Annotated in this window: 55 protein-coding genes and 2 pseudogenes (1 of these 57 cut by a window edge); 28 read left to right on the forward strand and 29 right to left on the reverse strand. The window is 64.4% G+C overall.

Features of this window, described 5'->3' with window-relative positions; all coding sequences use genetic code 11:
* From RFM68_RS12000 to RFM68_RS12015, 4 genes are all read left to right on the forward strand, one after another.
* On the forward strand, window positions 1–547 hold the 3' portion of the coding sequence (locus tag RFM68_RS12000) for an ABC transporter substrate-binding protein (RefSeq protein WP_320233187.1). Its footprint begins 683 nt before the window's first position; only the last 547 of its 1,230 coding nucleotides appear in the window; its start codon lies off the left edge, out of view; the stop codon is at window positions 545–547.
* A 99-nt stretch (window positions 548–646) separates the two neighbouring features.
* Window positions 647–1,516, forward strand: a complete 870-nt coding sequence (locus RFM68_RS12005) for a carbohydrate ABC transporter permease (protein WP_320233188.1) — start codon at window positions 647–649, stop codon at window positions 1,514–1,516.
* Window positions 1,513–2,352: a carbohydrate ABC transporter permease gene (locus RFM68_RS12010; RefSeq protein WP_320233189.1), complete on the forward strand. Its 840-nt coding sequence runs from the start codon at window positions 1,513–1,515 to the stop codon at window positions 2,350–2,352. Before RFM68_RS12005 ends, RFM68_RS12010 begins: the two co-directional genes overlap by 4 nt.
* A gap of 77 nt (window positions 2,353–2,429) precedes the next feature.
* Window positions 2,430–3,932: a M81 family metallopeptidase gene (locus RFM68_RS12015; protein ID WP_320233190.1), complete on the forward strand. Its 1,503-nt coding sequence runs from the start codon at window positions 2,430–2,432 to the stop codon at window positions 3,930–3,932.
* 215 nt (window positions 3,933–4,147) lie between these two features.
* Here the strand turns inward: RFM68_RS12015 and RFM68_RS12020 are convergent, their stop codons facing one another.
* The 6 genes and pseudogenes from RFM68_RS12020 to RFM68_RS12045 form a co-directional block, all read right to left on the reverse strand.
* On the reverse strand, window positions 4,148–6,196 hold the full coding sequence (locus RFM68_RS12020; RefSeq protein WP_320233191.1) for a M3 family metallopeptidase: 2,049 nt from the start codon (window positions 6,194–6,196) through the stop codon (window positions 4,148–4,150).
* Window positions 6,197–6,277: 81 nt separating this feature from the next.
* On the reverse strand, window positions 6,278–6,694 hold the full coding sequence (locus RFM68_RS12025; RefSeq protein ID WP_320233192.1) for a nuclear transport factor 2 family protein: 417 nt from the start codon (window positions 6,692–6,694) through the stop codon (window positions 6,278–6,280).
* A 10-nt stretch (window positions 6,695–6,704) separates the two neighbouring features.
* A complete protein-coding gene (locus tag RFM68_RS12030) occupies window positions 6,705–7,346 on the reverse strand; it encodes a carbonic anhydrase (RefSeq protein ID WP_320233193.1) in 642 nt (213 codons plus the stop codon).
* Between the two features lie 136 nt (window positions 7,347–7,482).
* Window positions 7,483–8,249: pseudogene (locus RFM68_RS12035) on the reverse strand (DUF429 domain-containing protein).
* Window positions 8,246–9,130, reverse strand: a complete 885-nt coding sequence (gene pdxY / locus RFM68_RS12040; protein ID WP_320233194.1) for a pyridoxal kinase PdxY — start codon at window positions 9,128–9,130, stop codon at window positions 8,246–8,248. The pseudogene RFM68_RS12035 and the gene pdxY overlap by 4 nt, the downstream one beginning before the upstream one ends.
* Before the next feature lie 62 nt (window positions 9,131–9,192).
* Window positions 9,193–9,450 (reverse strand): hypothetical protein, encoded by a 258-nt coding sequence (locus RFM68_RS12045; protein ID WP_320233195.1) that lies wholly within the window; start codon window positions 9,448–9,450, stop codon window positions 9,193–9,195.
* Between the two features lie 153 nt (window positions 9,451–9,603).
* On the opposite strand from RFM68_RS12045, the gene RFM68_RS12050 reads away from it, so the two are divergent.
* The 5 genes from RFM68_RS12050 (at window position 9,604) to ppa (ending at window position 13,195) form a co-directional block, all read left to right on the forward strand.
* Window positions 9,604–10,248, forward strand: a complete 645-nt coding sequence (locus tag RFM68_RS12050; protein ID WP_320233196.1) for a LemA family protein — start codon at window positions 9,604–9,606, stop codon at window positions 10,246–10,248.
* A 199-nt stretch (window positions 10,249–10,447) separates the two neighbouring features.
* Window positions 10,448–11,266: a TPM domain-containing protein gene (locus RFM68_RS12055; protein ID WP_320233197.1), complete on the forward strand. Its 819-nt coding sequence runs from the start codon at window positions 10,448–10,450 to the stop codon at window positions 11,264–11,266.
* Window positions 11,267–11,272: 6 nt separating this feature from the next.
* Complete coding sequence (locus RFM68_RS12060) at window positions 11,273–11,911, forward strand: TPM domain-containing protein (protein ID WP_320233198.1); 639 nt, start codon at window positions 11,273–11,275, stop codon at window positions 11,909–11,911.
* Window positions 11,912–12,014: 103 nt separating this feature from the next.
* Entirely contained in the window at window positions 12,015–12,521 is a 507-nt protein-coding gene (locus RFM68_RS12065; protein WP_320233199.1) for a GNAT family N-acetyltransferase, read from the forward strand.
* Between the two features lie 140 nt (window positions 12,522–12,661).
* The gene (ppa, locus tag RFM68_RS12070; protein WP_320233200.1) at window positions 12,662–13,195 is read left to right on the forward strand and encodes an inorganic diphosphatase; all 534 of its coding nucleotides are present in this window, start codon (window positions 12,662–12,664) and stop codon (window positions 13,193–13,195) included.
* 41 nt (window positions 13,196–13,236) lie between these two features.
* Here ppa and RFM68_RS12075 read toward each other — a convergent pair whose 3' ends face one another.
* From RFM68_RS12075 to RFM68_RS12090, 4 genes are read right to left on the reverse strand one after another with little or no spacing between them, the layout of a single operon-like run.
* On the reverse strand, window positions 13,237–14,184 hold the full coding sequence (locus RFM68_RS12075; protein WP_320233201.1) for an ABC transporter permease: 948 nt from the start codon (window positions 14,182–14,184) through the stop codon (window positions 13,237–13,239).
* A gap of 3 nt (window positions 14,185–14,187) precedes the next feature.
* On the reverse strand, window positions 14,188–15,165 hold the full coding sequence (locus tag RFM68_RS12080; protein ID WP_320233202.1) for an ABC transporter permease: 978 nt from the start codon (window positions 15,163–15,165) through the stop codon (window positions 14,188–14,190).
* A gap of 1 nt (window position 15,166) precedes the next feature.
* The gene (locus RFM68_RS12085) at window positions 15,167–16,630 is read right to left on the reverse strand and encodes a sugar ABC transporter ATP-binding protein (protein ID WP_320233203.1); all 1,464 of its coding nucleotides are present in this window, start codon (window positions 16,628–16,630) and stop codon (window positions 15,167–15,169) included.
* 46 nt (window positions 16,631–16,676) lie between these two features.
* The gene (locus tag RFM68_RS12090; protein ID WP_320233204.1) at window positions 16,677–17,693 is read right to left on the reverse strand and encodes an ABC transporter substrate-binding protein; all 1,017 of its coding nucleotides are present in this window, start codon (window positions 17,691–17,693) and stop codon (window positions 16,677–16,679) included.
* Between the two features lie 196 nt (window positions 17,694–17,889).
* Here RFM68_RS12090 and RFM68_RS12095 point away from each other — a divergent pair, with 196 nt between their 5' ends.
* The 7 genes from RFM68_RS12095 (at window position 17,890) to RFM68_RS12125 (ending at window position 26,721) form a co-directional block, all read left to right on the forward strand.
* Complete coding sequence (locus RFM68_RS12095; RefSeq protein WP_320233205.1) at window positions 17,890–20,298, forward strand: glucan 1,4-alpha-glucosidase; 2,409 nt, start codon at window positions 17,890–17,892, stop codon at window positions 20,296–20,298.
* Between the two features lie 50 nt (window positions 20,299–20,348).
* Window positions 20,349–21,362 (forward strand): phosphogluconate dehydrogenase (NAD(+)-dependent, decarboxylating), encoded by a 1,014-nt coding sequence (gene gnd, locus RFM68_RS12100; protein WP_320233206.1) that lies wholly within the window; start codon window positions 20,349–20,351, stop codon window positions 21,360–21,362.
* A 13-nt stretch (window positions 21,363–21,375) separates the two neighbouring features.
* A complete protein-coding gene (zwf, locus tag RFM68_RS12105; protein ID WP_320233207.1) occupies window positions 21,376–22,752 on the forward strand; it encodes a glucose-6-phosphate dehydrogenase in 1,377 nt (458 codons plus the stop codon).
* A gap of 16 nt (window positions 22,753–22,768) precedes the next feature.
* A complete protein-coding gene (locus RFM68_RS12110; protein ID WP_320233208.1) occupies window positions 22,769–23,473 on the forward strand; it encodes an ROK family protein in 705 nt (234 codons plus the stop codon).
* Window positions 23,474–23,672: 199 nt separating this feature from the next.
* Window positions 23,673–24,125: a Ros/MucR family transcriptional regulator gene (locus tag RFM68_RS12115; RefSeq protein ID WP_320233209.1), complete on the forward strand. Its 453-nt coding sequence runs from the start codon at window positions 23,673–23,675 to the stop codon at window positions 24,123–24,125.
* Window positions 24,126–24,228: 103 nt separating this feature from the next.
* Window positions 24,229–25,329, forward strand: a complete 1,101-nt coding sequence (locus RFM68_RS12120; protein WP_320233210.1) for an aminotransferase class I/II-fold pyridoxal phosphate-dependent enzyme — start codon at window positions 24,229–24,231, stop codon at window positions 25,327–25,329.
* Between the two features lie 153 nt (window positions 25,330–25,482).
* Window positions 25,483–26,721, forward strand: coding sequence for an MFS transporter (locus RFM68_RS12125; RefSeq protein WP_320233211.1), 1,239 nt, complete (start codon window positions 25,483–25,485; stop codon window positions 26,719–26,721).
* A gap of 85 nt (window positions 26,722–26,806) precedes the next feature.
* Here the strand turns inward: RFM68_RS12125 and RFM68_RS12130 are convergent, their stop codons facing one another.
* On the reverse strand, window positions 26,807–27,037 hold the full coding sequence (locus RFM68_RS12130; protein WP_320233212.1) for a hypothetical protein: 231 nt from the start codon (window positions 27,035–27,037) through the stop codon (window positions 26,807–26,809).
* 701 nt (window positions 27,038–27,738) lie between these two features.
* The gene (locus RFM68_RS12135; protein WP_320233213.1) at window positions 27,739–28,626 is read right to left on the reverse strand and encodes a LysR family transcriptional regulator; all 888 of its coding nucleotides are present in this window, start codon (window positions 28,624–28,626) and stop codon (window positions 27,739–27,741) included.
* 119 nt (window positions 28,627–28,745) lie between these two features.
* On the opposite strand from RFM68_RS12135, the gene RFM68_RS12140 reads away from it, so the two are divergent.
* Window positions 28,746–29,207: a VOC family protein gene (locus tag RFM68_RS12140; protein WP_320233214.1), complete on the forward strand. Its 462-nt coding sequence runs from the start codon at window positions 28,746–28,748 to the stop codon at window positions 29,205–29,207.
* 229 nt (window positions 29,208–29,436) lie between these two features.
* On the opposite strand, the gene RFM68_RS12145 is transcribed toward RFM68_RS12140, so the two are convergent.
* Both RFM68_RS12145 and RFM68_RS12150 read right to left on the reverse strand, forming a co-directional pair.
* Entirely contained in the window at window positions 29,437–29,745 is a 309-nt protein-coding gene (locus RFM68_RS12145; RefSeq protein WP_320233215.1) for a hypothetical protein, read from the reverse strand.
* A 20-nt stretch (window positions 29,746–29,765) separates the two neighbouring features.
* Window positions 29,766–30,511, reverse strand: a pseudogene (locus RFM68_RS12150) (SDR family NAD(P)-dependent oxidoreductase).
* Between the two features lie 132 nt (window positions 30,512–30,643).
* Between RFM68_RS12150 and RFM68_RS12155 the strand changes: the two are divergent.
* On the forward strand, window positions 30,644–31,540 hold the full coding sequence (locus RFM68_RS12155) for an AraC family transcriptional regulator (RefSeq protein ID WP_320233216.1): 897 nt from the start codon (window positions 30,644–30,646) through the stop codon (window positions 31,538–31,540).
* 111 nt (window positions 31,541–31,651) lie between these two features.
* Here the strand turns inward: RFM68_RS12155 and RFM68_RS12160 are convergent, their stop codons facing one another.
* The 6 genes from RFM68_RS12160 to hemC all read right to left on the reverse strand — a co-directional run bounded on the left by RFM68_RS12160 (window position 31,652) and on the right by hemC (window position 37,722).
* Window positions 31,652–32,368 carry a glutamine amidotransferase gene (locus tag RFM68_RS12160; protein WP_320233217.1) on the reverse strand — a complete coding sequence of 239 codons (717 nt, stop codon included), beginning with the start codon at window positions 32,366–32,368 and terminating at the stop codon, window positions 31,652–31,654.
* An 18-nt stretch (window positions 32,369–32,386) separates the two neighbouring features.
* Window positions 32,387–32,866 carry a tellurite resistance TerB family protein gene (locus RFM68_RS12165; protein WP_320233257.1) on the reverse strand — a complete coding sequence of 160 codons (480 nt, stop codon included), beginning with the start codon at window positions 32,864–32,866 and terminating at the stop codon, window positions 32,387–32,389.
* 51 nt (window positions 32,867–32,917) lie between these two features.
* On the reverse strand, window positions 32,918–34,486 hold the full coding sequence (locus RFM68_RS12170; protein WP_320233218.1) for a heme biosynthesis protein HemY: 1,569 nt from the start codon (window positions 34,484–34,486) through the stop codon (window positions 32,918–32,920).
* A 10-nt stretch (window positions 34,487–34,496) separates the two neighbouring features.
* Window positions 34,497–35,984: a COG4223 family protein gene (locus RFM68_RS12175; protein ID WP_320233219.1), complete on the reverse strand. Its 1,488-nt coding sequence runs from the start codon at window positions 35,982–35,984 to the stop codon at window positions 34,497–34,499.
* A gap of 99 nt (window positions 35,985–36,083) precedes the next feature.
* Window positions 36,084–36,797 carry a uroporphyrinogen-III synthase gene (locus RFM68_RS12180; RefSeq protein WP_320233220.1) on the reverse strand — a complete coding sequence of 238 codons (714 nt, stop codon included), beginning with the start codon at window positions 36,795–36,797 and terminating at the stop codon, window positions 36,084–36,086.
* Window position 36,798: 1 nt separating this feature from the next.
* On the reverse strand, window positions 36,799–37,722 hold the full coding sequence (hemC, locus tag RFM68_RS12185; RefSeq protein ID WP_320233221.1) for a hydroxymethylbilane synthase: 924 nt from the start codon (window positions 37,720–37,722) through the stop codon (window positions 36,799–36,801).
* Window positions 37,723–37,931: 209 nt separating this feature from the next.
* Here hemC and tsaD point away from each other — a divergent pair, with 209 nt between their 5' ends.
* The 6 genes from tsaD to RFM68_RS12215 all read left to right on the forward strand — a co-directional run bounded on the left by tsaD (window position 37,932) and on the right by RFM68_RS12215 (window position 42,008).
* The gene (gene tsaD, locus RFM68_RS12190) at window positions 37,932–39,017 is read left to right on the forward strand and encodes a tRNA (adenosine(37)-N6)-threonylcarbamoyltransferase complex transferase subunit TsaD (protein WP_320233258.1); all 1,086 of its coding nucleotides are present in this window, start codon (window positions 37,932–37,934) and stop codon (window positions 39,015–39,017) included.
* Window positions 39,014–40,039, forward strand: a complete 1,026-nt coding sequence (locus tag RFM68_RS12195) for an NAD(P)H-dependent glycerol-3-phosphate dehydrogenase (protein ID WP_320233222.1) — start codon at window positions 39,014–39,016, stop codon at window positions 40,037–40,039. Before tsaD ends, RFM68_RS12195 begins: the two co-directional genes overlap by 4 nt.
* Before the next feature lie 17 nt (window positions 40,040–40,056).
* Complete coding sequence (locus RFM68_RS12200) at window positions 40,057–40,353, forward strand: YciI-like protein (protein WP_320233223.1); 297 nt, start codon at window positions 40,057–40,059, stop codon at window positions 40,351–40,353.
* A gap of 99 nt (window positions 40,354–40,452) precedes the next feature.
* Window positions 40,453–40,878, forward strand: a complete 426-nt coding sequence (locus RFM68_RS12205) for an EVE domain-containing protein (RefSeq protein ID WP_320233224.1) — start codon at window positions 40,453–40,455, stop codon at window positions 40,876–40,878.
* Window positions 40,833–41,531: a class I SAM-dependent methyltransferase gene (locus tag RFM68_RS12210; protein WP_320233225.1), complete on the forward strand. Its 699-nt coding sequence runs from the start codon at window positions 40,833–40,835 to the stop codon at window positions 41,529–41,531. The genes RFM68_RS12205 and RFM68_RS12210 overlap by 46 nt, the downstream gene beginning before the upstream one ends.
* Window positions 41,532–41,582: 51 nt before the next feature.
* A complete protein-coding gene (locus RFM68_RS12215) occupies window positions 41,583–42,008 on the forward strand; it encodes a DUF1761 domain-containing protein (RefSeq protein WP_320233226.1) in 426 nt (141 codons plus the stop codon).
* Window positions 42,009–42,018: 10 nt separating this feature from the next.
* On the opposite strand, the gene gcvA is transcribed toward RFM68_RS12215, so the two are convergent.
* A complete protein-coding gene (gene gcvA, locus RFM68_RS12220) occupies window positions 42,019–42,939 on the reverse strand; it encodes a transcriptional regulator GcvA (protein WP_320233227.1) in 921 nt (306 codons plus the stop codon).
* A 130-nt stretch (window positions 42,940–43,069) separates the two neighbouring features.
* Here gcvA and RFM68_RS12225 point away from each other — a divergent pair, with 130 nt between their 5' ends.
* A complete protein-coding gene (locus tag RFM68_RS12225) occupies window positions 43,070–43,324 on the forward strand; it encodes a hypothetical protein (protein ID WP_320233228.1) in 255 nt (84 codons plus the stop codon).
* 98 nt (window positions 43,325–43,422) lie between these two features.
* Here the strand turns inward: RFM68_RS12225 and RFM68_RS12230 are convergent, their stop codons facing one another.
* Window positions 43,423–44,019 (reverse strand): L,D-transpeptidase family protein, encoded by a 597-nt coding sequence (locus RFM68_RS12230; RefSeq protein WP_320233259.1) that lies wholly within the window; start codon window positions 44,017–44,019, stop codon window positions 43,423–43,425.
* A gap of 84 nt (window positions 44,020–44,103) precedes the next feature.
* On the opposite strand from RFM68_RS12230, the gene RFM68_RS12235 reads away from it, so the two are divergent.
* Window positions 44,104–44,787: a response regulator transcription factor gene (locus RFM68_RS12235; protein ID WP_027169089.1), complete on the forward strand. Its 684-nt coding sequence runs from the start codon at window positions 44,104–44,106 to the stop codon at window positions 44,785–44,787.
* A gap of 280 nt (window positions 44,788–45,067) precedes the next feature.
* Window positions 45,068–45,523, forward strand: a complete 456-nt coding sequence (locus RFM68_RS12240) for a cyclic nucleotide-binding domain-containing protein (RefSeq protein WP_320233229.1) — start codon at window positions 45,068–45,070, stop codon at window positions 45,521–45,523.
* Here the strand turns inward: RFM68_RS12240 and xth are convergent.
* The 7 genes from xth to tesB form a co-directional block, all read right to left on the reverse strand.
* Window positions 45,520–46,326, reverse strand: coding sequence for an exodeoxyribonuclease III (gene xth, locus RFM68_RS12245; protein WP_320233230.1), 807 nt, complete (start codon window positions 46,324–46,326; stop codon window positions 45,520–45,522). The two genes, RFM68_RS12240 and xth, sit on opposite strands and share 4 nt — an antisense overlap.
* 379 nt (window positions 46,327–46,705) lie before the next feature.
* Window positions 46,706–47,374, reverse strand: a complete 669-nt coding sequence (locus RFM68_RS12250) for an outer-membrane lipoprotein carrier protein LolA (RefSeq protein ID WP_320233231.1) — start codon at window positions 47,372–47,374, stop codon at window positions 46,706–46,708.
* A 268-nt stretch (window positions 47,375–47,642) separates the two neighbouring features.
* Window positions 47,643–50,318, reverse strand: a complete 2,676-nt coding sequence (locus RFM68_RS12255; RefSeq protein WP_320233232.1) for a DNA translocase FtsK — start codon at window positions 50,316–50,318, stop codon at window positions 47,643–47,645.
* A gap of 200 nt (window positions 50,319–50,518) precedes the next feature.
* Window positions 50,519–50,794 carry a hypothetical protein gene (locus RFM68_RS12260; protein WP_320233233.1) on the reverse strand — a complete coding sequence of 92 codons (276 nt, stop codon included), beginning with the start codon at window positions 50,792–50,794 and terminating at the stop codon, window positions 50,519–50,521.
* Between the two features lie 348 nt (window positions 50,795–51,142).
* Window positions 51,143–52,501 (reverse strand): ammonium transporter, encoded by a 1,359-nt coding sequence (locus RFM68_RS12265; protein ID WP_320233234.1) that lies wholly within the window; start codon window positions 52,499–52,501, stop codon window positions 51,143–51,145.
* A 31-nt stretch (window positions 52,502–52,532) separates the two neighbouring features.
* Window positions 52,533–52,871 (reverse strand): P-II family nitrogen regulator, encoded by a 339-nt coding sequence (locus RFM68_RS12270; protein WP_320233235.1) that lies wholly within the window; start codon window positions 52,869–52,871, stop codon window positions 52,533–52,535.
* Between the two features lie 248 nt (window positions 52,872–53,119).
* Window positions 53,120–53,983 carry an acyl-CoA thioesterase II gene (tesB, locus tag RFM68_RS12275; protein WP_320233236.1) on the reverse strand — a complete coding sequence of 288 codons (864 nt, stop codon included), beginning with the start codon at window positions 53,981–53,983 and terminating at the stop codon, window positions 53,120–53,122.
* Between the two features lie 103 nt (window positions 53,984–54,086).
* On the opposite strand from tesB, the gene RFM68_RS12280 reads away from it, so the two are divergent.
* Window positions 54,087–55,364 (forward strand): ubiquinone biosynthesis hydroxylase, encoded by a 1,278-nt coding sequence (locus RFM68_RS12280; protein ID WP_320233260.1) that lies wholly within the window; start codon window positions 54,087–54,089, stop codon window positions 55,362–55,364.
* Window positions 55,365–55,430: the final 66 nt, after the last annotated feature.

The raw sequence follows: 55,430 nt of genomic DNA on the forward strand, positions 1-55,430 counted from the left end.
GATCGACGAGGGCCTGACCGAACCGGGCGTCACCTCCAACAACCGCGAGGACGTGCAGAACCTGTTCAAGCAGGGCAAGGTCGGCATGATGATCACCGCGCCCTTCCTGTCCAACCAGATCAAGGAAGAAGCGCCGAGCCTGAAATATGGCGTCGCCGCCATTCCGGCCGGCCCGACCGGCGCGCGCGGCACCTATGGCGTCACCGACTCCATCATCATGTTCAAGAACTCCAAGAACAAGGACGAGGCCTGGAAGCTGCTCGACTTCCTGTTCACCAAGGAGCAGCGCGCCAAGTTCACGCAAGGCGAGGGCTTCCTGCCGGTGAACAAGGAAGAGGCCAAGATGGACTATTACGTCAACAACGCCGACCTCGCCGCCTTTACGGCACTTCTGCCCGACGCCCGCTTCGCGCCGGTCATTCCGGGCTGGGAAGAGATCGCCCAGATCACGTCCGACGCCATGCAGAAGATCTATCTCGGCGGCGACCCCGAGGCAGGTTTGAAGGACGCGGCGGCCAAGGCCGACGCGGTGCTGAAGAAGAAATAAGGGCGTATCTCCCTGCGCCCGTGGCGCGCTCCACCCCGTCGGAGCGCGCCACCCTTCCCCGGCAAGTCATATCCACTGCAACACGGTGCCATCCAGCCGATGCAAAGCCGGATCCTGCCCTATCTGCTGACGCTTCCCAGCCTGCTCCTGGCGGCGGTGGTAATCTTTTGGCCGGTCTGGGACCTGGTGCAGATCTCGACGCATGACGTCAATCGCTTCGGCCAGCTGCGCGAGTTCAGCGGTCTCGCCAATTTCGCGGCGCTCGCCGCCGATCCCGACTTCGTCGCAGCACTTTGGCGCACCGGATTGTGGACCGTGCTGGTGGTCGGCGGCGCGCTGCTGCTGTCGATCCCGGTGGCAATCATCCTGAATACCGACTTCTACGGCCGCGGCCTCGCCCGCGTGATCATCATGCTGCCTTGGGCGGTGTCGCTGACCATGACGGCGGTGGTCTGGCGCTGGGCGCTCAACGGCGAAAGCGGCATGCTGAATTCGGCGCTGATGAAGCTCGGCATCATCAGCCAGAACATCCAGTGGCTGGCCAGCGCCGAGACCGCCTTTCCGATGCAGGTGCTGATCGGCATATTGGTGACGGTGCCGTTCACCACCACGATCTTCCTCGGCGGCCTGTCCTCGATCCCCGACGACCTCTACGAGGCGGCCGCGCTTGAAGGCGCAACGCCGTTCCAGCAGTTCCGCGAGATCACCTTTCCGCTGCTGAAGCCCTTCATCAACATCGCGATCGTGCTCAACACCATCTACGTCTTCAACTCCTTCCCGATCATCTGGGTGATGACGCAAGGCGGGCCGGCGAACTCGACCGACATCCTTGTCACGCATCTCTACAAGCTTGCCTTCCGCATCGGCAAACTGGGCGAGGCCTCGGCGGTATCGCTGGTGATGTTCGCAATCCTGCTCGTCTTCACCATGATCTATGTGAGGCTGGCCATGCGGGAGCAGCGGGCATGACAAGCACGCTTATGAGGGGCAAGCTCAAACGCACCATCATCGCCTGGCTGCTGCTGGCTCCGCTGATCGTGGTGACGATCTTCCCCTTCGCGGTGATGTTCCTGACCGCAGTCAAGCCGCGCACGGAGGTGCTGGCCCCAACTTGGTGGCCAAGCGAATTCCGCTGGTCGAACTTTTCGGACATGTGGGTGGCGACCGGCTTCGGCCAGGCGCTGCTCAATTCGCTCTATGTCTCGGCGCTGGCGACAATCGGCGCCATCCTGATCTCGGTGCCGGCCGCCTACGCGATGTCGCGGTTTCGTTTTGCCGGCTATGGCGCCTTCCGCCAGTTCCTGCTCATCTCGCAGATGATCTCGCCGATCGTCCTGGTGCTCGGCCTGTTCCGGCTGATGGCCGCCTGGGGGCTGGTCGAGAGCACGACGGCGCTCGGCTTCATCTACATGGCCTTCAACGTCGCCTTCACGGTCTGGATGCTGCAGAGCTATTTCGACACCATCCCTCGCGACCTCGAGGAGGCCGCCTGGATGGAAGGCGCCGGCCGCTGGCTGACGCTGCGCAAAGTGTTCCTGCCGCTCTGCTTGCCGGCCGTCGCGGTGACGGCGATCTTCACCTTCATCAACGCCTGGAACGAGTTCGTTGTCGCGCTCACCATGCTGCGCAGCCAGGAAAGCTACACGCTGCCGATCCAGGTTTTCTCGCTGGTCGCAGGCCGCTATACGATCGAATGGCACCATGTCATGGCGGCCACGCTGCTGGCGACCTTGCCGGTGGCGATCCTTTTCATCTGGCTGCAGCGCTATCTGGTCCGGGGACTGGCGCTCGGCGCGGTCAAATAGCAATTCCGGGAAAAGTGTGTAGCGGTTTTCCGTCGGGATTGCGGAAACGACAGTAGCATCCACCATACGGAGCGTTCATGCGCGTCTTCACCGCCTCGCTGGCAACCGAAACCAACACTTTCTCACCGGTGCCGACCGACCGGGCCTCGTTCGAGATGGCCTTCTATGCCGGTCCGGGAAAACATCCGGAAACGCCGACGCTCTGCTCGTCGCCGATCGTGGCGCTGCGCAAGCGCGCGGCCAAGGAGGGATTGACCGTCATCGAGGGCACCGCGACCTGGGCCGAACCCGGCGGGCTGGTGCAGCGGCAGACCTACGAGGCGCTGCGCGACGAGATCCTTGGCCAGCTAAGGGAAGCGCTGCCGGTCGATGCGGTGATCCTTGGCCTGCATGGCGCAATGGTGGCGCAAGGCTATGACGACTGCGAGGGCGATCTGCTGGAGCGTATGCGCGCCATCGTCGGGCCGAACGTCGTGGTCGCCTCGGAGTTCGATCCGCACAGCCATCTGACGCCGAAGCGTGTCGCGGCTTGCGATGTCATGGCCTATTTCCTGGAATTCCCACACACCGATTTCTATGAACGCGGCGAGCATGTCGTCGAGCTTGGCCTTGCGGCGGCACGCGGTGACATCAAGCCGGTGATCTCGACCTTCGACTGCCGCATGATCCAGGTGTTGCCGACCAGCCGCGAGCCGATGCGCTCCTTCGTCGACAAGATCAAGGCTCTGCACGGCAAGGACGGCGTGCTGTCGGTCTCGGTCATCCACGGCTTCATGGCCGCCGACGTGCCGGAGATGGGCACGCGCATCCTGGTGATCACCGACAACGACAAGGCGAAAGGCGACCAACTCGCCGAAACGCTTGGGCGTGAGCTCTACGCGCTGCGCGAACGGACCGCCATGACGATGCTGCCCGCCTCGGCGGGCATCGAGCAGGCGCTAGCCGTGCGAACCAGGCGTCAGGACAAGCCGGCGGTCATCGCCGACATCTGGGACAATCCGGGCGGCGGCGTCCCGGGCGACGGCACCATCGTGCTGCGCGAGCTGCTTTCGCGTGGCGTGCACAATGTCGGCGTGGCGACCATCTGGGATCCGATCGCGGTGACCTTCTGCCATGCCGCCGGTGAAGGCGCTGTCATCGACCTGCGCTTCGGCGGCAAGGCCGGGCCGCAAGCCGGCGAACCGATCGATGCGCGCGTCACAGTGCTGAAAGCGGTCAGCGAAGGCTGGCAGAGCTTCGGGCCGAGCCGGGTGACGCTGGGGACGTCAGCGGTGGTACGCGTCGAAGGCACCGAAGTCGAAATCATCTTGAACACCAACCGCACCCAGACCTTCGAGCCCGACATCTTCTCCAACATCGGCATCGATCCGCTGTCGAAGGACATCCTCCTGATCAAGTCGACCAACCATTTCTACGCCGGCTTCGCGCCGATCGCCGCCGAGATCATCTATGTCGCGGCGCCGAGTTCCTATCCGAGCAATCCGGCGGTGACGGATTACAGGAAGCTGAAGCGGCCGGTGTGGCCTAGGGTGGCGGATCCGTGGAAGGATACGGCTCCCCCTTCTCCCCTTGTGGGGTGAGAAGCGGTCTGCGTAGCGGACGAAAAGCCAATTGCTTGGCTTTTCGAGCGTTGAACGCCCTGAGCCATGCGAAGGGCCGGGCAGTGTCGCCGAAGGCGACGGATGAGGGGTGCTCCAGCGGAGTGAGGCGCTGGCGTTCCCTGGAGCACCCCTCATCCGTCTCGGCGCTGCGCGCCGATCCACCTTCTCCCACAAGGGGAGAAGGGAAAGGCGCACTACACCAGCCCCCGCTTCACCATCATCGCTTCCGGCGAAGGCATCTTGCCTCGGAACGCCGTATAAAGCTCCTCCGGGTCCTTCGAGCCCCCGGCGGCGTAGATGTTCTTGCGCAGCCGCTCGGCCAGTTCCGGATTAAAGGCATCGCCGGATTCCTCGAATGCCGAGAAGGCGTCGGCGTCCAGCACTTCCGACCACATGTACGAATAATAGCCGGCTGAATAGCCGTCGCCTGCGAAGACATGGCCGAAATGCGGGGTGCGATGGCGCATCGCGATGGTGTCGGGCATATGCAGCTTTTCGAGCGTTTCAGCCTCGTATCGAAGCGGCTCCGCGGGCGCATCCGGCCGCGCGTGATAGGCCATGTCGATCAGCGCCGAGGCAGTGAACTCGACCGTGGCGAAGCCGGCGCCGAAGGTGCGGGCGGCGAGCATCTTGTCGAGCAGCGCCTTCGGCATCGGCTTGCCGGTCTTGACGTGCAACGCATGTTTTTCCAACACCGCCGGCACGGTCAGCCAGTGCTCGTAGAGCTGCGATGGCAGTTCGACGAAGTCGCGGCTGACGGACGTGCCGGAGACGGACGGCCAGGTGACGTCGGTCAGCATGCCGTGCAGCGAATGGCCGAATTCGTGGAACAGGGTCTTCGCCTCATCGACCGACAGAAGCGCTGCCTCACCGGCCGGCGGCTTGGCGAAGTTCATGATGTTGTAGATGACCGGCTTGGCGCCGTTGCCCAACTTGTACCCGGACCGTAGCGCGCTCATCCAGGCGCCGGAGCGCTTGGACGGCCGCGCGAAATAGTCGGCAAGGAACAGGCCGCGTTCGCTGCCGTCGGCATTCTTCACCACGAAGACGCGGGTGTCCGGATGCCAGGCGACGATGCCCTTCTTTTCCTCGAAACTGATGCCGAACAGGCGCGTGGCAACATCGAAGCAGGCCTCGATGATCCGCTCGAGCTGCAGGTAGGGCTTAAGCTCGGCCTCGTCGAAGGCGAATTTTTCGGCGCGCAGCTTTTCCTGGTAGAAGCGCCAGTCCCAGGCCGCGAACTTCTCGTTGCTGCCGGCTTCCGCCGCCAGCCGCTCCAGCTCCTTCTGATCGACAGCGGCCTTCTCCAGCGCTTTTTTCCAGACCGGATCGAGCAGGTCGTGCACGGCCTCCGGCGTCTTCGCCATCGTGTCGTCGAGCTTCAGCGCCGCGAAGGAGCCGTAGCCGAGCAGCTTGGCCTTCTCGGCGCGCAGCTTCAGCATGTCGCGCACCACATCCGTGTTGTCGGTGGCGCCGCCATTCTGGCCGCGCATGATGAAAGCGCGAAAGGCGGTCTCGCGCAGGTCGCGGCGCTTCGAGAAGGTCGAGAACGGCTCATAGATCGAGCGCGACAGCGTCACCGCGTAGCGCTTCTGGCCGCGCATCTCGGCTGCTTCAGCCATGGCGCTTTTCAGGAAGGCCGGCAGGCCGGCAAGGTCGGCCTCGTCGAGGAACAGCGCCCAGTCGCGCTCGTCGGCGAGCACGTTCTGGCCGAAACTGGTGCCGAGCGAGGAGAGCTCTTCGTTGATTGCCGAAAGCCGCTTCTTGCCTTCGGCGTCCAGTTTCGCGCCCGACCGGACAAAGCCTTTCCAGGTCTTTTCCAGCACGCGCAACGTTTCGGCATCGAGCTTCAGGCTGTCGCGGCGCTGGTAGAGGTCGTCGATGCGGGCAAACAGCTTCTCGTTCATCGAGATCGCCGAGAAATGCCGCGACATCTTTGGCGAAACCTCGCGTTCCATCGCCTGGATCGTGTCGTTGGTGTGGGCGCCGGCCCGGCACCAGAAGATCGACGAAACATGGTCGAGCGCCTCGCCGGCAAGTTCGAGCGCGGCAAGCGTGTTCTCAACAGTCGGCGCCCCGCTGTTGCCGGCGATGGCGTCGATCTCGGCCTGGTGCGCCTCCAGCGCGGCGTCGAAGACCGGCCCGAAATCATTGTCGCCGATGCGCGAGAAGTCCGGCAGGCCGAGTGGCCCTTGCCAGTCGGTCAGCGGATGGGCGGCGAGGTCGACGGTTTTGGATGACATGACGATTCCGGTGGGCTGGGATGAGGTGGGGTATTGCCTCCGATGTAGGGCGGTGCCCGCAATCGCGCAACAAGGGTGCTTTCAGTAGCCGCTGCAGTCCTGCGCGACCGCCGTCTGGGTGCTGGCGGTGATGCGGCCGCCGGCGACTGTGAAGGTCTCGCGCATCAGCATGTCGTTACTGGGGAAGTCGTAGCAGGCGAGCACCGTTGTCTGGCCGTTCTCGCTCTTTTCGATGCGATGCCGGATCGCGGCGCCGGCGACCGCGCCTTGCCATTCGTCGATCGAGGCGATGAAGTCCCGCTTGTCCTGGACGACGCCGATGTCGTCGAGCTTCATTTGCACGTCGTCGGAAAGCAGTTCGGAAAGTTCGCTGCGGTCGGCGACCAGCAGCGCCGAATACCAGCGGTCGATGACGGCGCCGTCATCGGCGCTGGCGTGGACGATCGAGGACAGCAGCAGCGCCGCCGCGAGAAGGAACCTCCGCCAGGTCCGGTGCATCACCCCTCCGTTACAGCTCGGGCCGCTCGAAATCGCCGGTTTCCTTGTTCATCACCCAAAGCTCGCCGGTCGAAATGTCGAACCACGCGCCGTGCAGCGAGAGCCGTCCTTTGCCTTCGAGGATAGAGACGCAAGGGAAAGTCCGGAGATTGGCGATCGAATAGCGGATGGAAATGCGCTCCAGCGCCGTCTGGCGCTCGGTTGCCGTCATCATCGTGCTGGCGGCCACCGTCTCGGCGGCCGGTGCGATCAGGCTCATCCATTTGCCGATGAAGTCGCCGGGCGACAGCGGCGCCGAGTTGGTGTCGAGCGCGGCGCGGATGCCGCCGCAGCGGCCATGGCCCATCACCACGATGTTCTTGACCTTCAGGCTCTGCACGGCGAATTCGAGCGCGGCCGAGGTCGAATGGTACTCGCCGTCGGGCTCGTAAGGCGGCACCAGATTGCCGACATTGCGCAGCACGAAGAGCTCGCCCGGACCGGCATCGAAGATCGCCTCCGGCGCCGAGCGCGAATCGCAGCAGGCGACGATCATCGTCTCGGGCGCCTGGCCCTCGCGCGCCAGCGAGCGATAGCGGCCGCTTTCGGTGGGATAGCGGCCGCTCATGAAGTTTCGGTAGCCGGTCAGCAGATGTTCGGGGAGATGGGGCATGGGCGGCGTCTTGACCCTTTCCGGGTTGGAGGCGGCTGCACGTTTTATTGCGGCAAAGGCTCTACCGGCAAAAGCTATCCGCGGGCAATGCCGAATCGCGGACGGCTCCGTCGCAATCGCGATGTGTTTGGCTTGACTATGCCCAGATGGCGATTGGAATGCCGAAACGGTCGGTCAGCGGCGGATCGGGGGAAGGCCGGGCCTCGCCGCTGGCGATACGCCCGGCAATCAGCATCATTGCCGCCGCGTCGAGGAAGTCGTCGCTCGCCGCCCCTCGTGGCGGCGCCTGATCGAGAAAGCATTTGTCGTAGCCATGCCGGCAAAGCAGCGCCTTGCGCTCCTCCATGCCGGCCGGATTGACCGAACGCTTGATCTTCTTCGGCAGGGCCATCGCCGTGCCGCCATTCAGCCGGCAGAACGCCACTTCCGGATGCGATTCGAAGATGCGGCGACGCAAGTCAGGCCGCGCCATCAGCAAGGCATCGATCTCGCGGATTTTGGCAAAGATGCCGAAGGCCTGGATGGAAACGCCGCGCGGCGGGTCGGAGGTCTCCATCGCCACCGCGCTTGCCAGCCGATGCGCCGCGTACCAGGCCTCGATCGTGGTGAAGGCGCTGGTGTCGGCGTAGAGCGCCGCCCGCGAGGGAATGGCGAAAACGCTCGATTGCCGCGCCCCAGCAAAGGCCGCACCAGCGCTTCCGGTCCGCGCCCGCCTTTGCTCGAAGAATCCGGCAGGCCGATCGGCATGTCGACGGCGATCATGGCATCCGGCAGGGCGTCGAGCAGCATCTGGAAGCTTGGAAAGACCGAGACTGCGGGAGCGGCGCCGAACTCGCAATGGACGGCGATCCAGCCGGCCTTGCAGCCGTCGACGCCGACCAGCACGGGGCTGGCCGGCTTCACGCCCGCTTGTCCCGCCCGGGATGCAGGAGATGGCGCAGCTGCACCATGGCCATCGGATGCGACAGGCTCTGCGCGTCGGTCTCGAGCTGCAGCTCGTCGCCGCCGCGCTTCGCGGTGCGGGCGAGGATCTCGTAGACGGCGGCGGTGGTCGATTGCAGCGCCTTGACCGGCGGCTGGCCGGAGAGGACGCGCGCCAGATAGACCGCGGCCGTCAGATCGCCGAGCCCGTTCGGCGGCTTCTCGATGACGCGGTGCTCGGCGAGCAGCGCCTGGCTGCCGTCGAGCAGGAAATTTCCGGTGCCGCCCGTCATCATCGCGGGCGCGGAGGTGACCAGCATCGTCGAGGGGCCGGCATGAAGGGCGGCCGCCGTCACCGACTTGATGTCGGGCAGCGGCGCGCCTGCCATCCACTCCAACTCATAGCGGTTCGGCGTGGCGATGTCGGCAATCGGCATCAACCGGTCGCGCATGGCGGCAGCCGTTGATTCCGGCACGTAGAGCCCGCCCGAATCGCCCATCACCGGGTCGCAGACGTAGAGCGCGTCCGGCGTCTTCGCTTTGACGGCGGCGACCAGCGAGGCGACGGCTTCCGCCTGGCCCGCCTCGCCAAGATAGCCTGAAAGCACGGCCCGGACCTCACCCAGCCAGGGCGCGCGCTCGAGATCGGCCATCAGCGCCTTGAACTGATCGAGCGGCGGCACGATGCGCGTTGCTCGGCTGTGGCCCGGATGCCAGGGCAGGATGACGGTCGGCACTGCCCAGACCGGGAAACCCAGTGTCTCCAGCGCGAAGACCGCGGCGCGATTGCCGACCGAGCCGCGGGCGACATGGCTGGAGATGACGATGACCGCGCGCGGCGCGTCGGTTTTTTCTGCACTCATGAAATGCGATTCCTAGAGCAATTCCAGGGAAAGTGTGTAGCGGTTTTCCGTCTGGAATTGCGTCAAAACAAAGAGCCACGCATGGCGGCATACACCAGCCAGACCAATAGCCCAATGGCGATGATGAAGCCGAGCGTTCGGCCAATGCGGGTTCCCCAGTATTCGATAGGATCGGCGCGGTCGGCACCGGCGGCGGTTACCCGGTCGCGCGCATCTTTCGCCGTGCGGGCGATGAACGATGCGCCCCCCGGCTCCGTCTCATGCGCCACGCGTTCGAGGATGCGGCGCGATTCGGTCTCGTCGTCCCGGCGCTCTGCCATGGCAATTGCCCTTTCCTGCCCGCAGCTTAGCCTGTTCGCGCTTCTATTCACAGGGGCTCACAGCCGAGCCGGAACCGGCGTCATGAGCCGGACATTTTCTTGCGCCTGGATTGTGGTATTGCTTCGCATGCAACTTCTGTCGAGGGACCATTCATGATTGCCGAGCGCCTCTCACTACCCTCCCTTTTTCGCGCCCTGCCTGCCTTGCTGATGATGGTTTTCGTGCTGCCGCTGCTTGCCGGCTGTGGCTACAACACCATTCCGACGGCGGAAGAAAACGCGCATGCGGCGTGGAGCGAGGTGCTTAACCAGTATCAGCGCCGTTCCGACCTGATCCCGAACCTGGTCGAGACGGTGAAAGGCTATGCCTCGCATGAAAAGGACACGCTCGACGCTGTCGTCCAGGCGCGCGCCAAGGCAACGCAGATCACCGTGACGCCCGAGACGTTGAAGGATCCCGACGCGCTGAAGAAGTTCCAGGATGCCCAGGCCGGGCTGACCAGCGCGCTGTCGCGACTGATCGCGGTGTCGGAAGCCTATCCCGACCTCAAGGCCAACCAGAACTTCCTGGCGCTGCAGGCGCAGCTCGAAGGCACCGAGAACCGCATCGCGGTGGCGCGGCGCGACTACATCCAGGCGGTCAGGGACTACAATCTGACGCTCAGGACCTTCCCGTCCGTGCTGTGGGCAACCTTCTGGTTCCGCGGCAACGAGCCTTTCGCGAACTTCACTGTGGAGGAGGACAAGTTGCAGGTTCCGAAGGTCGATTTCGGCACGAGCACCAAGCAAGGCGGGTGAGCGGCGATTTGGTTTACCGAGCTTACCAGCCTTGAGTTCCTTCACACCCCCCTCTGTCCTGCCGGACATCTCCCCCGCAAGGGGGGAGATCGGACGTCACCTTAGCTTTGGCCAATCGCCAACGTTGCAGGAAACGCGCCGTCAATGGAACTGCCAATCTCCCCCCTTGCGGGGGAGATGTCCGGCAGGACAGAGGGGGGTGGGACGGAACGCCTGCTTCAAATTTCTTGGGCTGCTTCTCTTATCAATTTTCCTCCTCCCCCTCGCCGCGCTCGCCGCCGATCTCCCCGCCCTCACCGGCCGAGTTGTCGACAATGCCGGCATCATCGATGCCGGCACGCGCGCGGCGCTGACGCAAAAACTCGCCGACTTCGAGACCAAGGGCTCGGACCAGATCGTCGTCGCCACGATTCCCAGCCTCGGCGGCGAGGAGATCGAGCCTTACGCCAACCGGCTGTTCCGTTTCTGGAAGCTCGGCCAGGCCAAGGAAAACAACGGCGTGCTGCTGCTGGTCGCGCCGAACGACCGCAAAATGCGCATCGAGGTCGGCTACGGACTGGAAGGCACGCTGACCGACCTGCATACCAAGCTGATCATCGAGAACGACATGGTGCCCGCCTTCCGCGCCGGCGATTTCTCCGGCGGCATCAGCAAGGCCGTCGACGACATGGTCATGGTGCTGGAGGGCAATCCGGAGGAGCTGGAGGCGCGCGGCAAGCGTAACGAGCAGGCGCCGTTCAACTCCGACAACCTGTTCTTCGCCATCTTCATCGCCATCTGGGCGCTGATTTTCTTCGGCGGCATCGCGATGACGGTGCTGCCGCCGATCTTCGGCCAGAAGATCGGACCCGGCCGCTATCGCTGGCTCGGCATGACCTTCGAGCCCGGCCGGCGATCCTCCTCGTCCGGCGGGGGCTGGTCGTCAGGTGGTGGAGGCTGGTCCTCGGGCGGCGGCGGTGGCGGATTTTCCGGCGGCGGCGGCTCGTCGGGCGGCGGCGGCTCTTCGGGAAGCTGGTGAGGCATCATGGCAACGCGATCGATCAGCGCCGAGGATCATGACCGCATCGCCGAGGCGATCCGCGCGGCCGAGCTGAAGACCGACGGCGAGATCTACTGTGTCGTTGCGCATGCCAGCGACGGCTATTTGTTCCCGGCCACCTTCACCGCGACACTCGGCCTGTTCATCGCCAGCCTCGCCGTCGCCTATGGGCTGGAGGCTTGGTGGCTGACCATCCGGCTGCCGCATTTCGTGCTGGCGCAACTGCTGGCGCTGGCGTCCGTGCTCGTCCTGCTTTGGCTGCTGCCGGGTTTGCGCATTCATTTCGTGCCGCGAAGACTGCGCTACCAGGCGGCGCATGCCAATGCGACGAAGCAGTTCCTGGCGCGCAACGTCCACCGCACCCAGGCACGCACCGGCGTGCTCGTCTTCGTCTCGATCGCCGAGCGTTATGCCGAGGTCGTCGCCGACGCTGGCATCAACGCCAGGGTCGACCAGCATGTCTGGGATGGCGTGGTGCGCGACCTTACAAAACATGCCGGAGACGACCGGCTGGCCGACGGCTTCATCAAGGCGATCGGTGCGATCGGCGCCGTGCTCGCCGAGCATTTTCCGGTAACCGAAGGCGACACCAACGAGCTCGACGACCACCTCGTCGAAATCTGACAAGGCGCCGCGTCTGCGGCCCGGCTTTCGCCTGTGCGAAATCACCGATGGAGCAGAGCGGACTCTTTGCAAGCGCACGACGTGGGTTTATGGTTAAGCAATCATGAACACGCTGACCATCGACATCCGCAAAGCCGAGCCTCGCGATGCGAGCGCTATTGCCGAAGTGCATCAGGAAGCGTGGCGCGGCGCTTATTCGGGCATCATCCCGCATCGGACGCTGACCTCGATGATCAATCGCCGCGGCCCCGACTGGTGGGCCAACGCGATTCGCCGCGCGGCCACGGTGCTGGTGGTCGAGATCGGCGGGACGGTCGCCGGCTATGCCACGATCGGCAAGAATCGCGCCAAGGAACTCAGGCAGCAGGGCGAGATCTACGAGCTTTATCTGCGTCCGGAATATCAGGGCATCGGGCTCGGCAGCCGCCTGTTCAAGGCGGCGAAGGCCCGCCTGGCCGACCATGGTCTGCGTGGCCTGGTGGTATGGGCTCTTGAAGACAACCACAATGCCTTGGCCTTCTATGCCGGCAATGGCGGCCGCGATGTCGCCGAAGGCGTCGAGGTCTTCGAGCAGAAGGCGCTGAAGAAGGTCGCTTTCGTCTGGAAATGACGGGGATCGCCCCGGCGGCCTGCGTCAGGTTACAACCCATCACAAACTGTGCGCTTCCATTAGCGCTCATTGCTATTCGCCGCATTGCACCATGACGCTTCGCCCGCTATCGGTCTTGGAATCGAGAGAGGGACCACGCCATGCGTATCGAAGCGGTAGCCATCGGAAAGAATCCGCCGGACGACATCAACGTCATCATCGAAGTGCCGATCGGCGGCGAACCGATCAAGTACGAGATGGACAAGGAGGCCGGCACGTTGTTCGTCGACCGCTTCCTGCACACCTCCATGCGCTACCCCGGCAATTACGGCTTCGTGCCGCACACGCTGTCGGGCGACGGCGACCCGATCGATGTTCTGGTCTGCAACACCCGCGCACTGGTGCCGGGCTGCGTTATCAATGTGCGGCCGATCGGCGTGCTGATCATGGAAGACAATGCCGGCCAGGACGAGAAGGTGATCGCGGTTCCCTCGCCCAAGCTGACGCTGCGCTACGAAAACGTCACCGAATACACGCATCTGCCCGACATCACGCGCCAGCAGGTGCAGCACTTCTTCGAGCATTACAAGGATCTCGAACCCGGCAAATGGGTCAAGATCGAGGGCTGGCACGATTCCAAATATGCCAAGAAGATGATCGTCGACGCGATCGCGCGGGCCAAGGCCGCTAAATAGGGCGAGACTCTCGCCTTACCGGGAGATGACGCGCGAAAACCTCACCGCACCGCCTTCTCGCCGCCGGCCGCCGTGATCACCCCGACGATGATCAGCCCCGTCAGCACCAGCCGCACGCCGGCGCTGACGCCGAATGTGTTGAGCATAGTGAGGAGCAGCACCAGGAACAGGCCGGCGCCCCAGACGCCGGGCACGTTGGCCTTGCCGCCGGCCACCGAGGTGCCGCCGATGACGACGACGGCGATCGAGGCGAGCAGATATTCGTTGCCGATATCGACATTGGCGCCACGGAAATAGCCGGCGAGCAGCGCGCCGTCGATGCCGCCCAGCGCCCCGCACAGCGTGTAGGTGAGGAAGCGGATGCGGCCGACATTGACGCCGGCGAGCCAGGCGGCGCGGATATTCTGGCCGATCGCCAGCACCGAGCGGCCGTAGATCATGCGCTGCAGCGCAAGCGCGGCGCCGATGGTGAAGACCACCGTCAGCATCGCCAGCACCGGAATGCCTAAAATTTGCCAGTTGGTGAAGTCGGCGAAGCCAGGCGGCGGCTTGATCTGCAGGCCGCGACCATAGCTGATGTCGACCGACTGGATGACGAAGCTCGCCGACAGCGTGGCGATGATCGGCGGGATGCGCAGTGCCCAGATCAACAGATAATTGATGGTGCCGATCGCCGCCCCGCAGGCGAGTGCCGCGAGCAGGCCGACGACGATCATGGCATCGCTGCCACCCATCACCTTCATCGCGACCGCGCTTGCCAGCCCGATATTGGCCGGCAGCGACAGGTCGACATTGCCGGGCCCGAGCGTGATGACGAACATCTGGCCGACGCCGACGATGACGGTGAAGACGGCAAGCGAAAGGGCGGCCGTCACCATGCCGCCGCCGCCGTAGCCACCGGTGAAAGCGACAGTCGCCAGCCAGACGACGAGCGCGCCGACGAAGGACCAGATCCAGGGCTTTTCAAGCAATGTCCGCACCGAGGTCATCGCTTACCTTTCCCTGCGGCTGATCAGAACGCGTGCCGCCAGCACGATGATCAGGATCGCGCCGTTGGCGGCGACCTGCCAGTCGGGCGGGATGTGCATGAAGGTCAAGAGCGGCGAGGCGGCCAGTGCCAGCGTCAATGCGCCGAGCACCGCGCCGATCGGCGACACGCGGCCGCCGACGAACTCGCCGCCGCCCAGAATGACGCCGGCTATCGAAAGCAGCGTGTAGCCGTTGCCGATATTGGCGTCGGCCGAGGTGGTGATGCCGATCAGCGCCATGCCGGAAAGCACGCCGAACAGCCCGGTCAGCGCGAAGAGTGCGACCTTGGTGCGCAGCAGCGACCAGCCGGCGCGCCTGAGCGCCGCCGCATTGCCGCCCGAGCCGCGCAGAATGACGCCGTAGGAGGTGCGCATCAGGCCGAAATGCACGACCACGGCAATAAGCAGCGCCGCAAGGATCGGGAACGGGATGTAGGGCGGCTTGAAGGACATGATCGAAAGCAGCCAGGCCGGCGCCTTGCCGCCGGGTTTCGGCAGGACAAGGATGGCCAGCCCCTGCCAGACGAAGCTCATGCCGAGCGTCACCACGATCGACGGCAGGTTGCGCAGATGGATCAGCGCGCCAAGCAGCGCATAGACGCCTATCGAGCCCAGCAGCACGAAAATGCCGATGAGCGGCGTATCCCTCAGCCATGTCGCGGTGACGCAGCCGACGAAGCCGACAAAGGTGCCGATCGACAGGTCGAGCTCATTGCCGGCGATGACGAACATCTGCGCGATCGTCGCCAGCGCGATCGGGATCGCCAGGTTCAGCATCAGGTTGAAGCCGAAATAGCTGATGGCGCGCGGGTTGAGCCAGGCGATGGCGATCAGCACCAGCGCCAGCGATAAAGCCGGCAAAAGGCCGCGCAGCATACGCGCCCTGGCCGCGCTGCCGCGCGGCGAGGCTTTCGGGACCGTGCCGGGAGCGATCGCCGTCATTTCAGGCCGCGTCGCCGAACGAGGACTGGATGATCTTTTCCTCCGTCAGCTCGTCGCGCCGCAGATTGGCGACGATACGGCCGTTCTTGAACACATAGACGCGGTCGCAATTGTCGAGCTCTTCGGTCTCGGTTGTGTACCAGAGGAAGGTGCGGCCCTTGGCGGCCTCCTCCCGCACGAGGTCGTAGACTTCGAGCTTGGTGCCGATATCGACGCCGCGCATCGGATCGTCCATGAGCACGATTTTTGCGTCGGAGCCGAGCGCGCGGGCAAACAGCGCCTTCTGCTGGTTGCCGCCCGACAGCGAATAGATGTTGTTGTTCATGTCCGGCGTGCGGATGCCGATCTTCTTCTTCCAGAATTCGGCGAGCTCCGCTTCGCGCTGCGGCGAGATCAGCAGGCCGTTGCGCAGCCGGGCCAGTGAGCGGATGCCGATGTTCTGCGCGATCGACCATTGCGCGAAGATCCCGTCCGACTGGCGGTCGCCCGCGACCAGCGCCACCGGCGCCGTCACCTCGATGCCGGGCCTGGCGCGGGAGGCGGCCGAGAAGATCGCCAGCAGCAAGTCGGTCTGGCCATGGCCGGCAAGCCCGGCAAGGCCGATGATCTCGCCGGCGCGGGCGACAAGCTCCTTGCCGTCCTGCTGCCTGGCCGGACGCGCCCGCACCCTGAGCGCGCCGGGCTCGGTCTTCGGGGTCTCGGCAGCAGCCCTCTGATGTCCTTCGGCACCACCCATGGCGGCAACCAGTCTGTCGCGGTCGAAGACATCAGCGGCGTCGGCCACGACCACCTTGCCGTCGCGCATCACCACGATGCGGTCGGCGTTCTGCAGCACCTCGCCCAGCACATGCGAGATCAGGATGCAGCTGCCGCCGTTCTCGATGAAGCGGCGGACGAATGAAAGCAGTTGGCCTGCCGTGTGAGCGTCGAGCGAGGAGGTCGGCTCGTCGAGGATCACGAGATGCAGCGGCTCGCTGGTCAGCGTGAAGGCGCGCGCCACCTCGACCATCTGCCGCCTTCCGATCGAGAGATCACCGGCAATGTCGTCCGCCGCAATGCCGTGATCCGGAAAGATCTCATCGAGCTTGGCGCGGATGAGGTCGGCCGCCCTGCGCCGCCAGCCGAAACCGGCGAGCGATGGATGGTTGATGCGGGTGTTCTCGGCAACGCTGAGATTGGGACAGAGCGACAGCTCCTGGAACACGCAGCGTATGCCGAGCTCAAGCGCGCGCGCCACCGAATAGCTCGCCTCCTGATTGCCGCGCACCGCGATCTGCCCGCCATCCGGCCGCAGCGTGCCGGCCACCATGTGCATGAGCGTCGACTTGCCGGCGCCGTTGTGCCCGACCAGTCCGACGCATTCGCCGGCGCCGACATGGAAGTCGACGCCATTCAGGGCTCGAACGGCGCCGAAATGTTTTTCGGCGCCGTTCAGTCTGACGATATCAGCAATAGCCTGGAGCATCCTCAACTTTATCCGGTTGGCGATGCGGGCTGCAATGGGCCCACCGCTATTGCTTGATGTTGGCCTTGATGGCCGCGATGGCGTCTTCCTGGGTGTATTCGTGCGTGGCGACGCCGCCTTCCTTGATCTTCGGCAGCGCGGCTTCGAAATCGTCCTGGGTGAAGGCGAGATAGGGTACCAGCAGATCGTGCGGCACGTCCTTGCGGCCGTCGAGCACCTGCTGGGCCACCCAGAAGGCGAGCGTCGACACGCCGGGCGCGATCGAGGCCGACCAGGTCTGGTAGCCATCCTTCTCCTTCTGCTCCTTCCACCACTTCAACTCGTCCTGCCGGTTGCCCATGATGATGGTCGGCCGCGGCTTGCCTGCTGCGGCGAAGGCTTGCGCGGCGCCATAGCCGTCACCGCCCTGGTCGACGATCCCGACGACCTCCGGCAGCGACGGCAGGATGGTCGCCACCGCCTTCTGCGCCGTCGTCTGGTCCCAGTCGCCGGTCACCGAGCCGACGATCTTGAACTCGGGATGCGCGGCGACGCCTTCGAGGATACCGGCATGGATGGCATCGTCTATCGAGGTGCCGGCCAGCCCGCGGATTTCGAGCAGGTTGCCGCCCTTGGGCTGGAATTTCGCCATGTGCTCGACTTCCTGCTTGCCCATGTCCTTGAAGTCGACGACGACGCGATAGGCGCAGGGCTCGGTGACAGTGCCGTCGAAGGAGACGACGACGATGCCGGCATCGCAGGCCTGTTTGATGGCGCCGTTGAGCGCATCCGGCGAGGCGGCATTGATGACGATGGCGTCATAGCCCTGAAGGATCAGGTTCTGCACCTGCGCGGCCTGGGTCGGCACTTCCTTGTCGGCGGTGGTGAAGACATCCGCCGCGGCGACGACCTTGTCGTCGACCGCCTTCTTGGTGACGATGCCGTAGCTGTCGAGCATCGCCTGGCGCCAGGAATTGCCGGCATAGTTGTTGGAGAAGGCGATCTTCTTGCCGCTGGTGTCGGCAAGCGCGGTGCCTGAGGCCAGCATCGCCGCGAATGCACTCAATACGAGCAATTTCTTCATGTCAGTTCCTCCCGAGGTTGCTGTCTTAATGGATAGTGGTAGCGCGAATTCCCTGTTTTTTATCTATTGTCAGACAAATTTAGAGGAACCGCAAGCTGTCAACCCCAAAGCATTCAAGCCACTCGATCAACTTGCGGTGCGACGATTGAAAAGACGGCGACTCCTGGTCTAGGAACGCGGCAGGAGAGAGAATTTGATGGCAGTGACGCCGACCGTTGCTAAAGGCGCGCCTGGAATCCCGGCGCGATGGACGTCAAGCGCCAAAAGTGGCGTCGGCACCGCGCTTTCGGCAAAAAGCCCGCTCTGGTTCACCATCAGTCACGGCATTCTGAACGAGATCTATTATCCCCGCCTCGACAGCGCCTGCACGCGCGACCTCGGGCTGATCGTCACCGGCCCCGGCGGTTATTTTTCCGAAGAGAAACGCGACGCTGTCCATACCGTCGAACCGTTCGAGGACGGGGTTCCCGGCTACAGGCTGACCAACACCGCTTCCGATAGCGCCTACCGGATTGAGAAACGCATCGTTACGGATCCAAAACGACCTGTCCTGCTGCAGGAAACCAGTTTCACCGCGCTCAAGGGCGCAGCGGCCGATTACCGTGTCTACGCACTGCTGGCGCCGCATCTCGTCAACGCCGGCATGGGCGACACCGCCTGGATCGGCGACCACAAGGGGCAGCGCATTCTCTTCGCCACCGGACGCGGCGTCTCGCTCGCGCTCGCCTCCTCGCTGACCTGGGGTGCCTGCTCGGCCGGCTATGTCGGCTTTTCCGACGGCTGGCAGCACCTCCATGACCGCGGCGCGCTCGATCCTTCCTGCCAGGTGGCCGAAGATGGCAATGTCGCGCTGGCCGGTGAGATCGGCTTTGTGTCCGGTAGGAACACCGCCTTGCTGGCGCTCGGCTTCGGCGTTTCGCCGGAAGAAGCCGCCGACCTTGCCTTGGCAAGCCTGAAACAGGGTTTCGAGCCGGCTGCCAAAACCTATGCCGAAAACTGGCGAAGATTCCAGGCGGGACTGGAAAAGCTCGATCGCCAGGCCGCCTCCGGGCTGAACACCTACCGTGTCAGCAGCGCGGTGCTGGCAACGCATCTGTCGATCGCCAGGCCCGGCGCCGCCGTCGCCAGCCTGTCGATCCCCTGGGGATTCAACAAGGGTGACGACGATCTCGGCGGCTATCACCTCGTCTGGCCGCGCGACCTGGTCGAGACGGCGGGCGGCTTCCTGGCCGCCGGTGATGGCAAGCAGGCGCTGCAGATCCTCACCTATCTGCGCTCAATCCAGCAACCCGACGGCCACTGGCCGCAGAATGTCTGGTCGGACGGCACCGCCTATTGGCCGGGCATCCAGATGGACGAGTGCGCCTTTCCGCTGCTGCTTGCCGATACCCTGCGCCGCGCCGGCCATCTGCCGAAGTCGAAGCTTGCCGACTTCCTGCCGATGATCGAAAGCGCGGCCTCCTATGTCGTGCGCAACGGCCCGGTCACCGGTGAGGACCGCTGGGAAGAGGATGCCGGCTACAGCCCGTTCACGCTGGCCGTCGAGATCGCGGCGCTGCTTGCCGCAGCCGACATGCTCGATGTCCTCGGCAAAAATGAGCCGGCAAATTACCTGCGTGAAACCGCCGACTGCTGGAACGACCAGATCGAGCGCTGGACCTATGTGACCGGCACCGGGCTTTGCGCCAAGGAGGGCGTAGCGGGCTATTATGTCCGCATCGCGCCGCCGGACGACGCGGGCGCCGCCTCGCCCAGGGATGGCTACGTGCCGATCAAGAACCGCCCGCCGACCGACACCTACAAGCCGGCCGAGGCTATCGTCAGCCCCGATGCGCTGGCGCTGGTCCGTTTTGGTCTCAGAGCCGCGGACGATCCGCGCATCGTCAACACCGTCAGAGCCATCGATGCGCTTTTGCGCTGCGACCTGCCGCAAGGCCCGCTCTGGTACCGCTATACCGGCGACGGCTATGGCGAGCATGAGGACGGATCGCCTTTCGAAGGCACCGGCCAGGGCCGGCCGTGGCCGCTGCTTGCCGGCGAGCGCGCCCATTATGAGCTGGCCGCCGGCCGCAAGGACAAGGCGGCGCAACTGCTTGAGACCTTTGAACGCTCGGCGGGCGTGGGCGGCCTTCTGCCGGAGCAGGTCTGGGATCGCCCCGACATGCCGGAGCGCGAATTGCGTCTGGGTGCGCCGTCCGGCAGCGCCATGCCGCTGGTCTGGGCGCATGCCGAGCACATCAAGCTGTTGCGCTCGCTGCGCGACGGCGCGGTCTTCGACCTGCCGCCGCAGGGCGTCGAGCGTTACATCAAGGGCGGGACCGTTGCGCCGTTCAGGACGTGGCGTTTCAACAACAAGATCCGCTCCATTCCCGCCGGCAAGGCGCTGCGCGTCGAGCTCACGGCGCCTGGCGTCGTCCACTGGAGCAGCGACAAATGGCTGACGGTGCAGGATAGCAAGACCATCGAGAATGCCTTCGGCCTTCACATTGTCGACCTCGCCGTCGCCGGCCTGCAGCCGGGAACGGCAATCGTCTTCACTTTTTTCTGGCCCGATGCGATGCGTTGGGAGAATGTCGACTTCAGCGTCGGCATTGACGCGTCATGATCAAAGCTGGCCAGTAAATTCTTCTTTCCTCAAGCAATCGGGATGAAACCATGCAGATCGGAATGATGGGGCTGGGCCGGATGGGCGCCAATATGGTGCGGCGCCTGATGCGCGACGGCCATGAATGCGTCGTCTACGACATCAATTCGGCGAGCGTCGCCGGCATGGTCAAGGACGGCGCCGTGGGTGCCGCCTCGCTGGAAGAGTTCGTCGGCAAGCTTGCCAAGCCGCGCTGCGCCTGGCTGATGCTGCCGGCCGCGATCACCGGCAGGATCGTCGACCAGGTGGCGGCGCTGATGGAGCCGGGCGACATCATCATCGACGGCGGCAATTCCTACTATCACGACGCCGTCGACCAGGCGGCGAAGCTGGCGGTCAAGGGCATCAGCTTTGTCGATGTCGGCACCAGCGGCGGCGTCTGGGGCCTGGAGCGCGGCTACTGCCTGATGATCGGCGGCCCCGACGAGGCGGTGCAGCATCTCGATTCGGTCTTCGCCACGCTGGCGCCGGGCGCCGATGCCGGCGCCAATCCGCCCAAGGATGCCGGCACGGCGCCCTTCGGCTATCTGCATTGCGGCCCCAGCGGCGCCGGCCATTTCGTCAAGATGGTGCATAACGGCATCGAATATGGCGTCATGGCCGCCTACGCCGAAGGCATGAACATCCTGAAGTCGGCCAATGCCGGCAAACGCGATCGGACGGCGGACGCGGAAACCAGCCCGCTCGAAAGCCCGCAATATTATCAGTTCGACGTCGACTTGCCCGCCGTGGCCGAAGTCTGGCGGCATGGCAGCGTCATCGGCTCCTGGCTGCTCGATCTCACAGCCGGCGCGTTGAAGAGCGATCCGGCACTCGCCCAGTTCGGCGGCCGCGTTTCGGATTCCGGCGAAGGCCGCTGGACGCTGAAGGCCGCGATCGATACCGGCGTTCCGGCGCCGGTGCTGTCGTCGGCGCTGTTCGACCGCTTCTCCTCGCAGGGCGAATCCCAATTCGCCGACAAGCTTCTGTCCGCCATGCGCTATGCCTTCGGCGGCCATATCGAGAAGCCGAAGACCGGCGCGTGAGGGGAGGGAAGGCATGAGCCAGGAGAGGTCCGACACGCTGGTGCTTTTCGGAGCGACCGGCGACCTTGCGCACAAGAAGATTTTCCCGGCGCTCTACCAGATGGTTGCCAAGGGGACGCTGACTGAGCCGGTGATCGGCGTCGCCTTCGACCCCTGGGATCTTCCCAAATTGGTGGACCGCGCCCGCGACGGCATCGTCACCGCGCTGGGCGCCGTCGACGACAAGGTCTTTTCCAAGCTCGCTTCGCTGCTGCGCTATGTCAGCGGCGACTACCGCGACGGCGCAACCTTCGAGAAGCTGAGGACGGCGCTGGGTTCCGCGCAGCGGCCGCTGCACTACATGGCCGTCCCCCCGACCATGTTCGAGACTGTCGTGCAAGGGTTGGAGCAATCCGGCACCGCGCGCGGCGCGCGGCTGATGGTGGAAAAGCCGTTCGGCCACGATTTGCAGTCGGCGCGCTGGCTGAACCGGGTGCTGCATCTGGTGTTCGAGGAGCAGTCGATCTTCCGCATCGACCATTATCTTGGCAAGGAAGCGATCCAGAACCTGCTCTATTTCCGCTTCGCCAACTCCTTCCTCGAGCCGATCTGGAACCGCAATTTCGTCGAGAGCGTGCAGATCACCATGGCCGAGGATTTCGGCGTCGAGGGCCGCGGCCGCTTCTATGACGATGTCGGCTGCATCCGCGACGTGATCGAGAACCATCTGCTCAACATCCTTTTGCTTTTAGCCATGGAACCGCCGGTCGGCCGCTCGGCCGACGACCTGATCGACGAGAAGGTGCAGGTGCTGCGCGCAATCCGCACGCTGACCAGGGACGATGTCGTGCGCGGCCAGTTCGACGGCTATCTGGCCGAGCCGGGGGTCCGGCCGAACTCGCCGGTCGAGACCTTCGCCGCGGTGCGCTTCTTCGTCGACACCTGGCGCTGGCGGGACGTGCCCTTCTTCATCCGCGCCGGCAAGAACATGCCGGTGCACGCCACCGAGGTGATCGTGCGGCTGAAACGGCCGCCGCTCGACGTCTTCGACCCGATCAAGCCGCGCGACGCCAATTACGTGCGTTTCGGCATCGACCCGCAGGTGGCGATCTCGATCGGCGCCCAGCGCAAGATGGCCGGCGACGACATGATCGGCGAGCAGGTGGAATTGACCGCGCTCGACGACACCAAGGGCGACATGCCGCCCTATGAGCGTCTGATCGGCGACGCCATGAACGGCAATGGCCAGCTGTTCACACGCCAGGACGCGGCCGAGCTCGCCTGGCGCATCGTCGGACCGGTGCTCGGCGACACCATGGCGCCGGCAATCTATGCGCCCAGGACCTGGGGGCCGGCCGATGCCATGCACGGCTTCGGCCCGCCCGACGGCTGGATCAATCCGACGAAGTAGCTTTGGGGAGGACGGGATGGCGAAGGCAACAAGGAAGGCCGCGGCGGGCAGCGATCCGATCGTGCTCACCATCGATGTCGGCGGCTCGCATGTGAAAATCCTCACCAGCGCCGGAGGCGAGATGCGCCGCACCCCGTCCGGGCCGAACCTGACTCCCGAGCAGGTCGTCGCTTCGGTGAAGAAGCTTGCCGAGGGCCTGGACTACGACGTGATCTCGATGGGTTATCCCGGCCCCGTGAGCGACAACAAGCCGTCGCTTGATCCCTTCAATCTCGGCAAGGGCTGGAACGGCTACGATTTCACCGCCGCCTTCGGCAAGCCGGTGAAGCTCGTCAACGACGCGATGATGCAGGCGATCGGCAGCTATGACGGCGGCCGCATGCTCTTCCTCGGCCTCGGCACCGGCCTCGGCGCGGCGATGATCATCAAGAATGTCGGCCAGCCCATGGAGCTTGCCCATCTGCCCTACAAAAAGGGCGCCAGTTTCGAGGATTATGTCGGCGAGCGCGGCCTGGTAAAGCGCGGGAAGAGAAGGTGGCGCAAATACGTTTTCGACGTTGTCGACAGGCTTCGCGCCGCCTTGCAACCGGACTATGTCGTGATTGGCGGCGGCAATGTCGACAAGCTCGATGAATTGCCTGAAAAATCCAGGCGCGGCGACAACACTCGCGCATTCGAGGGCGGATTTCGACTTTGGCGCGACAAGGCACTGATCGTCTGATATTGTTACATTTCAGTATAATTGTTCAAAATAGCGTGTAAATGCACGACAGATCATTGCGTCGCGCAGATTTGCCGACTAGGAATTCGCCGGCCTGCGGCGCCAAGCACCTTTTTCGGATTCGCAAAACAACGCTCGCAGCGCTTTGACATTACACACCGCGTTTTTCGCGGCCTTGCGGCACAAATGGAGGGACTACGTGGACGAGGACACCAGCACAGTCGACCTGCTCGAGCTCACCGCTCACATCGTATCGGCTTATGTCGCGAAAAACCGCCTGCCCGCCTCGGGCCTGGGCGAGCTGATCGCCAGCGTCGCCTCATCGATCGGCGGGATCAGCCAGCCGGCGCAGCCAGCCGCCCCCCCGCCTGTTCCCGCCGTCAATCCCAAACGCTCGGTGACTCCGGACTACATCATCTGTCTCGAGGACGGGAAGAAGTTCAAATCGCTGAAGCGTCATATCGGCGTGCATTTCGGCCTGAGCCCGGAGGCTTACCGGACCAAATGGGGCCTCCCCGCGGACTATCCGATGGTCGCCCCGAACTATGCGGCGTCGCGCTCGCAACTCGCCAAGTCGATCGGCCTTGGCCGCAAGGCGGAACCAGAACCGGTGAAGCCCGCCAGGGGTAGGAAGGCCAAGGCTCCGGCCTGAGACGGCATCCGCCTGTACCTTTGCGAAGCCTGCCGAGGAATCCGCCTTGGCAGGCTTCCTGCTTTTGTGGCTTGGATACCGCCGGAACTTGGGGGAAATGGCCGTGAACTACGCCAGGATGGTGATCGAGAAGGAAGCGCCGGAAGAATACGGCTACGACCGCATCCGCTACAACCTCTCGGAAAGCTCGATCGCCGACCAGAAGCTCTCCGACATCGGTCTCGCGCTGCCCGACCTCACGCTGTTCTACGGCGAGCATCGCGGCGACAAGGAGTTGCGCGCGCTGATCGCAGCGCAGGATGAAGGCCTTTCTCCCAACGATGTGCTGGTGACAGCGGGCGCGGCCGGCGCGTTGTTCATCATCGCCACCGCGCTGCTGTCGGCCGGCGACCATCTCGTGGTCGTGCGGCCGAACTACGCCACCAACATCGAGACGCCGAAAGCGATCGGCTGCGCCATCTCCTATGTCGATCTCGATTTCGACCAGGGTTTTGCCGTCGACATCGAACGCGTCAAGGCAGGGATGCGGCAGAACACCAGGCTGATCAGCGTCACCTGCCCGCACAACCCGACCGGCACGATGATGACGCGCGGCGACCTCGACGCGCTGATCGCGCTTGCCGAGAGACACCGCTGCCGGCTTCTTGTCGACGAGACCTATCGCGACCTTTCCTACGGCACGCGCTTGCCTTCGGCGGCCTCGCTCAGTCCCGGCGCCATCAGCGTCTGCTCGCTGTCCAAGGCCTTCGGCATTCCGGGCATCCGCGTCGGCTGGCTGGTGACGCGGGATCCGGAACTGCAGGAGACATTCCTGGCCGCCAAGGAACAGATCGGCATTTGCGGCAGCGTCATCGACGAAGCGATCGCCCGCACCATGCTTGAGCGCCGCGACGTCTTCCTGGCGTCGCTGCTGCCGGAAATGGCCAGGCGCCGCGACATCGTCCAGACCTGGATCGACGGCGAGCCGATGGTCGACTGGGTGCGGCCGCAAGGCGGCGTGGTCGGCTTCCCGCGGCTCAACGTCGATGCCGGCTTCGACCTCGACAACTTCTACAGCCGGCTACGGGAGAAACACGGCACCTATGTCGGTCCCGGCCACTGGTTCGAGATGCCGAAACGCTTCTTCCGCATCGGCTTCGGCTGGCCGAAGGAAGCGGAATTGCGCGGCGGGCTCGAAGCCGTCTCCGCCGCGCTGCGGGACTGAACCTCTCATCCAAACCGAAATTTTCGATTTTCTTTGATCCAGCGTGGATTTTTTGCACGCAAGGCGGGACGAACTGGGCTAAAGGGTTCCGGCCGGACCAGCGCCCACCGTGGAAGTGCCCCGCCGGCCGTTGTCGCAACGGGGCCTCAGATCATGATCGTCGAAGCAACTTCACCCGACCAGCGCTACGCCGCGTTCCGGCACCGGCCGTTCCTCAGCTATTGGACGGCGCGCTTCCTCACCACTTTCGCCACCATGATCGTGTCGGTCGCCGTCGGCTGGCAGGTCTATGACCTGACGCGCGATCCCTTCGACCTCGGCATTGTCGGCATCGTCCAGTTCCTGCCCTCGCTGCTCCTGGTGCTGGTCACCGGCGTCGTCGCCGACCGCTTCGGCCGCCGGCTGATCATGACCTTGTCGACGCTGATCGAGGCCGGCTGCGCGTTGGGCCTGCTCCTTTTGACGCTGCGCGGTCTGACCAGCCCGCTGCCGATCTTCATGGTGCTGGTGATGTTCGGCATCGCCCGCGCCTTCTACGGACCGGCCTCGTCCTCGCTGTTCGCCAATCTCGTGCCGCAGCAGGATTTCGCCAACGCGATCGCCTGGAACTCGTCGGCCTGGCAGACGGCGACCATCGTCGGCCCGGTCGCCGGCGGCCTGCTCTACGGCGTTTCGGCCGAAGTGGCTTATGCCACCGCGGCCATCCTGATGCTCGCCGCCGCATTGCTGATCTACACCATTCCGAAGCCCGCCCAGCAGACGGCCACCGACAAGCCGACGATGCAGACGCTGTTTGCCGGCTTTGGCTATATCTGGGGCGAGAAGATCGTGCTCGGCGCGATCTCGCTCGACCTGTTCGCCGTGCTTCTGTCCGGTGCCTCGGCGCTGCTGCCGGTCTATGCGCGCGACATACTGCAGCTTGGCCCCTGGGGTCTTGGGCTATTGCGCTCCGCGCCCGGCATCGGCGCCATCTGCGTTGCAATCTGGCTTGCCGGCCATCCGATCCGCGACCATGCCGGCAAGATCATGCTGGGCTTCGTCGCCCTGTTCGGCGCCTTCACGGTGCTATTCGGCATCTCGACCATCACCTGGCTGTCGATCGTGGCACTCGCCCTGCTCGGCGCCACCGACATGTTCAGCGTCTATATCCGCGAGACGCTGATCCAGCTCTGGACCCCGGACGAGGTGCGCGGCCGCGTCAATGCCGTCAACCAGGTCTTCGTCGGCGCCTCCAACGAGGTCGGCGAATTCCGCGCCGGCACCATGGCGGCGCTGATCGGCACCGTGCCGGCGGTGGTCATCGGCGGCATCGGCGCCGTCGCGGTCGCAGGATTGTGGGCCTGGCTGTTCCCGGCGCTGCGGCGGGTGAGGCATTTGAACAGCCGGAACTGATCGAGTTCTGGATCTAAGCCGCTGATCTTGCGCTCGGGCCAATCACACTACGCCATCGACCAATGAGACAGGGTCGGGAGCAGACTTACTCCGAAAAGCTCACGCTGACGCCGCGCTGCCGAAAATAGGCCTGCATCAACTTGCGGCCGGAGCGGTTCTTCTGCACCAATCTGGCCGGATCGAACACCGCCTGTTTTTTCCCCTCTCGTGCCAGCGCGGCCTTGAGTGTCGCGATATGTGCATCGATGTCGGCATTGTCGGCTCGGAGTGAGGCATAGATATTTTCGGTCGCCTCGGCCACGGTCGGTTCGTTCACAGGTGTCGTCCTTTTGATTGATCGGGCGGCGCCTTAGCACAGATTCGCGGCTGCGCCGATACCGACGGGAGCGTCATTGCGAAGCGCACGTGCGCGAAGACCGACCTGCGGGCCTACCTGTTCCCGGCGCTGCGACAGGTGCGGCAGCTCAAATTGGTTTCGCCGTGACTGCCGGCACGGCGCACGCTACTGTGTCGCCATGGATCAAGGGCAAGCCAGAAGCGTCTATGTGACCGGCCGACGTCACATGTTTTGGACGATTATCGCAATGTTCGCGATCATCTGGGGAATCCCGCTCATACTCAGTGCGCTCGGTGCACCGTCACAAGTTATGTTCGCGGTAGTAGTGCCACTAGCCTTGGCGTGGGTCTTGATAGGCGGCATTCGTTCTTTTCTGATCACCTGCCCGACCTGCGGAAAGTCTTTGCTTATGCGAGGCTTTGTGGTTGTGCCATGGCCTGCGAAGCAGTGCAGTAGGTGCGGGAGCGATCTCACCAAAACCTCGCGCTGATTGTGCTTCGGCGACTGGTCAATTGGCGCTGGGCGAGAGGGTTGATTCAAGTCGTATGATGTCCTGATCGGGCTGCCCGAGCGCTCCGTCGGATGCCTTGCCTGCAGACAAGGACTACGATGCTGGCGGATCCGCGCTGAAGCGCCACCATCAGATACTGGCTCGATGGCAGCTCCCGGATTGGGCTGGTCTATACGCGCATAGCTTCAATGACCGCCCGCAGTCCCGCCGACAAGTTTCTCCGGCTTGGATAGTAGAGGTAGAGCCAATCCTCCGGTTGGCACCAGTCGTCGAGGCATTGGATGAGGCTGCCGTCAGTTAAGGCCGACTGTGCGCGCTGTTCCCACACATAGCCGAGACCCGCGCCCGCCCTTGCCGCCTGGACGATCAGCTCATGATCGTCCAGAGAGATTGGACCAGCAGGCCAGTAGTCGATGCTCACACTACCCTTTCGGAACCCCCAGGCATATCGGTTGCCATTCGGATACATGTTCTGAATCCCGACATGGTCGTCCTTAAGGTCGTGCGGTGTTTGAGGCACGGGGCGCTCGGCGAAGTAGGCGGGCGAGCCTATAACGATCAGTCGAAGCCTTGGCTTGATCCGCACTGCCACCATGCCCTCTCGCAAGCTCTCTCCCAAGCGGATGCCGGCATCGAATCCCGCTTCGGCAATGTCGACGAGCCTGTCGGTAGCGACGACCTCGATCTCAAGATTGCGGTTGGCAGCCGTCAGAGGCTGCAGGATCGGGCCGACAACGAATGGCGCAATGGAGTTGGGAACGTTCAGCCGTACTTTGCCAAAAGGGGTGTCGCGGAACTGATTGAGGCCATCGACTGCCAAGCCGATCCCGTCGAAGGCCGGCGACAATTGCTGGTGCAGGCGGCCGCCCGCATCGGTCAGTGATACACTTCTTGTGGTCCGATTGAGCAAGCGAACGCCGATCCGCTCCTCGAGATTGCTGACGGCGTGACTGAGAGCCGAGGCGGTGACTCCGCGTTCCTCGCCCGCTTTCCGGAAGCTGCGGTGCCGCGCCACCGCATCAAAGGCGGCAAGTTCGGCCAGTTCGGTCACCCTCATTGTTGAATCACACTCAGCATTGTTTCGAATATTCTCAAGCTAATCAGAAGAACGGAGCGGCGCCAATATCTCATCACCCCGCAGGCAATCCCGCAGGCGGCACAATTCGAGGAGCCAAAATGGCCAACTTCGCCCTTCCCACCCGCAACACCAACTCCGCCTTTGCCGACATGCGCGGGCACCATGTAGCGTTGCGTGTCAGGGACCTTGCTGTCGCCAAGACCTGGTATGTCGAGAAGCTCGATTTCCGCGTCGTGCATGAATGGCCCTTTGCCGACGAGCAGCTCGCTTATCTCGCCCCCGCGAACGATGATAACTTCATGATTGAGCTGCTCGGTGGCGGCGATCCGCTCCCGATCGACGCGCCGGCCTATACCGACCTGGGGGATAGTCTCCGTTATGCCGGTTACCATCACTTCTGCATCAACGTTGCCGACATCGGTGCAAGTGTTGCAGAGCTCAGGGCACGCGGGGTGACTATCGTAGCCGAGCCCTTCGAGCTCGACGCGATCGGCCGCAAGCTCGCCTTCTTCGCAGACCCGTTCGGCAACCTCATCGAACTGGCCGAAATCATAGCCTGAGGCGGCGCTGATCAGGGACGGCCAGCTTTGACCGTCCCCGACGCCGATTTCAAAAGAAAGCCCGCGATGACCGGGACATTGGCTCGTCACCGGGGCGAGCGGTCTGCCAAGGTGGCGGCGTAGCATTAAAGCGCGTCGCGTCGAAACGGATTCAGGCGACGCGCTTTAAGTCTCTGTTTTGATGCATGTCGTCTTCCCAAAACCGCTGCGCACTTTTGGACGACATGCATTAGATGGTCCCAACCGCGTGGCGTACATCCGAGATAGTCCACTCGACGGTGCGGTGGTCGATGGTGCCATGGACGGGAGAGTGGGCCATTGCCGTCATGATCCCGGAAGCCGAACGATGCCCATCATCGGCCGTTTGCCAAAAGACGATGTCGATGATTGCACCATCTTCTCGTTCGCAGATGCGGCGCCCCATGAAGCCGGGCTGCCGCCGAATCCACTCATCGATATCCGAATTTGCCGCGATAAAGTCGGCGACGGTCAGTCCGCTTCGGAGGTGGAGTGTGGTAATTTCGATTGCAGCCGACACGGGCAAGTTCCTTCCGTCTCCTAGAGGATATAGCCGCCAGCGACTTCAACCGTTTGGCCATTGAGGTATCGCCACTCGTCCGCAAGAAGGCTCGCCATCGCTTCCCCGATGTCATCGGGTTCGCCGACGCGGCCAACGGCGATTTGCTCGGCAAGCAGCGCCTCGAATTCATCGTTAAGTCCACCTGCAAGGTCGGTGCGGATGACGCCGGGCGCGATGGCGTTGGCACGAATGCGCCTGTCTGCGAACTCCTTGGCCATATAACGCGTCAGGGCTTCGACACCGCTCTTGAACACGGCATAGGGGGCAACTCCGGCGGTTGCTACGCGCACCGTTGCGCTTGAAAGATTGAGGATGTGGCCACCTGCGGCCATCATCGACAGCAGGGCCTGCGTCAAGAAGAACGGGGCTTTCAGATGAACCTTGAACAGCCCGTCGAACTCGGCTTCGGTCACCGAGACGATGGGATTGAAGAGCCCGAAACCCGCATTATTCACCAGGTAGTCGAAGGTGCTTCTCTCCCAGGTAGCGCCAAGGACTTCGTTCACGCTCGCGCGGAAGCCAGGAAAGCTGGAGATGTCGCTCACATCGAGCGGGAGCGCGACGGCCGCGCCGCCCTGTTCCTTGATACACTGGCGGCCACGTCACCAGCTGCCTCCGGGCTGCTGTTGTAAGTCAAGATGACGCCCATGCCGCGACGCGCGCATGCCCGCGCGGCGCTGGCGCCGATGCCGCGGCTGCCGCCGGTGATAACAACGATCTTCATAGCTCTGTCCTCGATAGGGAATGACCGAGGGATAGGCCGGCGAGCGGGACAGCGCCGACCTGATCTTGCCAATAGTTTGCCTAATCCTGCTTTTCAGTTTTCTGGCCCGCCTCATTGTGCCACATAGCGGATATGCAGCAGCAGATGGCAGAACTCGTCCGTTTGGCATCGCGGGCGCAGAACCGGCGAACGGAGACCGGCATCCCGCGCGTCGCCATGGTGCACGGCGCTGTTCCCGAACACGAGCTCTCGACCGTCTACGAGCCGATGATCAACCTTATCCTGCGCGGCAGCAAGACCATGACGGTGGGCAACCGAAAGCTACACTATGATCCGGCGACGTATTTCGTCATGTCAATTGGTCTGCCGGCAGTGGGCACGGTGCATCCAACGTCATCTGGCGAGCCCTATCTTGCTGTCAGCCTCACTCTTGACCTTGGTGCGCTCGCGCCGCTGCTGGTCGATATGCCACCAAGGCATGACGGCACACACTATGATAGCGGCTTCTCGGTCGCGGCAACGACGCTCGAACTGCTCGATGCCTGGGTGCGGATGCTCCGGCTGCTGAACAAGCCGGACGAGATCGGAGCATTGGCTCCGGCCTATGAGCGGGAGATTCTCTTTCGTGTAGCGCAGGGGCCGCTCGGCTGGATGCTGCGCGACATCGCAACGCCTGACACATCCCTCACCCGCGTCAATCTTGCCATAGGGTGGATCCGGAGCAATTTCGACAAGCCGCTTAGGGTCGAGGCCCTTGCTGCCATGGCGGCATTAAGCGTTTCTGCTTTCCACCGCCACTTCAAGGCGGTCACCGCTCTAAGTCCGCTCCAATACCAGAAGCGCATTCGCCTGCTCCGCGCGCGCTCGCAGCTCATCGCGGGCGCCGGCAACGCCACTTCGGTGGCGTTCGAGGTGGGCTATCAGAGCCTGGCTCAGTTCTGCCGCGAATATACTCGGCTCTTTGGTCTTCCGCCCTCACGTGACGTTGCCATGGTCACGGACGTTATGCGGGGACGGAGAGTTGCCTAAATTAGAACGGATGTCCGCTTCTGGGCTCGAGGGGCCTCAGCGAAGTGGCGTCTGACGTCGGCTTCCAGGAAGCCAAATGCGCTTCTCAACGACCAATAACCGGGTTCGACCTTATCCCGCAGCCGGCTTGCCGAAAATCAGCCCCAAAAACTCACCCAGCCAGCGCTTGAGGTGCATGTCCCAGATCAGCCGGCCGCCGAGATGGTCGCGGCCGGGCTGGGCGCCGGGCAACTCGAAGCGATGCGCGCCGCGCACCACCCAGCGCTGCATCATCACCCGGGTCAGCTCGCCATGGAACTGGATACCCCAGGCATTGTCGCCATAGCGGAAGGCCTGGTTGGGATAGGTTTCCGCCGTCGCCAGCAGCGTCGCTTCCTTGGGCAGCGAAAAGCCCTCGCGGTGGAACTGGTAGACCATCTCCGGCCAGTGCATCAGCTTCCTGCCGGCCTCGGTCGCCTTCAGCGGATACCAGCCGATCTCGACCAGCCCGTCGCCATGGCCCTCGACCTTGCCGCCGAGATGATTGGCCAGCATCTGCGCGCCGAGGCAGATGCCGAGAAAGGGTCGGTTCTCCTTGAGCGGGATTTCCAGCCAGTCGGTCTCGCGGCGGACGAATTCGTCCTCGTCATTGGCGCTCATCGGCCCGCCGAACATCACCGCGCCGGCATGATCGTCCAGCGTGCAGGGCAACTCCTCGCCCAATGGCGGGCGGCGGATGTCGAGATCGAAACCTTCTTCCAGAAGCATATGGCCGACGCGACCGGGGCTCGAATTCTCCTGATGCAGCACGATCAGGATTTTTGGTCTCGGCCTCGGTCTGGGTGGCATGGAAGGCGAAGGGTCCTGTTATTCGTCGCTCGATTGGCCCCGCGCGCCGGGCACCTCGGCCGCCGCCTTGCGGCGCGCCTCGATGCGGTCGCGACGCTCGACGCCGATCAGTTCGGCGACCCGCCAGACAGTGTTGTCCTCGAGCTCGTCCAGCTCGCCATCGGCATAGACGATTTCCCACATCAGGCCAATGAAGGCCTTGCGCGCCTCGGCGTCGAGATCGCGCTTGAGCACGCTGGTGAAGGCGTAGAGGTCGATCGCCTCATTGTCGGCACGCTCGCCGGCCGCGGCCAGCGCACAGAGCTCCTCGCCGCTCACCGAATAGGTCTCGGCCAGGATCTGCTTGAACCGCTCCCATTCGACATCCTGGCGCACGCCGTCGGCGTTCATCACATGGTAGAGCAGCGCGGAGGCCGCCACGCGCGGATCGTCGGCGCTCGGCCTGGCCTCGCCGCCAGCCGGCAGATCCCTCAGGAAGGACAATACGCGCTCGAACATCGATACCTTTTCCCTGTCCATCAAGTCTTTCCTGTCAGTCAAGTCCGGGCCTCAAAACAAACGAAACCGGCGCGGCGATTTTTCCGCTTCCTCTTCCGGCGCGACCCCCGGATCGTCCGGCAAAGGCGGCAGATCCGAACCTTGCCCGCTTGCTTCCGCCTCGCCGGCCGGTTCGGCAGCCGCCGCGTCCTTCTCGCCGCCATTCGGGCGAGCCGGCGCCGGCTTCTCCGCCGGGATATCGGATGCGATGTCGATGGCCTTTTCCTCGACCGCTGGCGTGGCGGCGATCGCCGGCACCGCGGCGTCGGAGTCACTCTCGATCAGTTGGCCAAGCCGCTCCATCGGCGCACGCCAGGTGAAGGCGTCGAGCTTGCCGGTGATCGGCGACACCGGCACCCAGCGCTCGGAGATGACGCCGTCCGCCACCCAGGCCGGATCGCGCGGCGCGCGCACCGCCTTCGACAGCAGCTGCCGCACCTTGCCCTGATTGCCGGTCTCGGCTTCCTCGATGTCGGCGAGCAGCAGATAGGCGCCCTCGCGGCGATCCATGCGGATCGCGGCCTCCGCCTCGCGCCGGGCGGTGGCGAAATCCTGCGCGTCGAGCGCCGCGCGCGCCACGGCCATGGACGACTCGGCGTGGTTCTTCTTCAATTCCTGCAGCTTCTTCGCCCGGTTGAGGCGGTCGAGCACGGCATCGCCCGGCCTTGCATGCGTATAGAGCTCGGCGATATCGGGATGCGGCTCGGCCTTCCAGGCCGCCTCCAGGATCCTGGAGCCCTTGCGCACATCGTTTTGCCGGAAAACCATATCGGCGGCGATGACCGCCGCCGGCGCGAAATCGGGCACCAGCTTGTTGGCTTCGAGCGCCGCGGTGCGGGCCGCGTTCGGATCGCTGCCGACCAGCGCCTGCGCCTTGGCGGTGAGCAGCACGGCGCGACGGCGGTTGGCGGCATCGCGCTCGATCTGCCGTGTCGATTTCTGTGCCTCGACCAGCTTCAGCGCGCCGTCCCAGTCGCCGCGTTCGGTCAGCTCCTCGAGCGTCGATTCCGCCGCCCAGGCAAGCTGCGGCGCCACCGCCGCCGCACGGCCGGCATAGTGGCGCGCGGCGTTGCGGTCGCCGAGGCGCTCTGCCTCCAGATAGAGGCCGCGCAGGCCGAGCAGCCGCATTTCCGGATCGTCGAGCATGCGCTCGAATTTCTCGCGTGCGCCTTCATGGTCGCCTTCGAGCAACGAGGCCTGCGCGTCGAGCAGGTTGATCAGCGGCTCCTGGTCGGAGCTGATCAGCTTGGCCGCCTCCTTGGTCTTCTTGCGCGCCAGCGCGCCGTCGCCGGCACCGGCTGCGATCATGCCCGTCGACAGCGCCTGATAGCCGCGGTCGCGGCGGCGCACCCGGAAATAGCGCGAGATGGTGTAGGGACTGTTCCACACCGACTTGACCAGCCACCAGACGATCATCACCGCCGCGACCACGGCGACGATCGCCACCGCCGCCACCATCAGCGTGACCTGGTACTGGTAGCCGTTGAAGGTGACGAGCATCTCGCCCGGACGATCGGCGAGCCAGGCAAAGCCCAGCCCGAGCCCGAAGACGGCGGCGAGGAAGACGAGGATGCGGATCATCTTGTGGTCCTCACGCCTTCGTCGCGCCGGCAATCAGCGCTTCGAGCTGCTTTTCGACCTCCAGCCGCGCCTTCAGTTTGCCGGCAAAATCTGCGCCGGCCGCCTTCGCCGCGTCCGGCAGCGTGTCATATTCGCTGAGCGCCTTGGCGTAGTCGCCCTGGTTGACCGCCACTTCGATGCGCGCCACGGTTTCGGGCGCTCCCTTGCCCTCGACGGCGCCGACCGGCCGCACCTTGACCAGCGTCTCCGCGCTCGACACCAGGCTCTGGAAGAACCCGGCGTTCTGGTCGACAGGCGTCGCCGCCTCGACCATGGCATTGGCAGCGGCATCGACCTCCGAAGCGATGGTGGCGCGGGTCGGCACACCCTTGTCGGCATAGGACCGCAGCGCCGCGAGCTCGGGCGCATCCGGCGCGATCGCCGCGAACGTATCGAGCTCGGTGGCAAACGGCGCGCCGCGATCGAGCGCCGCCTTCAGCGCCGACGCGGCGATCGCCAGCGCGATCTTGGGCTGCGAGGCCTGTGCCTCGACCTTGCCGGAGAGTTGCGACACGGATTGCTCCAGCGCCGCGACCCGGCCGTCCTCGGCCTTGGCCGCGTCGCCGGACGACTTCACCAGCGCGTCGAGCCCGGCCAGCTTCTCGTTGAGCGGACCGAGATCGACGGGCGCCGCGCTTCCGTTCTTCCGCAGGTCGGCAACAGCCATCTCGATCTGGCCGACCTTGTCGCCGAGCGCCTTGAGCGCCGTGCCGTCGCCGCCTTGCCCGGCCGAGGATTTCAGCGCCGCGACATCGGCTTTGACCTGCGCTAGCGCCGACGAAATACTATCGACCTTGGCGGAAGCGCCGCCGCCGGCGTCGCCGCTTTCCTTCAGCGCCGCGATCTCGCTCTTCAGCGAAGCGATCTCGCCATTGACGCCGTCGAGCGACCCGCCGCCCGGTCCTGCGGATCCGATCAGGCCGACCGCCTGCAGCAGGCCGGCGCCGGCAAGCGCGATCACACCGCCGACGACGCCGGCGGCGATGGCGTTGACGCCGGTTCTCCGCGATGGCTGCGGCACGCGATCATCGCTCCACGTCTCGCTTGACTTTGATGTCGAGGCGCCGGCGGTGGCCGCGGATGCGTCCTCGAAATTGTAGTCGAAGCCCTTGGGTTGGCTTTTCGGTGCATCCGAACCGCTCGGATACGGCGCTTCAGCTTCGTCCTTGCTGTTGGCCTCGGGCTTGTCCGCCGCGGCCTGTGCGGCGTCGCTGTGCTCCCACGGCTCGATATCGGCCTGCTCGGCATGGATCGGCTCTTCCGGAGCTTCCGGCTGCGAAGCGGCGGCGGCCTCTTCCGCCTTCGCCTCATCGGTCTGCCCGGCATTGGCCTCGGCCTTATCGGCGTCGGCCTTGGCGGCATCCTCGTCGGCGATTCGCGAGACGGCGCCGGGCTCGAGTTCGATGGTCACCGGCTCGCGCCGGGTCTTCGAATGTCGCATCTTCGGCGTCTTCACCATGCTTGGGCTCCGCGAACTGGCTTGAGGATGGTTCTAAGGGTCCAGGGGATGCTCTAGCACATCACCAAGCGGTGAAAAGGGGCGGTGTGATGACGCGGCTCAGCCGGGCAGCGACAAAAGCGCCAGCAACGCATCTTCCTCGGGCCGCGAGGCGATGCGGATCGTTTGACGGACAACCCTATCCAGCGGCTCGGCGACACGCGCCGAGAGTGCCAAAAATTCCGTTCTTTCAAAGAGATGCCGCAGGGCTGGCCGCGCAATCAGGCTGACCAGCGCCGCGCTGGCCTTGGCTGAATAGAGCAGCGCTGCCTCGACCGGCAGGCCCGACAAGCGGGCCAGCACGTCGGCATCGTCATAGTCGATCCCTGTTGTGTCGTAGGTCTCGACCGCCTGGACTTGCACGCCCGCCATCGCCAGCCGCCGCTCGAACATCGCAAAGCGAAAGCGGCCGCACAAATAGACGATGGCCTTGCCGGCAAGGCCGCCGGCGATGACGTCAGCCAGCGCTTCGGCATCGCCCGGACCTTCTATGACGGATAGAAATCCCGCCGCGTGGCAGGCCTCGGCCGTCCTTTTTCCAACCGCATGGCAAGGCAGGCCCGCAAGCGCCGCGATCAACGCCTTCGACGCATGCCGGACTGCATTGGCGCTGGTGACGGCGACCGCGATGATATCGGCGCCGATAGTCGCCTCGGCGGGCAATGCGCTCGTCTCGGTCAGCGGCAGCAGTATCGGCTGAAATCCCTGGTCTTCGAGGCGTCGTGCCGTGCGCAACGCGCCAGGCTCCGGCCTCGTCACCAGGACGCGGACCATGTCAGGCCCATCCGTCGAAGAACTTCGCGCCGGCCCTGGCGCGAACCGTTCGCGCGGCATCCATGCCTATTTCCGTCGCATCCGCGGCCTCGCCTTCCAGCCGGACTTCGTGCGATTCCGTGCCGTCGGGCGAGATGATCAGCCCGGCAAAGGAGAGTTTCTCGCCCGATACCGTCGCATGGCCGGCGATCGGCGTGCGGCACGAGCCGTCGAGCGCCGCGAGGAAGGCGCGCTCGCAGGCCAGGGCCTGGCCGGTCGGCACGTCATGGATCGCCGCAAGCATTTTCTCGACATCGCGGTCGCCGACACGCGATTCGATGCCGATCGCGCCTTGCCCCGGCGCCGGCGGAAAATCCTCCAGCGGCATCAGGTCCGTGATGACATTTTCGAGCCCGAGCCGCTTCAGCCCGGCATAGGCGAGGATGGTGCCCTCGGCGATCCCTTCATCCAGCTTGCGCAGCCTCGTCTGCACATTGCCGCGGAACATCACCACCTCCAAATCCGGCCGCATCCGGCGGATCAGCGCCTGGCGGCGCAGCGATGAGGATCCGACCGTCGCGCCATGCGGCAGGTCGGCGATCCGCTTCACCCGCTTGCCGATGAAAGCGTCGCGCGCGTCCTCGCGCGGCAGGAAAGTGAAAAGCTCCAGCCCGTCGGGGAGCACCGTCGGCATGTCCTTCGACGAATGCACGGCGATGTCGATGCGGCCGTCGAGCAGCGCCTCCTCGATTTCCTTGGTGAACAGGCCCTTGCCGCCGGCTTCCGACAGCGGCCGGTCCTGGATGCGATCGCCGCTGGTCGAGATGGGCATGACTTCGAACGCCTGCTCGGGCAGGCCATGCGCCTGCATGAGCCGCGCCCGCGTCTCATGCGCCTGGGCGAGCGCCAGCGGGCTGCCGCGTGTTCCGATTTTCAAAGTTTGCATGGCGCGCGGTCCGTGATAACCCCCGGCACATGAGTTCTGCCGAGATTCAGGTTAGGCCGAGCCGAAAATGATGGGTTCTGAGAACCGGAGCGGAGCGTACTTGAAGTACGTGAGCACCGGAAGCGCAGGAACCCGCCACTTGCAGGCCGGCATCACCTGAATATCGACAGACCTCCGGCGACACAATCTTCATGGACAGCGACCAATTGATCCGCGTTCTGGGCATTGAGACGAGTTGCGACGAGACGGCGGCCAGCGTGGTGGCGCTGGACGGCGGCTCCGCGCCCCAAATCCTGTCGAACGTGGTCCTGAGCCAGATCGAGGAGCATGCCGCCTTTGGCGGCGTCGTGCCCGAGATTGCCGCGCGTGCCCATGTCGAGGCGTTGGACGGCATCGTCGAGGCGGCGCTTGCGGATTCGGCCGTGTCGCTGGACGAAATCGACGCGATCGCCGCGACGGCCGGCCCTGGCCTGGTCGGCGGGCTGATCGTCGGGTTGATGACCGCCAAGGCGATCGCCGCCGCCGCCAACAAGCCGCTGATCGCCATCAATCACCTCGAAGGCCACGCGCTGACCGCGCGGCTGACCGACGGTCTCGACTTCCCCTATCTTCTGCTGCTCGTCTCGGGCGGCCACACCCAGATCGTGGCGGTGCGCGGCGTCGGCGATTACCAGCGCTGGGCGACCACCATCGACGACGCGCTCGGCGAAGCCTTCGACAAGACGGCCAAGATGCTCGGCCTGCCCTATCCGGGCGGCCCGAATGTCGAGAAGGCCGCAGCCAGCGGCGATGCGAGCCGCTTTGCCTTCCCGCGCCCGATGAAAGGCTCGACGCAGCCGGATTTTTCCTTCTCCGGCCTTAAGACGGCGGTGCGCCAGGCGGCGACGGCGATTGCGCCGCTGAGCGACCGGGACGTCGCCGACATCTGCGCTTCCTTCCAGGCTGCGGTGGCCGACGCACTGGGCGACCGTATCGGCCGCGCCCTTGCCCGCTTCCGCCGGGAATTCTCCGACCAGGCAAAGCCGGCGCTGGTCGTCGCCGGCGGCGTTGCCGCCAACCGCACGATCAAGGCAACGCTTGAAGCGCTTTGTTCCCAAGCCGGCTTCGTATTTGTCGCGCCGCCGCAAAAACTCTGCACAGACAACGCCGCGATGATCGCCTGGGCCGGCATCGAGCGCCTGCGCGCCGGCATCGCCGGCGAAAACGCCGCCGACTTCGTGCCGCGTTCGCGCTGGCCGCTCGACAGCGTTTCCACGCCCTTGGTCGGCTCGGGCCGGCGCGGTGCCAAGGCATGACCGAGGTGGTCACGAGCGGTGTGCAGCCCAAAATGCCAAGCGGCTGGCGCGTCGCGGTGCTGGGCGGCGGCGCCTGGGGCACGGCGCTGGCGCTCGCCATGCTCCGCGCCGGCCATTTTGTCCGCCTCTATGCGCGCGATCCTGAGACCGTCGCCGCGATCGACCGCGGCGAAAACCCGCGCTATCTGCCCGGCATCGCGATCGAGCCCGGTATCGTCGCCACCAGCGACATCGCCGCGGCGCTCGGCGGTGCCGACTGCGTGCTGGCGGTGACGCCGGCGCAGTCGCTGCGCGCGGCGCTGGCAGATGCGCGCAACCACGTCCCTGTGGGCGTGCCGCTGGTGCTCTGCGCCAAAGGCATCGAGCGCGACACCGGTGCGCTGCTGTCGGCGATCGTCGAGGAAAGCCTGCCGAGGAACCCCGTCGCCGCGCTGTCCGGACCGAGCTTTGCCAGCGATGTCGCGCGCGGCCTGCCGACGGCAGTCGTGGTTGCCGCTCGCGAGGCGGAATTGGCGGCCGAGCTTGCCGCCCGCTTCTCGGCGCAAAACCTGCGCTGCTATTCCAGCGACGACCTGATCGGCGTCGAGATCGGCGGCGCGCTGAAGAACGTCTTTGCCATCGCCGCCGGTGCCGTCACCGGCGCCGGGTTAGGGGCCAGCGCCCAGGCCGCCATGGTGACGCGCGGCTTCGTCGAGTTGCGCCGCATCGGCGCCGCCTTCGGCGCCAGGCCGGAGACGCTGATGGGGCTTTCCGGCCTCGGCGACCTTTTGCTCACCTGTTCCTCGGCGCAGTCACGCAATTTCGCCTATGGCCTGGCGCTCGGCCAGGGCAAGCCGCTGGCCGGCCTGCCGCTGGCCGAGGGCGTGCCGACGGCAGGCATTGCCGCCCGCATCGCCGCCGAGCGCGGCATCGAGGCGCCGATCATTTCAGCCGTCGCCGCCATCCTCGACGGCAAGGTGACGATCGGTCAGGCCGTGACCGCGCTGATGACGAGGCCGCTGAAAACCGAAACCGACATCTGACCATCGGAGTTTTGAAGATGCTGTTTGCGTTGATTTGCAAGGACAAGCCGGGCAGCCTGCAGCTGCGCGTCGACACGAGGCCCGCGCATGCGGCGTTCCTGGAGGGCCTGATCGGCGAAGGCAGGCTTGCCTTTGCAGGTCCCTTCCTCGGCGCCGACGGCAAGCCGGACGGCAGCCTGGTGATGATCGAAGCGCCGGACATGGCTGCGGCACAAGCCCTGGCTGCCGCCGATCCCTATGCCAGGGCCGGCCTGTTCAAAAGTGTCGAAATCCGGGCATGGAACTGGGTTTTCCAGAAGCCTGCCGGCGCATGATCGCTCACCGCTCTCGCCGCAGCGACGGGGAGAGCGTAAGGGTAGCGGTGACGAGAACGCCGCGCGTGGCGCACCAACAACGGCGATGGGACAACTGAGATGAACTACTGGCTGTTCAAGTCCGAACCCTCGGTCTTTTCCTTCGAGGCGCTGAAGGCCAAAGGCAAGGCCGGCACGCAGTGGGATGGCGTGCGCAACTATGCCGCCCGTAACAATATGAAGGCGATGCGGATCGGCGATCTGGGCTTCTTCTATCATTCCAACGAGGGGCTCGACATCGTCGGCATCGCCGAGGTCTGCGCGCTGGCGCATCCCGACAGCACCACCGACGACCCGCGCTGGGAATGCGTCGACATCCGCGCCTTCAAGGACGTGCCGAAGCCGGTGACGCTGGAACAGGTCAAGGCCAATCCCAAGCTCGCCGAGATGGCGCTGGTCCGGCTCGGCCGGCTTTCGGTGCAGCCGGTGACGCCGGCCGAATGGAAAGAAGTCTGCCGCATGGCCGAGCTCAACCCGGCGCCGTGACCAAGCTCACGCCAAGGAGCGCGAAAAAGTTCATCCTCGACAACACGGCGCTGATGGCGCCGCCGCACGTGCCGGAAGTGCTGCTGCATCTCGCCGACGAGGCGCATGACCTTTGGCTGCGCACCGAGGAGGAGTTGGCCGAGATCGGCCTGCCGCCGCCTTTCTGGGCCTTTGCCTGGGCTGGCGGCCAGGGCCTCGCCCGCTATGTACTCGACAATCCCGGAACGGTGCGCGGCAAGCGGGTGCTCGACCTCGCTTCCGGTTCAGGCCTCGTTGCCATCGCGGCGATGAAAGCCGGCGCGGCGCAGGTGATCGCCGCCGACATCGACCCGTTTTGCGAGACGGCAATCGCGCTCAACCTCGAAGCCAATACCGTTGACGCGGAATTCCTCGGCACGGATTGTGTCGGCTCCGACGATGGCTGGGACGTCGTGCTTGCCGGCGACGTCTTCTACGACAAGGCCTTCGCCGACAGGCTGCTGCCATGGTTCGCGAGCTTGCGGGCGCGCGGCGCCGAGATCCTCGTCGGCGATCCGGGCCGCGCCTACCTTCCCAGGACCGGACTGCACTCGCTTGCCGTCTATGAGATCCCGGTAACGCGCGTGCTGGAAGATGCAGAGGTCAAGCGTACGACCGTGTGGCGCCTTGCTTGACGCGATGAGCGAACAAGCGTTCCATCGCATTTCGATTTGGAGGGGAAAAGCATGGATTTTTCGGTCGTGAACTGGCTGGCGGTGATCGTCGCCGCTGTCGTCGCATGGGTGCTCGGCGCCGTCTGGTACATGGGCTTGAGCAAGCCTTGGATGAAGGCCGCCAAGCTCGACCCGGCCACCATGAAGCGCTCGGCCGTTCCGTTCATCGTCAGCTTCATCGCCGAGCTGATCATGGCGCTCGTCCTGACACTGGTGGTGGGCGCCATAACCGGCGGCGAGCCGAACCCGATCGCGGGCTTGCTGTTCGGCTTCGTGCTTTGGCTCGGCTTCATCGCCACCACGCTTTCGGTCAACCACCGCTATGAAGGTTTCGGCTGGTTCCTGACGCTGATCGATGCCGGCCACTGGCTGGGTGTGATGCTGATCATGGGTGCCGTGATCGGCTGGTTCGGCGCGCCGGCCGCACCCGCGGGCTGACGATCGGGTCTCATGTCGGCGTCTTCGCCGCCTCCTCGGTAAGCCATTCGCGGAAGGCGACGACGCGCGCGTCGTCCTTCGCGGCTTCGGGATAGACAAGGAAATAGGCGAATTCCGGCGCGACCTTGATGCCGAGCTCGAAGGGCCGCACCAGGCGCCCCTGCGAAAGATCGTTGGCGACCATGGCGAAGTCGGCGAGCGCGACGGCATTGCCGTCGAGCGCCGCCTGGGTTGCGTCGGTCGAGGATCCGAACACCAGCGTGCGGCTGTCGTCGAAATCGTCGACGCCGGCCGCGTGCATCCACATGCTCCAGTTGGGCCAGGTCACGCCCTGCCGCGACCATTCGATATGCGCGAGCGTGTGATTGAACAGATCGCGCGGCTCCTTCAGCGGCGGACCTGACGCCAGCAACGCCGGGCTGCAGACCGGGATGATGATGTTTTCGAACAGCCTGTGCGCGCAAAGCCCAGGATATTTGCCGGCGCCGAAGCGGATGCCGACATCGACATCGTCGCGGTCGAAATCCCTGACGTGGTAGGTGATGTCGAAGCGCAACTCGATGCCGGGTTTCTGCTGACGGAAATCGTCTACACGCCGCATCAGCCACTTTGTCGCGAACTGCGCGTCGAGCGTCACTTTCAAAAGCGACGTGCCGCGCGTCATCTTGCGGGCTCGAGACACAGCCCGGTTAAGCAGGTCGAGCGCATCGATCGACGCGTCGTGAAGCACGTTGCCCGCCTCCGTCAGCCGGATGGTGCGGCTGGTGCGCGTGAACAGCACCAGATCGAGCTGATCCTCGATTTCCTTGATCTGGTGGCTGACCGCCGCCGGCGTCAGGCCGAGCTCGTCGGCGGCGCGGGTGAAATTGAGGTGCCTGGCGGCCGCTTCAAAGGTCCTCAGCGCGCGCGTCCCGGGCAGCAGCTTGGACATATGATCTCCAAATAAAACTTGACGATCAGAAAAGAACTACTCGTTTCCCGTTTATTTTTCAATCCGGCATGATGGCTTCATCGAAACACCATCAAACCGGATTTGACATCCGGAGAACACGGATAGAGCCATGTCTGAGATCGTTTTGAAGTCCCGCGCCATCCTGAAATCATCCCTGCCGAATTGGCTGCATGCAACCTTCGACTGGCTGCGCCATGCGCGTGTCGCCGCCCGGCTTCGGCTCGAATCGGTCGAGGATCTTTCGGACCACCAGTTGCGCGATATCGGCGGCGAGCGCCGCGACGTTACCAAGGCGATGGACCGGGAACTCGGCCGAATCGGATTGCTGGATAAGGGCTGGCAGCAGCCGAAGGTCAGGCATTAGGCAGTAGGAATTAGGCAGTAGGGGAAAAAGAGCACCTACTGCCTACTGCCTACTGCCTACTGCCTACTGCCTACTGCCTACTGCCTACTGCCTACTGCCTACCTGACCACCTTCACCACCGTCCTATCCGACAACAACGGAAGCAGCCTTGCCATGGTACGCGCCGTCACCGCCACGCACCCTTGCGTCGGCGTGAAGCCCGGCCGGGCCAGATGGAAGAAGATCGCGCTGCCGCGCCCGCGCAAGCGCGGCGCGATGTTCCAGTCGAGCACCAGGCAGACATCGTAGAGCCGGTCGTCGCGCCGCATCCGCTCATGGCTCGCGCCATAGGGGATCTTCACGGGACGATTGTAATTGCGGTCGTCGGGCACCTCGCACCAGCCGAGATCCGGGCCGATGGGGACCATCGGCACCCTTGTCCTGCGCCCGCCCAAAAAATGATCGTTGCGGAAATAGCCCGACAGGATGCGCATTGACGCCAACGGCGTCGCGCCATCCCCTTCATGCTTGTTGGCGGAGATGCCGCCGCGCCCCAACGCGCAGGGGAACACCGTTTTGCCGACCTGCAGGAACCCCTGCGCGGGGTTGCCGGGGCGTGCCCGCACGACCAAAACACTCAAGGCTTTCGGCAAAAATGCACCCGCCTCATTGCGCGCGCGTTTTTTCTTGTATGATTGTGTCACGGAACAAATCACTGTGATCGGCTGTTGCGCCGGTGAGCTTCCGCATAAATGGGGGGAGGTCAACTGAATATTCTTTTTAAAACAACGGATTGATCCATGACATCACGCACCATTCTGATCGTTGATGACGACGACGACCTGCGCGCCACCTTGGTGGAGCAGCTTGCGCTCTACGAAGAATTCGACGTCCAGCAGGAATCGACCGCCGCAAAAGGCGTCGCCGCGGCGCGCGGCGGCGTTGTCGATCTGCTCATCATGGATGTCGGCCTGCCCGACATGGACGGCCGCGAGGCGGTGAAAATCCTGCGCAAGGGCGGCTACAAGGCGCCGATCATCATGCTGACCGGCCACGACACCGATTCCGACACGATTCTGGGCCTCGAAGCCGGCGCCAACGACTATGTGACCAAGCCCTTCCGCTTCGCCGTGCTGCTGGCGCGCATCCGCGCCCAGCTTCGCCAGCATGAGCAGAGCGAGGACGCGACCTTCTCGGTCGGCCACTACACGTTCAAGCCCAGCCAGAAACTGCTGATCGATCCGCGCGGCGCCAAGGTGCGGCTGACCGAGAAGGAAGCCTCGATCATCAAGTATCTCTATCGCGCCGACCAGAAGGTGGTGACGCGCGACGTGCTTTTGGAAGAGGTATGGGGTTACAATTCCGGCGTCACCACGCACACGCTGGAGACCCATGTCTACCGGTTGCGCCAGAAGATCGAGCGCGATCCTTCGAATGCCGAAATTCTTGTGACAGAAAGCGGCGGCTACAAGCTGGTTCCTTAAACATTTCATGATCTACAGAAATTCCAGGAAAAGCGTGAAGCGGTTGGGCTCGGCGGCTTCGCCGTAGCCTTCCGTCCGGAATTGCGTCAGAACAAACAGATTGAGCGGTCGGGGCGGGACCGCTTCGGGTACGATCCTGGTGCTGGAGGGTGACGGATCGGCTCGACGGATGGCTCGCACGGTGTGCAGGCTGCAAGTGTTGGAGCGTTTCTTGCGCGTCCCATAAGAACGCGCCGCTCCAAAGGAGGGACTGGACTGACCGCTCGGGGACACAGCTAGGATGGCGTTGGATGACGACATCCACATCCTGTCCAGCGTGAAGCTTTTCCAGGGCTTCACGCAGGAACAGCTGCGTCTGCTCGCCTTCGGCGCCGAGACCACCGTCCTGCAGGCCGACCATAAGCTCTACCGCGAGGACGACGTCGCTGACTCTGCCTACATCGTAGTCAGCGGCTTGATCGCACTCTATCGGGAGCTAGGCGGCAAACGCGTCCCGATCGGTACGGCAGGCCCAGGCACCATGCTGAGCGAACTGGCGCTGATCGCCGATACCAACCGGCTGACCAGCGCCTCCGCCGCCGTCGATTCGGAAGTGATCCGGCTGAGCCGCAAGATGTTCCGCCGCATCCTGGAGGAATACCCGGAGCTCGCCGTGCAGCTGCACGGGCGCATCCTGGAGGAATTCCAGCAGATGATCGCCCGCATCGAGGAACTCGCGCCGAGGTTTACCGGTTAATCGAGGGCAAAGCGGGCAATCACCGGCACGTGGTCCGACGGTTTCTCCCACCCTCTCGCCGCCTGCAGGATCTCGTAGCCGGCGAAATCCGGCACCAGATTGGCGGACGACCAGACATGGTCGAGGCGGCGGCCGCGGTTGGAAGCTTCCCAGTCCTTCGCGCGATAGCTCCACCAGGTGTATAGTTTCTGTTCGGCCGGCACATTGAGCCGCATCAGGTCGACCCAGCCGCCGCTACTTCGCATCGCCTCGAAGTTTTCCGTCTCGACCGGCGTGTGGCTGACGACGTTGAGCAATTGCTTGTGGGACCAGACGTCATGCTCCTGCGGCGCGATGTTCAAGTCACCGACCAGGATCGACGCGGATGATTCGTCCTGGCTCGCCGGCACGCCGTTCATCTCATGGACGAAATCGAGCTTGTGCCTGAATTTGCGATTGATCTCCGGGTCCGGCTCCTCGCCGCCGGCCGGCACGTAGAAATTATGCACCAGCACCGACTTGCCGCCCGCCTGGACCCTGACCGACAGATGCCGGCTGTCCTCGATCTCGCAGAAACGCCGCTTTTCGACCAGCTCGATCGGCCGGCGGGCGACGGTGGCGACGCCGTGATAGCCTTTCTGGCCGTGGAACAGGATGTGCTCGTAGCCCGCCTTGCGGAAGGCGTTTTCCGGGAAAAGCTCGTCGGGCACTTTGGTTTCCTGCAGGCACAGCACGTCGGGCGCGTGTTCTTTCAACAGCCGTTCGACGATCGGCATGCGCAGGCGCACGGAGTTGATGTTCCAGGTGGCGACGGTGAAAGGCATGCGGTGGGTCCGGCAAGAGATCGCCGATTTAGAGCAATTCCAGGAAAAGTGTGAGCGGTTTTCTGTCCGGAATTGCGTCAAAACAAAGAGATAGAGCGGGTTCGCCGTTTCCGTGAAACGGTGAAATGCTCTAGTGCCAGCCGCGCGCCGGAAAGACAAGCCAGGCTAAATCTCAGAGGTCAGCGCCGCCCCTCATTGCCCTGCCGGGCATTTCTCCCCGTAGACGGCCGTAACGGGAGAAAGAGCAGCTGCAACGTTGGCGATTGGCGAAATCGTCGATCAAAGCGTCGCTTCTCCCCGTTTACGGGGAGAAGATGGCGGCAGCCAGATGAGGGGCGGCGCCAGCGTAACGGGAAAAGCTCCGACAGAGACGGAAAGGCTACCGCGTCTTGGTATTCAGCTCTCTGTTCGCCGTATAATCGATGGCGAAAGTATCGTCAGGGATGGAGACGCCTTCCTTGACGTTGAAGATCATCACCGTCGTGTCCTTGCCCTGCGCGTCGGTGATCGTCCACTGGCGCAGTTCGTAGGTCTTGGGATCGAACATCATGGTGATCGTCGCGTTGCCGAACACCGACTTGTCGGAAAGCTTGATGGTGGTGAGGTCGTCCTCTTCCTTGACGGCCTTGACGCGTCCGCCGGAGAGGTCGATCCGGTCGTCGAGCAGCAGTTTCAACGGTGTCTTCGACAGCGGGTAGAGGTCGGAGGTGTTGAGCTTCTTGTTGAGGATAACCACCGACTTGCCGTCGGAGATGACGCGGAAGTTGGAGGAGCCGTCATAGTTGAAGCGGATCTTGCCTGGCCGTTCGAGGAAGAACTTGCCGCCGGTCTGCTCACCTTTCGGGCCGAACTGGACGAACTCGCCGCTCATCGACTTCACCGAGGAGAAGTGGTCGGCAATCTTCTGCGCCGTCGGCGGCACCGCCGCCTGCGCGGCGGCCACGAGCTGGTAGCCCGGCACGAGGTTGAGAGCGGCAGCTCCGCCAAGCATCAAGCCGAGGCCGAGAACCTGGCGGCGGGTGGGGGCAAATTCTGTCGGGGTCTTCATGCCGGTCACTTCCTGTGTTTCGTGTCGTCGCAGTATCTGGACTCCCACTAGGGCCTAAGTTTGGCGGGTGCGCGACAGCCCGTCGCATAAGCGCGGGCTACAGCCAGTCGCACACGCGGGCGACAGCCAGTCGGATATGCGCGGGCTACAGCCCGTCGCACACGCGCCAGACCATTTCCAGTTGCCTGCCGGTCCGGGTAGGCGTCTCACCGGGCCAAGGGTCTGTTGAGATCCAGGTGAGGCCGGCCTCACCTGGACATCGATGAACCTAGAACTTGTCGTCCTCCGTCGGCACCAGTATTTCGCGTTTTCCGGCATGGTTGGCGGGGCCGACAATGCCTTCCTTCTCCATCTTCTCGATGATCGAGGCGGCGCGGTTATAGCCGATGCCCAGCCGGCGCTGGATGTAGCTGGTCGAGGCCTTGCCGTCGCGCAGCACCACCGCCACGGCCTGGTCGTAGGGATCGTCGGAATCCTCGAAATTGCCGCCGCCACTGCCGGAACCACCCTTGCCGGACGGCTCGTCGTCATCGTCATCGCCATCGTCCTCGGTGATGGCGTCGAGATATTCCGGCACGCCCTGCAGCTTCAGATGCGCGACGATCCGCTCGACCTCGCCGTCGGAGACAAATGGGCCGTGCACGCGCTGGATGCGGCCGCCGCCGGCCATGTAGAGCATGTCGCCCATGCCGAGCAGCTGCTCGGCACCCTGCTCGCCGAGGATGGTGCGGCTGTCGATCTTCGATGTCACCTGGAATGAGATGCGGGTCGGGAAGTTGGCCTTGATGGTGCCGGTGATGACGTCGACCGACGGGCGTTGCGTGGCCATGATGACATGGATGCCGGCCGCGCGCGCCATCTGCGCCAGCCGCTGCACCGCGCCCTCGATGTCCTTGCCGGCCACCATCATCAGGTCGGCCATCTCGTCGATGATGACCACGATATAGGGCATCGGCTCAAGATCGAGATCCTCGGTCTCGTAGATCGCCTCGCCGGTCTGGCGGTCGAAGCCGGTCTGCACGGTACGCGAGATCTTCTCGCCCTTCTTCTCGGCCTGCTGCACGCGCGCGTTGAAGCCGTCGATGTTGCGCACGCCGACCTTGGACATCTTGCGGTAGCGGTCTTCCATCTCGCGCACGGTCCATTTCAGCGCCACCACCGCCTTCTTCGGATCGGTGACGACCGGCGTCAGAAGATGCGGAATGCCGTCATAGACGGAAAGCTCGAGCATCTTCGGGTCGATCATGATCAGCCGGCATTCCTGCGGCGTCAGCCGGTAGAGCAGCGATAGGATCATGGTGTTGATGGCGACCGACTTGCCCGAGCCGGTGGTGCCGGCGACCAGCACATGCGGCATCTTGGCGATATCGACGATGACCGCTTCGCCATTGATCGTCTTGCCCAGCGCCAGCGCGAGCTTGGCCTTCGTCGTCTCGAAATCGCGGCTGGCCATGATCTCGCGCAGATAGACGGTCTCGCGCTTGGTGTTGGGCAGCTCGATGCCGATGGCATTGCGGCCGGGCACGACGGCGACGCGGCAGGCGATGGCGCTCATCGAGCGGGCGATGTCGTCGGAAAGGCCGATGACGCGCGATGACTTGATGCCGGGCGCCGGCTCCAGCTCGTAGAGCGTGACGACCGGACCGGGGCGGACATGGATGATCTCGCCCTTGACGCCGAAATCCTCCAGCACGCCCTCGAGCAGACGCGCATTCTGCTCCAGCGCGTCCTTCGACAGGCTTGGATCCTTCGCGACGTTCTTTGGCTCGGACAGGAAATGCAGCGACGGCATCTCGAACGTGTCGGAGTCGATCAGCGAGGTCTGCGCCTCACGCTGGACGCGGGCGCCTGGCACCGGGCGCGCCGCAGGCGCCGCGACGCGGGTCGCGGCATCGGAGCGGAAATTCTGCACCCTGGCGGTCGACGCGCCGCGCCGCTGCACGGGCGCCTCGTCGTCGAAGTCGTCAAGGTCGATGCCTTCGTCCTCTTCGTCGCCGAAAATGTCCTCGTCGACCGGATCGACCGAAACGCTTCGATCGTTGACCATTGCGGCGAAGAATTCCGGCTCGACCCGGGCGCGGCCGCCCGGACTCATCCGGGCCTCGGCGAATTCGGCCGATTCGACCCGCTCGGCCGCGCGCCGCCAGGCGCTGGCCTTGGGCTCCATCGGCGGTTCGAATTCGTCGCGCTCCTGCCTGCGACGCGCGGCGCGGCGATGCATCCAGGCTCGGAACGACAGCCACCAATGGGTGATGGCGCCGAGCGCGAGTATTCCCTCGTCGCCCTCGTCGTCATCCTCGTCGAACAGCATCTCGTCCTGCCCGCGCCGATCGGGCGCGGCGGCGCGCTCCATGATGGCAAAGCCGTTCTTGCGGGCAATCAGCGCCGAGCCATAGGCGAACAGCCACAAGGCCGGCGCGGCGAGGATGACCGCGATGATGCTGGCGAAAAGGCCTTTCGGGTAACCGCCGACCGCGATGCCGGGGATTTTCAGCACCATGTCGCCAAAGACACCGCCAAGGCCGGTCGGCAGCGGCCAGGTGTTGGGCGGCGTCACGCAGCCGACGATGGCCGCGGCAGTGAGCGCAAAGCCGAACCAGGCGAAGCCGCGCTTCGGCAATCTGTCGACGCCGCGCGCGGAGAACAAAAGAAAACCCCAGATCACCGCCGGCACCAGCCCCGCGACGGCGGCCAGGCCGAAGAACTGCATGGCGAGGTCGGAGAACACAGCACCCGCATAGCCCATGGCGTTGGTGACGACGTTGCTGGTGGCGTGCGAGAAACTCGGGTCGGCAACGTTCCATGTGGCCAGCGCTGCGATGCCGAAGGCAGTGAACAGGAACAGGCCGGCGCCGACCAGCCGTCCGACCTGGCGCCGTGCGAATGCCTGGATGCCGTGCCGCGTATCGGTCAGCGCGAGCGGTGCTGAAGCGCCTGAACGCATGCCTCTTCCCCGTAATCGTTGCCTGGCCGGGCGCATGGCGCACCTCGGCAGATTCGAATGCCAGACTATCGGGGGGAAGGTTAAGGCCGCATTAACCATGGCCTTTTACCAGGACAAAGGTGGCAGGCTTCGCAACCCGCCACCCCTCTCCGCCTGAATGACGAAACGATCAGGCCCGTGCGAACCCGACCTTCGGCAAATCACTTGTGACCGGCATATGCCATCAGGTTGGCGCAGAATTCGGCGTGAGGCTTGCTCATCGCCGCGTCCTGGCACTCCTTCATCATCATGTCCTGCTTGTCCTTGGCCGTCGAGGCCCAGGCGGCCTTGAAGTCGGCTTCGGGCTTCATGGTCTTCATACCGGAATCGGTGAAGAACGGGGCCATATTGTCCGGCTCATCGAGAGCACCGGCAAGTGCAACGCCGCTGACCATCGAAAGAGCCATGGCTCCCAGGAAGATGTTCTTGATGTTCATTAGGTGGTTCCTTCCCTCTGTTTGGCGAGCGCCATGGTGACGGTCGCAATCCAGGTACGAAACCATGGCGGCCAACGTTTCATGCTGGCGTGATCAAGTGAATGTGATCGAAAGCACGCTTGGGCGGCAGCCTGACGAAAGGAGGCCCGGAAGGTCGTTCCGGGCCTCAAGGCGTGAGCCCCTTTCGAGAGCATCACGACGGGATCTTGGGAGGTAGAATCCGGGCCGGCGGGAGGAGGATCCGCCGGCCCTCGGGGCAATTCCAGGAAAGTGTAAAACGGTTGGGCTCTGTGCCTTCGCCGTAGCCTTCCGTCCGGAACTGCCCCAGAGCAAAAAGCGAAGCCGGCCTTACGGCACCACTTCGCCGTGCTGGGTGACGTCGAGACCCTCGACCTCTTCCTGGGTCGACGGACGCAGGCCGACCAGCGCCTTGACGATGTAGAGGATCACGAAGGTGACGACCGCCGTCCACAGGATGGTGAAGGCGATGCCGTAGAGCTGCTTGGCCACCGAGGCGTCCTTGCCGAGCGCATTGATCGCCGGATCGGCGAGCGCGCCGGTGAGCAGCGCGCCGACGATGCCGCCGACGCCGTGGACGCCGAAGGCATCGAGCGAGTCGTCATAGCCGAACGCATGCTTGAGCTTGACCGCCGAGAGGTAGCAGATCACGCCGGCGAGAATACCGACGATGAAGGCGCCGGTCGGGTTGACGAAGCCGGAAGCCGGCGTCACCGCGACGAGGCCGGCGACGGCGCCCGAGATGACGCCGAGCACCGAAGGCTTCTTGGCGACGATCCATTCGGCGAACATCCAGGCCAGCGCCGCCGCGGCGGTGGCGACCTGCGTGTTCATCATCGCCGCACCGGCGAGGCCGTCGGCCGCGAGTTCCGAACCGGCGTTGAAGCCGAACCAGCCGACCCACAGCAGCGAGGCGCCGATCACCGAATAGACCAGGTTATGCGGCGCCATGTTGGTGGTGCCGTAGCCCTCGCGCTTGCCCAGCACCAGCGCGCAGACCAGGCCCGCGACACCGGCGTTGATATGGACGACCGTGCCGCCGGCGAAGTCGAGCACGCCGGCCGTGGCCAGGAAGCCGCCGCCCCACACCCAGTGCGCGATCGGCGCATAGACGAAGACCAGCCACAGGCCCATGAAGATCAACAGCGCCGAGAACTTCATGCGCTCGGCGAAGGCGCCGGCGATCAGCGCCGGCGTGATGATGGCGAAGGTCATCTGGAACATCGAGAAGACGAATTCAGGAATGTTCGCCACGCCCGGCAGCCAAAGGGTCGAGACGGTAATGCCGTGATGGAAGAACCGCGAGAAGCCGCCGATATAGTTGTTCAAGCTGGCGGATTCATTGGTGGTGAAGGCGAGCGAATAGCCGAACATGAACCACAGCACCGTCACCAGGCAGGTGATGGCGAAGCTCTGCATGATGGTGGCGAGCACGTTCTTCTTGCGCACCATGCCGCCGTAGAACAGCGCCAGGCCCGGAATGGTCATCATCAGCACCAGCGCCGTCGAGGTCAGCATCCAGGCGGTGTTGCCGGTGTCGAGCACGGGCGCCGGCGCAGCCGGCGCGGCGGCGGTTGCCGGAGCCGCGGCTTCCTGCGCGAATGCGGCGACGGTGCCCAGGGCTGCGAGAGCGAGCGAGCCCAATGCGGCCGCGCGCCCCGTCGTCTTCAGAGTGGAAGGAATATTCATTGAACTCTCCGTTGGAATGGCTGGTCGCCGCTTAGAGCGCATCGGTGTCTGTTTCGCCGGTGCGGATGCGCACCGCCTGGTCGATGCCGAAGACGAAGATCTTGCCGTCGCCGATCTGGCCGGTCTTGGCGGCCGCGGTGATGGCTTCGACGGCCTTGTCGACCATGTCGGCCCCGACCGCGACCTCGATCTTGATCTTGGGCAGGAAGCTGACCGCGTATTCCGCGCCGCGATAGATCTCGGTATGCCCTTTCTGACGCCCGTAGCCTTTGACTTCGGTGACGGTCAGGCCCTGGATGCCGATGGCGGTGAGGGCTTCGCGCACCTCGTCGAGCTTGAACGGCTTGATGATTGCCATCACGATTTTCATAAGGTTTCACCCTTTGCTGTTGCGGTCACCCGCGTTTGCAGGACTTCGCCGACCCCGATGAGAGCGGAGAGTACCCGGCAGGATTCAAGCTCCGTGCCAGTTGCCGAAGCAGGGCATTAACTTGTTGTAAACAAAGGAAAGAGGCGAGCCCGGCACGCCTACTGTTCGTAGAAGCGGTCAAGCGGCTGATTAAAAAATAGGCAAAATTTCAGAAATGCCCGTTTTGTAGGCCAAAACTCGAAGCCGGCTCACCATTTCAGGCGGATGAGGCCTTCCTGGGCGACCGAAGCGATCAGGATGCCATCCCGCGCAAACAGCGAGCCGCGCGTAAAACCGCGTGAGCCTTGCGTCGACGGGCTATCCTGCGTGTAGAGGATCCAGTCGTTGAGCGAATGGCTGCGATGGAACCACATGGCGTGGTCAAGGCTGGCCGCCTGGATGTCGCGGTCGAAAATGGCGCGGCCATGCGCGAAGGTCGAGGTGTCGAGCAGCGTCATGTCCGAGAGGTAGGCCAGCACGGCGGCCTGTATGCCGCGATCGTCCGGCACCGGGCCTGTGGCGCGGATCCAGATGTTCTGCTCCGGCTCCAGCTTCTCGCGGCTGGTATAGTGCTTCAGCATCACCGGCTTCATTTCGATCGGCCGGTCGCGCTCCCAATATCGCCTGATGCCTTCCGGCACCGCCTCGCCGAACTTGCCGATCAGTTCACGTTGCGACAGCAGGGTGTCGGGCGCAGGCACGTCACGCGGCATCGGCAGCTGATGCTCCAGCCCCACCTCATCCTGCTGGAACGAGGCTTCCAGCGAGAAGATCGCCTGGCCGTGCTGGATCGCCACCACCCGGCGTGTGGTGAAGGAGCCGCCATCGCGGATGCGGTCGACCTCGTAGACGATCGGCACCTTGGTGTCGCCGGGCCGCATGAAATAGCCATGCAGCGAATGCACGTGCCGCTGCGGCTCGACCGTGCGCTGCGAGGCGACAAGCGCCTGGGCGATGGTCTGGCCGCCGAAGACGCGCTGCCAGTCGACCTTGGGGCTGCGACCACGATACAGATTGTGTTCGAGCTGCTCGAGGTCGAGAATGTCGAGAAGCTCGTCCATGGCTGCGGTCATGTTTGAAATCCTTCAAGGATGTGCCATGGCCGGTTTCGGACAGGACGTGCGGGCAGTCAAGGCCGCAAACGGCAGCCGGCCGAAACCGCGAAAGGATGATGCCATGGTCGACCGCAAGCGCGATGGAGAAGGGGCCAATGGAAACCGCGAGGCTCCGCTCGACGTGCTCATAGCCGGCGCCGGCTATGTCGGCCTGACCGCGGCCGTGTCGCTGAAGCAGGCGCGGCCGGGCCTCGCCGTCGCCATCGTCGATGCCGCCCCTGCCGGCGTCTGGCAGCGCGACGGCCGCGCATCGGCCATCGCGGCGGCGGCCAGCCGCATGCTCGAGCAGCTCGGCGTCTGGGAAGAGATCGCGCCGCAAGCGCAGGCGATCACCGAAATGATCATCACCGACTCGCGCGCCGCCGATCCGGTGCGTCCGGTGTTTTTGACCTTCGATGGCGAGGTCGCTCCCGGCGAGCCTTTCGCCCACATGGTCGCCAACCGCGACCTCAACGGCGCGCTGCGCCGGCGCGCCGCAAAACTCGGCATCGACATCATCGAAGGCATGGCGGTCAGCGCCTTCGACGTGAACGGCGCCGGCATCACGGTGCATCTGGCCGACGGAGCGGCACTGAAAGCGCGGCTGCTGGTCGCCGCCGACGGCGTCAACTCGAGGCTGCGCGACATGGCCGGCATCAAGACCGTCAAGTGGGAATACGGCCAGTCCGGCATCGTCTGCACCGTGGCGCATGAGCGCCCGCACAATGGCCGCGCCGAGGAACATTTTCTGCCGGCCGGCCCGTTCGCGACGCTGCCGCTGAAGCCCGACGAGGACGGAACCAACCGCTCGTCGATCGTCTGGGTGGAACGCACGGAAGATGCCAAGGCGCTGGTCGAGGGCGACGAGTTTGTTTTCGAACACGACCTGGAGCAGCGCTTCGGCCTGAAGCTCGGCGAAATCCGCGTCGCCGACAAGCCGCGTGCCTGGCCGCTTGGCTTGACGCTCGCCCGCGCCTTCGTCGCGCCGCGCATCGCGCTCGCCGGCGATGCCGCCCACGGCATCCACCCGATCGCCGGCCAGGGCCTCAATCTCGGCTTCAAGGATGTTGCCGCGCTGGCCGAAGTGGTGGTCGAAGCCGACCGGCTCGGCCAGGACATCGGCGCCCTCGACGTGCTTGAGCGCTACCAGCAGTGGCGCCGCTTCGACACGCTGCAGATGGGCGTCACCACCGACGTGCTGAACCGGCTGTTCTCCAACGACATCGGCCCGCTGCGCGCCGCCCGCGACCTGGGCCTCGGCCTCGTCGAGCGCATGCCGAAGCTGAAGGATTTCTTCATCCGCCAGGCCTCGGGCCTGTCGGGCGACACGCCGAGGCTGCTGAAGGGCGAAGCGATTTAGCGCTTCGCAACCGGCCGAAGCCTCCCCAACGTCGTCATCCACGGGCGGAGCGAGAGCGAAGACCCG

The sequence above is a fragment of the Mesorhizobium montanum genome (assembly GCF_033977145.1).
GTDB classification, from domain to species: domain Bacteria; phylum Pseudomonadota; class Alphaproteobacteria; order Rhizobiales; family Rhizobiaceae; genus Mesorhizobium; species Mesorhizobium montanum.

Bases quoted from the DNA above. Each gene is read 5' to 3' on its own strand.
- RFM68_RS12005 (WP_320233188.1), top strand. From the start codon at position 647: ATGCAAAGCCGGATCCTGCCCTATCTGCTGACGCTTCCCAGCCTGCTC.
- RFM68_RS12010 (WP_320233189.1), top strand. From the start codon at position 1,513: ATGACAAGCACGCTTATGAGGGGCAAGCTCAAACGCACCATCATCGCC.
- RFM68_RS12015 (WP_320233190.1), top strand. From the start codon at position 2,430: ATGCGCGTCTTCACCGCCTCGCTGGCAACCGAAACCAACACTTTCTCA.
- RFM68_RS12020 (WP_320233191.1), bottom strand. From the start codon at position 6,196: ATGTCATCCAAAACCGTCGACCTCGCCGCCCATCCGCTGACCGACTGG.
- RFM68_RS12025 (WP_320233192.1), bottom strand. From the start codon at position 6,694: ATGCACCGGACCTGGCGGAGGTTCCTTCTCGCGGCGGCGCTGCTGCTG.
- RFM68_RS12030 (WP_320233193.1), bottom strand. From the start codon at position 7,346: ATGCCCCATCTCCCCGAACATCTGCTGACCGGCTACCGAAACTTCATG.
- pdxY (WP_320233194.1), bottom strand. From the start codon at position 9,130: ATGAGTGCAGAAAAAACCGACGCGCCGCGCGCGGTCATCGTCATCTCC.
- RFM68_RS12045 (WP_320233195.1), bottom strand. From the start codon at position 9,450: ATGGCAGAGCGCCGGGACGACGAGACCGAATCGCGCCGCATCCTCGAA.
- RFM68_RS12050 (WP_320233196.1), top strand. From the start codon at position 9,604: ATGATTGCCGAGCGCCTCTCACTACCCTCCCTTTTTCGCGCCCTGCCT.
- RFM68_RS12060 (WP_320233198.1), top strand. From the start codon at position 11,273: ATGGCAACGCGATCGATCAGCGCCGAGGATCATGACCGCATCGCCGAG.
- RFM68_RS12065 (WP_320233199.1), top strand. From the start codon at position 12,015: ATGAACACGCTGACCATCGACATCCGCAAAGCCGAGCCTCGCGATGCG.
- ppa (WP_320233200.1), top strand. From the start codon at position 12,662: ATGCGTATCGAAGCGGTAGCCATCGGAAAGAATCCGCCGGACGACATC.
- RFM68_RS12075 (WP_320233201.1), bottom strand. From the start codon at position 14,184: ATGACCTCGGTGCGGACATTGCTTGAAAAGCCCTGGATCTGGTCCTTC.
- RFM68_RS12080 (WP_320233202.1), bottom strand. From the start codon at position 15,165: ATGACGGCGATCGCTCCCGGCACGGTCCCGAAAGCCTCGCCGCGCGGC.
- RFM68_RS12085 (WP_320233203.1), bottom strand. From the start codon at position 16,630: ATGCTCCAGGCTATTGCTGATATCGTCAGACTGAACGGCGCCGAAAAA.
- RFM68_RS12090 (WP_320233204.1), bottom strand. From the start codon at position 17,693: ATGAAGAAATTGCTCGTATTGAGTGCATTCGCGGCGATGCTGGCCTCA.
- RFM68_RS12095 (WP_320233205.1), top strand. From the start codon at position 17,890: ATGGCAGTGACGCCGACCGTTGCTAAAGGCGCGCCTGGAATCCCGGCG.
- gnd (WP_320233206.1), top strand. From the start codon at position 20,349: ATGCAGATCGGAATGATGGGGCTGGGCCGGATGGGCGCCAATATGGTG.
- zwf (WP_320233207.1), top strand. From the start codon at position 21,376: ATGAGCCAGGAGAGGTCCGACACGCTGGTGCTTTTCGGAGCGACCGGC.
- RFM68_RS12110 (WP_320233208.1), top strand. From the start codon at position 22,769: ATGGCGAAGGCAACAAGGAAGGCCGCGGCGGGCAGCGATCCGATCGTG.
- RFM68_RS12125 (WP_320233211.1), top strand. From the start codon at position 25,483: ATGATCGTCGAAGCAACTTCACCCGACCAGCGCTACGCCGCGTTCCGG.
- RFM68_RS12135 (WP_320233213.1), bottom strand. From the start codon at position 28,626: ATGAGGGTGACCGAACTGGCCGAACTTGCCGCCTTTGATGCGGTGGCG.
- RFM68_RS12140 (WP_320233214.1), top strand. From the start codon at position 28,746: ATGGCCAACTTCGCCCTTCCCACCCGCAACACCAACTCCGCCTTTGCC.
- RFM68_RS12155 (WP_320233216.1), top strand. From the start codon at position 30,644: ATGCAGCAGCAGATGGCAGAACTCGTCCGTTTGGCATCGCGGGCGCAG.
- RFM68_RS12160 (WP_320233217.1), bottom strand. From the start codon at position 32,368: ATGCCACCCAGACCGAGGCCGAGACCAAAAATCCTGATCGTGCTGCAT.
- RFM68_RS12165 (WP_320233257.1), bottom strand. From the start codon at position 32,866: ATGTTCGAGCGCGTATTGTCCTTCCTGAGGGATCTGCCGGCTGGCGGC.
- RFM68_RS12170 (WP_320233218.1), bottom strand. From the start codon at position 34,486: ATGATCCGCATCCTCGTCTTCCTCGCCGCCGTCTTCGGGCTCGGGCTG.
- RFM68_RS12175 (WP_320233219.1), bottom strand. From the start codon at position 35,984: ATGGTGAAGACGCCGAAGATGCGACATTCGAAGACCCGGCGCGAGCCG.
- RFM68_RS12180 (WP_320233220.1), bottom strand. From the start codon at position 36,797: ATGGTCCGCGTCCTGGTGACGAGGCCGGAGCCTGGCGCGTTGCGCACG.
- hemC (WP_320233221.1), bottom strand. From the start codon at position 37,722: ATGCAAACTTTGAAAATCGGAACACGCGGCAGCCCGCTGGCGCTCGCC.
- RFM68_RS12195 (WP_320233222.1), top strand. From the start codon at position 39,014: ATGACCGAGGTGGTCACGAGCGGTGTGCAGCCCAAAATGCCAAGCGGC.
- RFM68_RS12200 (WP_320233223.1), top strand. From the start codon at position 40,057: ATGCTGTTTGCGTTGATTTGCAAGGACAAGCCGGGCAGCCTGCAGCTG.
- RFM68_RS12205 (WP_320233224.1), top strand. From the start codon at position 40,453: ATGAACTACTGGCTGTTCAAGTCCGAACCCTCGGTCTTTTCCTTCGAG.
- RFM68_RS12210 (WP_320233225.1), top strand. From the start codon at position 40,833: ATGGAAAGAAGTCTGCCGCATGGCCGAGCTCAACCCGGCGCCGTGACC.
- RFM68_RS12215 (WP_320233226.1), top strand. From the start codon at position 41,583: ATGGATTTTTCGGTCGTGAACTGGCTGGCGGTGATCGTCGCCGCTGTC.
- gcvA (WP_320233227.1), bottom strand. From the start codon at position 42,939: ATGTCCAAGCTGCTGCCCGGGACGCGCGCGCTGAGGACCTTTGAAGCG.
- RFM68_RS12225 (WP_320233228.1), top strand. From the start codon at position 43,070: ATGTCTGAGATCGTTTTGAAGTCCCGCGCCATCCTGAAATCATCCCTG.
- RFM68_RS12235 (WP_027169089.1), top strand. From the start codon at position 44,104: ATGACATCACGCACCATTCTGATCGTTGATGACGACGACGACCTGCGC.
- RFM68_RS12240 (WP_320233229.1), top strand. From the start codon at position 45,068: ATGGCGTTGGATGACGACATCCACATCCTGTCCAGCGTGAAGCTTTTC.
- xth (WP_320233230.1), bottom strand. From the start codon at position 46,326: ATGCCTTTCACCGTCGCCACCTGGAACATCAACTCCGTGCGCCTGCGC.
- RFM68_RS12250 (WP_320233231.1), bottom strand. From the start codon at position 47,374: ATGAAGACCCCGACAGAATTTGCCCCCACCCGCCGCCAGGTTCTCGGC.
- RFM68_RS12255 (WP_320233232.1), bottom strand. From the start codon at position 50,318: ATGCGTTCAGGCGCTTCAGCACCGCTCGCGCTGACCGATACGCGGCAC.
- RFM68_RS12260 (WP_320233233.1), bottom strand. From the start codon at position 50,794: ATGAACATCAAGAACATCTTCCTGGGAGCCATGGCTCTTTCGATGGTC.
- RFM68_RS12265 (WP_320233234.1), bottom strand. From the start codon at position 52,501: ATGAATATTCCTTCCACTCTGAAGACGACGGGGCGCGCGGCCGCATTG.
- RFM68_RS12270 (WP_320233235.1), bottom strand. From the start codon at position 52,871: ATGAAAATCGTGATGGCAATCATCAAGCCGTTCAAGCTCGACGAGGTG.
- tesB (WP_320233236.1), bottom strand. From the start codon at position 53,983: ATGACCGCAGCCATGGACGAGCTTCTCGACATTCTCGACCTCGAGCAG.
- RFM68_RS12280 (WP_320233260.1), top strand. From the start codon at position 54,087: ATGGTCGACCGCAAGCGCGATGGAGAAGGGGCCAATGGAAACCGCGAG.